Source organism: Hydrogenophaga sp. OTU3427, assembly GCF_038440225.1.
Classification (GTDB): Bacteria; Pseudomonadota; Gammaproteobacteria; order Burkholderiales; family Burkholderiaceae_C; genus Hydrogenophaga.
This window is the reverse complement of record NZ_JASATI010000010.1, coordinates 56109-113124: the sequence shown is the minus strand read 5'-3', so window position 1 is coordinate 113124 and position 57016 is coordinate 56109. Positions and strand designations below refer to the sequence as shown.

The 57016-nt window shown below is 67.1% G+C and carries 44 protein-coding genes, 2 tRNA genes, 2 pseudogenes and 1 riboswitch (1 of these 49 running past the window's edge); of the genes and pseudogenes, 27 read left to right on the top strand and 21 right to left on the bottom strand.

Going from position 1 to position 57016, the window contains the following annotated elements; genetic code table 11:
- Window positions 1-74 precede the first annotated feature (74 nt).
- Complete coding sequence (locus AAHB17_RS08615; protein WP_342130128.1) at window positions 75-1376, bottom strand: hypothetical protein; 1302 nt, start codon at window positions 1374-1376, stop codon at window positions 75-77.
- Between the two features lie 471 nt (window positions 1377-1847).
- Between AAHB17_RS08615 and AAHB17_RS08610 the strand changes: the two genes are divergently transcribed.
- From AAHB17_RS08610 to AAHB17_RS08600, 3 genes are all read left to right on the top strand, one after another.
- Window positions 1848-1923: transfer RNA gene (locus tag AAHB17_RS08610), tRNA-Gly, on the top strand.
- 16 nt (window positions 1924-1939) lie between these two features.
- A tRNA-Thr gene (locus tag AAHB17_RS08605) sits at window positions 1940-2014 on the top strand.
- A 125-nt stretch (window positions 2015-2139) separates the two neighbouring features.
- A complete protein-coding gene (locus tag AAHB17_RS08600; protein WP_342130127.1) occupies window positions 2140-2523 on the top strand; it encodes a hypothetical protein in 384 nt (127 codons plus the stop codon).
- 39 nt (window positions 2524-2562) lie between these two features.
- Here the strand turns inward: AAHB17_RS08600 and AAHB17_RS08595 are convergent, their stop codons facing one another.
- From AAHB17_RS08595 to AAHB17_RS08585, 3 genes are all read right to left on the bottom strand, one after another.
- A complete protein-coding gene (locus AAHB17_RS08595) occupies window positions 2563-3645 on the bottom strand; it encodes a TRAP transporter substrate-binding protein (RefSeq protein ID WP_342130126.1) in 1083 nt (360 codons plus the stop codon).
- Between the two features lie 253 nt (window positions 3646-3898).
- Window positions 3899-4219: an RNA recognition motif domain-containing protein gene (locus AAHB17_RS08590; RefSeq protein WP_342130125.1), complete on the bottom strand. Its 321-nt coding sequence runs from the start codon at window positions 4217-4219 to the stop codon at window positions 3899-3901.
- A 105-nt stretch (window positions 4220-4324) separates the two neighbouring features.
- Window positions 4325-4564 carry a hypothetical protein gene (locus AAHB17_RS08585; protein WP_342130124.1) on the bottom strand — a complete coding sequence of 80 codons (240 nt, stop codon included), beginning with the start codon at window positions 4562-4564 and terminating at the stop codon, window positions 4325-4327.
- Between the two features lie 345 nt (window positions 4565-4909).
- Here AAHB17_RS08585 and AAHB17_RS08580 point away from each other — a divergent pair, with 345 nt between their 5' ends.
- The 3 genes from AAHB17_RS08580 to AAHB17_RS08570 all read left to right on the top strand — a co-directional run bounded on the left by AAHB17_RS08580 (window position 4910) and on the right by AAHB17_RS08570 (window position 9778).
- On the top strand, window positions 4910-5680 hold the full coding sequence (locus AAHB17_RS08580; RefSeq protein WP_342130123.1) for a glycosyltransferase: 771 nt from the start codon (window positions 4910-4912) through the stop codon (window positions 5678-5680).
- A gap of 34 nt (window positions 5681-5714) precedes the next feature.
- On the top strand, window positions 5715-6818 hold the full coding sequence (locus AAHB17_RS08575; RefSeq protein ID WP_342130122.1) for a glycosyltransferase family 4 protein: 1104 nt from the start codon (window positions 5715-5717) through the stop codon (window positions 6816-6818).
- Between the two features lie 158 nt (window positions 6819-6976).
- Window positions 6977-9778, top strand: coding sequence for a S8 family peptidase (locus AAHB17_RS08570; protein ID WP_342130121.1), 2802 nt, complete (start codon window positions 6977-6979; stop codon window positions 9776-9778).
- Window positions 9779-9802: 24 nt separating this feature from the next.
- On the opposite strand, the gene AAHB17_RS08565 is transcribed toward AAHB17_RS08570, so the two are convergent.
- Window positions 9803-10735, bottom strand: coding sequence for an exopolyphosphatase (locus AAHB17_RS08565; protein WP_342130120.1), 933 nt, complete (start codon window positions 10733-10735; stop codon window positions 9803-9805).
- Between the two features lie 83 nt (window positions 10736-10818).
- A complete protein-coding gene (icmF, locus tag AAHB17_RS08560; protein WP_342130119.1) occupies window positions 10819-14196 on the bottom strand; it encodes a fused isobutyryl-CoA mutase/GTPase IcmF in 3378 nt (1125 codons plus the stop codon).
- A gap of 163 nt (window positions 14197-14359) precedes the next feature.
- On the opposite strand from icmF, the pseudogene AAHB17_RS08555 reads away from it, so the two are divergent.
- The 3 genes and pseudogenes from AAHB17_RS08555 to AAHB17_RS08545 form a co-directional block, all read left to right on the top strand.
- A pseudogene (locus AAHB17_RS08555) lies at window positions 14360-15052 on the top strand (MBL fold metallo-hydrolase); the annotation flags it as partial.
- 24 nt (window positions 15053-15076) lie between these two features.
- A complete protein-coding gene (locus AAHB17_RS08550; RefSeq protein WP_342130145.1) occupies window positions 15077-15484 on the top strand; it encodes a rhodanese-like domain-containing protein in 408 nt (135 codons plus the stop codon).
- 352 nt (window positions 15485-15836) lie between these two features.
- On the top strand, window positions 15837-17144 hold the full coding sequence (locus tag AAHB17_RS08545; RefSeq protein ID WP_342130118.1) for an acetylornithine deacetylase/succinyl-diaminopimelate desuccinylase family protein: 1308 nt from the start codon (window positions 15837-15839) through the stop codon (window positions 17142-17144).
- Here the strand turns inward: AAHB17_RS08545 and AAHB17_RS08540 are convergent.
- The gene (locus AAHB17_RS08540; protein ID WP_342130144.1) at window positions 17122-18564 is read right to left on the bottom strand and encodes an amidase; all 1443 of its coding nucleotides are present in this window, start codon (window positions 18562-18564) and stop codon (window positions 17122-17124) included. The genes AAHB17_RS08545 and AAHB17_RS08540 overlap by 23 nt on opposite strands.
- Before the next feature lie 86 nt (window positions 18565-18650).
- On the opposite strand from AAHB17_RS08540, the gene AAHB17_RS08535 reads away from it, so the two are divergent.
- From AAHB17_RS08535 to AAHB17_RS08505, 7 genes are all read left to right on the top strand, one after another.
- Window positions 18651-20246 carry an ABC transporter substrate-binding protein gene (locus tag AAHB17_RS08535; protein ID WP_342130117.1) on the top strand — a complete coding sequence of 532 codons (1596 nt, stop codon included), beginning with the start codon at window positions 18651-18653 and terminating at the stop codon, window positions 20244-20246.
- Window positions 20247-20382: 136 nt separating this feature from the next.
- Entirely contained in the window at window positions 20383-21336 is a 954-nt protein-coding gene (locus tag AAHB17_RS08530; protein ID WP_342130116.1) for an ABC transporter permease, read from the top strand.
- Window position 21337: 1 nt separating this feature from the next.
- Window positions 21338-22210, top strand: a complete 873-nt coding sequence (locus tag AAHB17_RS08525; protein ID WP_342130115.1) for an ABC transporter permease — start codon at window positions 21338-21340, stop codon at window positions 22208-22210.
- Between the two features lie 4 nt (window positions 22211-22214).
- Entirely contained in the window at window positions 22215-23849 is a 1635-nt protein-coding gene (locus AAHB17_RS08520) for an ABC transporter ATP-binding protein (protein ID WP_342130114.1), read from the top strand.
- Window positions 23846-25345: a M81 family metallopeptidase gene (locus AAHB17_RS08515; RefSeq protein ID WP_342130113.1), complete on the top strand. Its 1500-nt coding sequence runs from the start codon at window positions 23846-23848 to the stop codon at window positions 25343-25345. The genes AAHB17_RS08520 and AAHB17_RS08515 overlap by 4 nt, the downstream gene beginning before the upstream one ends.
- Before the next feature lie 20 nt (window positions 25346-25365).
- On the top strand, window positions 25366-26775 hold the full coding sequence (locus tag AAHB17_RS08510; RefSeq protein WP_342130112.1) for an amidase: 1410 nt from the start codon (window positions 25366-25368) through the stop codon (window positions 26773-26775).
- Between the two features lie 45 nt (window positions 26776-26820).
- The gene (locus AAHB17_RS08505) at window positions 26821-27585 is read left to right on the top strand and encodes a type III pantothenate kinase (RefSeq protein ID WP_342130111.1); all 765 of its coding nucleotides are present in this window, start codon (window positions 26821-26823) and stop codon (window positions 27583-27585) included.
- 80 nt (window positions 27586-27665) lie between these two features.
- Here the strand turns inward: AAHB17_RS08505 and AAHB17_RS08500 are convergent, their stop codons facing one another.
- Window positions 27666-28763 carry a M14 family metallopeptidase gene (locus tag AAHB17_RS08500; protein WP_342130110.1) on the bottom strand — a complete coding sequence of 366 codons (1098 nt, stop codon included), beginning with the start codon at window positions 28761-28763 and terminating at the stop codon, window positions 27666-27668.
- Window positions 28764-28782: 19 nt separating this feature from the next.
- Complete coding sequence (locus AAHB17_RS08495) at window positions 28783-29991, bottom strand: M20 aminoacylase family protein (RefSeq protein WP_342130109.1); 1209 nt, start codon at window positions 29989-29991, stop codon at window positions 28783-28785.
- Window positions 29992-30109: 118 nt separating this feature from the next.
- Between AAHB17_RS08495 and AAHB17_RS08490 the strand changes: the two genes are divergently transcribed.
- From AAHB17_RS08490 to AAHB17_RS08475, 4 genes are all read left to right on the top strand, one after another.
- Window positions 30110-32179, top strand: a complete 2070-nt coding sequence (locus tag AAHB17_RS08490) for a molybdopterin-containing oxidoreductase family protein (RefSeq protein WP_342130108.1) — start codon at window positions 30110-30112, stop codon at window positions 32177-32179.
- A gap of 129 nt (window positions 32180-32308) precedes the next feature.
- Window positions 32309-33358, top strand: a complete 1050-nt coding sequence (locus AAHB17_RS08485; protein WP_342130107.1) for an aminopeptidase — start codon at window positions 32309-32311, stop codon at window positions 33356-33358.
- A gap of 29 nt (window positions 33359-33387) precedes the next feature.
- The gene (locus AAHB17_RS08480; protein WP_342130106.1) at window positions 33388-33708 is read left to right on the top strand and encodes a polyhydroxyalkanoic acid system family protein; all 321 of its coding nucleotides are present in this window, start codon (window positions 33388-33390) and stop codon (window positions 33706-33708) included.
- Window positions 33705-34943, top strand: a complete 1239-nt coding sequence (locus tag AAHB17_RS08475; RefSeq protein WP_342130105.1) for a CaiB/BaiF CoA transferase family protein — start codon at window positions 33705-33707, stop codon at window positions 34941-34943. The genes AAHB17_RS08480 and AAHB17_RS08475 overlap by 4 nt, the downstream gene beginning before the upstream one ends.
- Before the next feature lie 55 nt (window positions 34944-34998).
- On the opposite strand, the gene AAHB17_RS08470 is transcribed toward AAHB17_RS08475, so the two are convergent.
- A complete protein-coding gene (locus AAHB17_RS08470) occupies window positions 34999-35253 on the bottom strand; it encodes an acyl-CoA-binding protein (RefSeq protein ID WP_342130104.1) in 255 nt (84 codons plus the stop codon).
- A gap of 132 nt (window positions 35254-35385) precedes the next feature.
- On the opposite strand from AAHB17_RS08470, the gene AAHB17_RS08465 reads away from it, so the two are divergent.
- Window positions 35386-36894, top strand: coding sequence for a wax ester/triacylglycerol synthase family O-acyltransferase (locus tag AAHB17_RS08465; protein WP_342130103.1), 1509 nt, complete (start codon window positions 35386-35388; stop codon window positions 36892-36894).
- Window positions 36895-36954: 60 nt separating this feature from the next.
- Here AAHB17_RS08465 and AAHB17_RS08460 read toward each other — a convergent pair whose 3' ends face one another.
- From AAHB17_RS08460 to AAHB17_RS08445, 4 genes are all read right to left on the bottom strand, one after another.
- Window positions 36955-37731, bottom strand: coding sequence for a hypothetical protein (locus AAHB17_RS08460; RefSeq protein ID WP_342130102.1), 777 nt, complete (start codon window positions 37729-37731; stop codon window positions 36955-36957).
- Window positions 37732-37770: 39 nt separating this feature from the next.
- Complete coding sequence (locus AAHB17_RS08455; protein WP_342130100.1) at window positions 37771-38430, bottom strand: TetR/AcrR family transcriptional regulator; 660 nt, start codon at window positions 38428-38430, stop codon at window positions 37771-37773.
- 17 nt (window positions 38431-38447) lie between these two features.
- Window positions 38448-39701, bottom strand: a complete 1254-nt coding sequence (locus AAHB17_RS08450; RefSeq protein ID WP_342130099.1) for a patatin-like phospholipase family protein — start codon at window positions 39699-39701, stop codon at window positions 38448-38450.
- A gap of 110 nt (window positions 39702-39811) precedes the next feature.
- Entirely contained in the window at window positions 39812-40420 is a 609-nt protein-coding gene (locus AAHB17_RS08445) for a phasin family protein (protein WP_342130098.1), read from the bottom strand.
- Window positions 40421-40623: 203 nt separating this feature from the next.
- Between AAHB17_RS08445 and AAHB17_RS08440 the strand changes: the two genes are divergently transcribed.
- Window positions 40624-42609, top strand: coding sequence for an SDR family oxidoreductase (locus AAHB17_RS08440; protein WP_342130097.1), 1986 nt, complete (start codon window positions 40624-40626; stop codon window positions 42607-42609).
- A 119-nt stretch (window positions 42610-42728) separates the two neighbouring features.
- Here AAHB17_RS08440 and AAHB17_RS08435 read toward each other — a convergent pair whose 3' ends face one another.
- Window positions 42729-43577, bottom strand: coding sequence for a MurR/RpiR family transcriptional regulator (locus tag AAHB17_RS08435; protein ID WP_342130096.1), 849 nt, complete (start codon window positions 43575-43577; stop codon window positions 42729-42731).
- Window positions 43578-43638: 61 nt separating this feature from the next.
- Here AAHB17_RS08435 and tal point away from each other — a divergent pair, with 61 nt between their 5' ends.
- From tal to AAHB17_RS08420, 3 genes are all read left to right on the top strand, one after another.
- Window positions 43639-44586 carry a transaldolase gene (gene tal / locus AAHB17_RS08430; protein ID WP_342130095.1) on the top strand — a complete coding sequence of 316 codons (948 nt, stop codon included), beginning with the start codon at window positions 43639-43641 and terminating at the stop codon, window positions 44584-44586.
- 101 nt (window positions 44587-44687) lie between these two features.
- Window positions 44688-46232 (top strand): methyl-accepting chemotaxis protein, encoded by a 1545-nt coding sequence (locus AAHB17_RS08425; RefSeq protein WP_342130094.1) that lies wholly within the window; start codon window positions 44688-44690, stop codon window positions 46230-46232.
- Window positions 46233-46330: 98 nt separating this feature from the next.
- Window positions 46331-46588, top strand: coding sequence for a hypothetical protein (locus tag AAHB17_RS08420; protein WP_342130093.1), 258 nt, complete (start codon window positions 46331-46333; stop codon window positions 46586-46588).
- 188 nt (window positions 46589-46776) lie between these two features.
- On the opposite strand, the gene groL is transcribed toward AAHB17_RS08420, so the two are convergent.
- Together groL and groES are read right to left on the bottom strand one after the other, a co-directional pair.
- Window positions 46777-48426 (bottom strand): chaperonin GroEL, encoded by a 1650-nt coding sequence (groL, locus tag AAHB17_RS08415; RefSeq protein ID WP_342130092.1) that lies wholly within the window; start codon window positions 48424-48426, stop codon window positions 46777-46779.
- Window positions 48427-48467: 41 nt separating this feature from the next.
- The gene (gene groES, locus AAHB17_RS08410) at window positions 48468-48758 is read right to left on the bottom strand and encodes a co-chaperone GroES (protein WP_342130091.1); all 291 of its coding nucleotides are present in this window, start codon (window positions 48756-48758) and stop codon (window positions 48468-48470) included.
- A 396-nt stretch (window positions 48759-49154) separates the two neighbouring features.
- On the opposite strand from groES, the gene AAHB17_RS08405 reads away from it, so the two are divergent.
- Window positions 49155-50132 (top strand): porin, encoded by a 978-nt coding sequence (locus tag AAHB17_RS08405; protein WP_342130090.1) that lies wholly within the window; start codon window positions 49155-49157, stop codon window positions 50130-50132.
- A gap of 132 nt (window positions 50133-50264) precedes the next feature.
- Window positions 50265-50348, top strand: a riboswitch (S-adenosyl-L-homocysteine riboswitch).
- Between the two features lie 26 nt (window positions 50349-50374).
- A complete protein-coding gene (gene metH, locus AAHB17_RS08400; RefSeq protein WP_342130089.1) occupies window positions 50375-53116 on the top strand; it encodes a methionine synthase in 2742 nt (913 codons plus the stop codon).
- Window positions 53117-53242: 126 nt separating this feature from the next.
- On the opposite strand, the gene AAHB17_RS08395 is transcribed toward metH, so the two are convergent.
- From AAHB17_RS08395 to AAHB17_RS08380, 4 genes and pseudogenes are all read right to left on the bottom strand, one after another.
- The gene (locus AAHB17_RS08395) at window positions 53243-55750 is read right to left on the bottom strand and encodes a GspE/PulE family protein (protein WP_342130088.1); all 2508 of its coding nucleotides are present in this window, start codon (window positions 55748-55750) and stop codon (window positions 53243-53245) included.
- 131 nt (window positions 55751-55881) lie between these two features.
- Window positions 55882-56472 (bottom strand): annotated as a pseudogene (locus tag AAHB17_RS08390) (ATP-binding protein); the annotation flags it as partial.
- Window positions 56473-56559: 87 nt separating this feature from the next.
- Window positions 56560-56856 (bottom strand): hypothetical protein, encoded by a 297-nt coding sequence (locus AAHB17_RS08385; protein WP_342130087.1) that lies wholly within the window; start codon window positions 56854-56856, stop codon window positions 56560-56562.
- On the bottom strand, window positions 56829-57016 hold the 3' portion of the coding sequence (locus tag AAHB17_RS08380; RefSeq protein WP_342130086.1) for a hypothetical protein. Its footprint extends 64 nt past the window's final position; only the last 188 of its 252 coding nucleotides appear in the window; its start codon lies beyond the right edge, outside the window — the gene reads right to left on this strand; the stop codon is at window positions 56829-56831. Before AAHB17_RS08380 ends, AAHB17_RS08385 begins: the two co-directional genes overlap by 28 nt.

The following is a 57016-nucleotide window of genomic DNA, read 5'->3' as shown; positions in this document are numbered from 1 at the left end:
TGAATGAGAGGCTGAATCCCTCGCTGTTGACAGCGACGTTGGGCGTGTCGACTGAGGTTCATGGTCCATCTCCTTCAAGAGGTGATGTGGCTCAGCGTGTACTGACGGTCACCCGTTTTTTCGATCCGAATGCGATCGCCTGCTCTTGCTCCCAACTCGCTGTTCAGCCAAGCACCAAAGCGCTTGCGTGGTGAGATGGTTTTTTCACTTTTCTTCCTAATGTCGGTGTCTGCCTGATTGGCGCCGAAAATCAGTTTCACCTGTGCGCCAGTGTCCCCGGTAGCGCGGGTCCCAAAACAGTCCTCTGGGAACAGCGAGCTGGCGCTTGTTGGAATATCGATGTAGCCATTTGCAAGCATTGCGTCCGTAAGCGTGATGGTGACGCTGGTCAGTGGCGTGCTCGGCGTGGGCGCATCGTCTGCCCAAGCAGACGGATTGAGCAACATATCCATTTGATCGGGATACATTGCGGTCATCACCTGATGGGTGAACCAGACAACTTCTACCCGCAGGACCTTTGCCAATGACCGGCAGTCTCTCGGGTCGATATCCAGTGGCAACCTGCATGCAGCGTAGAGCCTGTCAGGAGGAATGTCGCACTCACGCGCTGCAGCCATGATCCAGTCTGGATAGTTCATGCTGAAAGTTTGCGGACTAGCTGACTCGGGTGTCCAGAACGCTTTCAGCCGAGACGTCACAAAAGTGGGGAGTTCTACCGCGTCCAAGTCATCCGGCAGCGTCTGAGCAGTTTTGTCGAGGTTCCTGTACTGGGTAGGAACAAAGCCACGCCGTCCGCTGAGCCAGCGGAGTGCTTCGGCGCTATCGATGCCTCCATTGGTTGTGACCTTCAACTCACCGCCCGGCCCCATTGCATTTCGTACGCTCCGCTCATTCATGTTGGCGAGGAGTGCGAGCTCCCCCGGGCTCAGTGTTTGGCCCATGTCCAGGTTCCAGCGAGCAATGACTTTTGCTACCAAGTCGGGGAGACCGCCCAGAGCCGCATCTTCGTTGAATCCCCTGGCCGCTGCGATGCATTCATTGAAGTAGGCGCTCTCGGTGTCAAGCGTGTCCAAGAGGTCCCGCAACCGCTCAAGTGGACCATCATTGAACGCATTCATGTCGTCCAAGTCGTAGCCGGCGCTGACCACTCCGTCGTAGGCGTACCTCGCCCAAACTGGCAGCATGCGACCAATCGAGGTGTCCTTGACGGAGATGCTTCCGTTGTGCCTTGCCATCCACTGTTCATCTGTGAGACCAAGCATGCGCATGCCTGATCCTGTTGCGTAGCACTCTTCCAGGAGGACGGCGATGGCTCCGTAAAAGATGCTGAGTTCGGACTCCAGTTGGTTGAGTGCGGCAGATGTTGTGTGGTTCATGCGAAATCCTTCATGCAAAAGTGAATCACAGGCGCACTATACACTGGTTTTTTAATATATGCGACCAATGAATCATGTTGTCATTGAAAATTTCAGATTGACCTTCGCTGGTTTTTTGACCGTGCTGTGACTCTTCTGCAGGCGAGCAGCCGGGCCCTATGGCCATGCGGTTCGGTAGTTCGGTTCAGGGGTCGGGTGGCTATGCCGTTGTTTCACTTGGGAAAATCCGATGGGCATACCTTCCCGAGGTCGGACACGTTCGGTAGTAGGTTCGGTAAACATGGCGGCCGGTTGAAAAAACGGGCAAAAAAGCGTTAGAATTCTTGGTGTTGCTTGTGACGGCGACCGGCTCGTTAGGTTTGTTGAAAATCCGCGTGTCGATGGTTCGATTCCGTCCCAGGCCACCAAAAATCGTGAAGAAGCCCATCCCCACTGGTGGGCTTTTTCTTTGACCGGCAAACCGGTCATCTTGCGGGAATAGCTCAGTTGGTAGAGCGCAACCTTGCCAAGGTTGAGGTCGCGAGTTCGAATCTCGTTTCCCGCTCCATCTTTTCCGATGGATCGCCCATGTGGCTCAGTGGTAGAGCACTCCCTTGGTAAGGGAGAGGTCGCGGGTCCGATTCCCGCCATGGGCACCACGCACTTCCCGCCTCCTGCCCCGGTATCGAGAGGCGGCCACTTTCCGCTGCCGTGGCGCTCCCGACGGGCCAGCGGTATCCCCGTTCCCAGGGCCGGCGCCCCGTCTCCAACCCAAGGATTTCCCATGGCCGCTCAACACCCTGTGCCTGTGCACGCCGACATGGTCGCTCAACTGATCAGCAGCCTGAGCACGCGCACGCTCAACCATTTTGCGCAGGAGGCCCGTCTCGATGGCGAGAGCCTGAAGGACGCATCCGACCGCTACGAGATCGACTACGCTTGGCATGTGCTGGGTTCTGACCGTCTGCGCGATGAAACGCTGGCGGCGCTGGAAACGCGCCTGCAGCAGGCGGCCAGCGACGCGCAGCGCGCCTGTGTGTCCGACATCCTGGCATCGGCCGCGGCGCAACAGGCGCCAGAGCTGCTGATGAGCTTCGACAACGACGTGCCGGAGCAGCTTGCGCAGTGGCTGTGCGCGTCCTGGGGTGGGGCGGTCGCACCGGCCTGAACGGGGCGCGGGGCCTGTGGACACAGGCCCCCTGCGGCGTCAGAGTTTCGCGCCGCCGATGTAGTTGTCGTAGCGCCACTCGGAGAAACGGCTCCACAGGATCTGGTCCTTCTGGAAGGCACGCATGTCGGCGTGGATCTTCTTGAACTCGGGCGACTTGGCCTCGTGGGCGGCGAAGACGTCCATCGACGCCTTGAAGCCGGCGTCCATCACCTCTTTCGAGAACGGCACGAGCTTGGTGCCGGCCGCGACGAGCCGCTTGAGGGCCTGCGGATTCTGCGCGTCGTACTTGGCGGTCATGTCGCGCGCGGCCACGGCGCCTGCCGCCCGCACGATGGCCTTGTTCTCCGGGGACAGCGCGTCGAAGTGCTTCTTGTTGATGAAGAACTCCAGCTCGGCGCCACCTTCCCACCAGCCGGGGTAGTGGTAGAACGGCGCCACCTTGTGCAGGCCCAGCTTCTCGTCGTCGAACGGGCCGACGAACTCGGTCGCATCCAGCGTGCCTTTTTCCAGTGCCTGGTAGAGCTCGCCGGCCGGCAGGTTCTGCGCCACCACGCCCAGCTTGGCCATGGCTTCACCGAACAGGCCGCCGCCCAGGCGCATCTTCAGGCCCTTGAGGTCGGCCACGGTCTTGATCTGTTTGCGGTACCAGCCGCCCATCTGGGTGCCGGTGTTGCCGCTGCTCATGGAGACGATGTTGTACTTCGCGTAGAACTCGTCGAGCAGCTTGCGGCCGTTGCCGTGTTCCATCCAGGCGTCCATGTGGCGCGCCGTCAGGCCAAAAGGCACGGCGCAACCGAAGGCAAAAATGGCGTCCTTGCCGGTGAAGTAGTAGGGCGCCGTCTGCGCCATCTCGATGGTGTCGGCCTGGAGGGCGTCGACCACGCCGAACGCGGGCATCAGCTCGCCGGCCGCGTGCACGGTCACTTCGAATTTGCCGCCCGACAGGGCCTTCACGGTTTCGGCGAACTTTTCGGCCGAGCCGAAGATGGTCGGCAGCGATTTCGGAAAGCTCGACGCCAGGCGCCAGCGAACGGCGGCTTGGGCGTGCACGGCGGGCGCGATGCCGGCGCTCAGCACGCCAGCGATGCCCGCGTGCTTGATCAGGGAACGACGATCCATGGAAACGGTACTCCTCGGGAAAATGGAGATGGGCCGTGTGGCTGCGCAGCCGCCGACCCGCATACAAAGGACAGGAGCCGCCGACCATAACAGAACGCGCTATCCCAGGACCGGCCGGGTGTCAATCTGGACAAGCCCTTGGTCTGCAGGGGCGTTGGGTGGGCCAGAAACGGCCAACCCCGCCAGACGGCGGGGTTGGCCGGTCTATCACAGTGGCCTTGCCGGCCACCGTGTGGTGTCACACGGACTGGGCTCAGTAGCGCTCGCGGCCACCACGGTAGCCACCGCCGTTGCCGCCGGCATTGCCGCCGCCGAAGCCACGGTCTTCCTTGGGGCGGGCGATGTTGACCACCAGCGAGCGGCCGTCCACCGATTGGCCATGCAGGCCGTCGATGGCTGCCTGGGCTTCCGTGGCGGTGCCCATCTCGACAAAACCGAAGCCCTTGGAGCGGCCGCTGTCGCGGTCCATCATGACCTTGGCGGAGGTGACGTTGCCGTAGGCCGAGAAGTTGTGCTGCAGGCTGTCGTCGGTGACGGAGTAGGGCAGGTTGCCCACGTAGATTTTGTTGCTCATGTCAGAGTCTTTCAAAAGTGGCGCGCAGGCCGGATGGCGCTGCGGCGCGGGAGAAGCGGATTCAGACTTTGAGTCCGCGGAAACGTTGTGGCGGGACGGCCGGTGTCAGGCTTGCAGCGTGCGCGGCGACAGCGTCTGCAGCCAGCCCTGGGTGAGCGCGAACAGGCGCGCACCTTCGCGGGTGGAAAACAGCTGGCCGAAACGCAGCACCCGGTGGTGCGTGCCCATGCCTTGGCCGGTTTTGATGGCCACCGAGGCGCGGTAGTTGCCCGCCTCGTTGAGGTGTGTCGTGGGCGAGACGACGTATTTGCCCATGGTGATGGATTTTTCTGGAAGAAGCGTCATGAGAGGGGAGATCGCAGGCTTGGTGTACGTCCTGCGTGAGCCTGGAGGGAGTCGGCCGCCTGCGGCTCAACAGGGGGCGTGCTCGACATCTGTCGAATCAGGCAGGGCCCATGGGTGAAAACCACATGAGGTGGGGCCGTGTCGGCCGCCAAAGCAAGCTGATGTTGCCGTCTGCGGGCGGATTATATTCTCAATATAAATAAAAAGTCAACTTTTTATTTTCCATTGTTCTGAGGGATGGGTCGCCCCTGCGGGCAGCGGCGGGGGTGCGTTGGCTGCACTACACTGCCGAGCCCGGCCGTGGCAGCGGATCGCCACCCGTGGTGCTGGACACACTGGAGTTGCATGGCCTTGCTCTTGCCCATCGATGAGGCGGACATCACGGTGTCGGTGGTCAGCCATGGCCATGACGACTGGCTGCCGGACCTGCTGGCTGGCCTGGCGCGCACGGGCGCCGGCCGGTTGCGCCGCGTGGTGCTCACCCACAACCTGCCCTCGTCGCGCCGCATCGAGGGCGTGTGGCCCTTCGAGCTGGTGGAAATCCACAATTCCCATCCCCGGGGTTTCGGGGCCAACCACAACCAGGCGTTTGCGCGGGCGCACACGCCCTGGTTCTGTGTGCTCAACCCTGACATCGCGATCACCGACGAGCGCCTGTGGCCCGCCTTGCAGGCGGCCGTGTCGGTGCCTGGCGTGGGCGCGGTCACACCCACGCTGCTGAACGAAGACGGCAGCCGCCAGGACCACCTGCGCGCGCTCGTGACGCCCTGGGCCTTGTTCCTGCGGCGGGCGATGGGCCGGCGCGACCGGCGCGTGGACTGGTTCAGCGCCTCCTTCCTGTTGGTGCCCGCCGCCGCGTACCGCGCCGTGGCCGGCTTCGACGAGCGCTTCCACATGTACTGCGAAGACGTGGATCTGTGCCTGCGCCTGCAGCTGGCCGGCTTCCGGCTGGTCTGCGTGCCCGTGGCGGCCGTGCACCACGCCCAGCGCGACAGCCTGCGGCGCTGGCGCCCCATGGCGTGGCATGTCCGCAGCTTGGTGCGCCTGTGGTGCAGCCGCAGCTTTTGGTCTTATCTGTTGCGACCTCCTCACCAGGGCCCCGTCGACCGACGGTGATAATCGCCAGATCTATCAACCACCTGGTGGTGGCATGCCCTTATTGCTGTTTGTTTGCGCCGCGCTGTCTTTTATTGCCGGTGCCTGGCTGGTGCGTTACGCCCACGGGCACACCCGACGCTACAGCCCCGACATGCCCCAGCGTTTCCATGCCGGACACGTGCCTCGCCTGGGCGGCGTGGCCATCGGGCTGAGCTGGTTGCTGGCCTTGTTGTGGCTGGGGCTGTCGGTGCCCCTGGCGCTGTCCTTCCAGGTCCGCTTCGCCCCGGGCTACCTGTTGGGCTGTGCGCTGGTGGCCATGGTCTCGGCTGGCGCCGGCATCTGGGAAGACCTCACCCAGCGCCTGACCGCCGTCTCGCGCCTGGGGCTGACCTTCTGCGCCGCGCTGTTGGCGGCCTGGGTGCTGGGCCTGTCTGTGCCTCGGGTGGGCCTGTCCATGGTCGACCTCTGGTGGACCCCCGCCGTCTGGCCCGGGGTGGCGCTGGCGGTGCTGGCGGTCGCCGGGCTGCCCCACGCCTTCAACCTGATCGATGGCTACAACGGCCTGGCCGGCACGGTGGCGCTGGTGATCTGCCTGGCGCTGGCCTACGTGGCCTTGCAGGTGGGCGACCGCCAGATGATGGCCTTGAGCATTGCGCTGGCGGGTGCCACGGCGGGCTTCCTGGTGTGGAACTACCCCCGGGGCCTGCTGTTCGCTGGGGATGGCGGGGCCTACCTCTGGGGCACGGGCGTGGCGCTGATCAGCGTCACCCTGGTCCAGCGGCACCAGGCGGTGTCGCCCTGGTTTCCCATGCTGCTGCTCATCTACCCGGTGTGGGAGACCGTGTTTTCCATCTACCGCAAGACGGTGCGTGGCGTCTCGCCGGGGGTGGCCGACGCGCTGCATTTCCACCAGCTGATCTACCGCCGCATCGTGCGCGGTGTGTTCCACGACGACGAGTCGCGCCGCATGCTGATGCGCAACAACCGCACCGCCCCCTACCTGTGGGGTTTCACCCTGCTGACGGTGGTGCCAGCGGTGCTGTTCTGGCGCCAGACGCCGGTGCTCATGGCCTTGTGTGGCCTGTTCGTGGTCAGTTATGTCTACGCCTACGTCACCATCGTGCGCTTCAAGGTGCCCCACTGGCTGCGGCGGTAGTGGCGGCAAGATTGTTGCGGTTGATTGTCAATTTTTAGATAAATACAACTGACAATCAATCAAAAACTTACGTTTTTCCATCAAGTTTTGATCATGTTTTTCATTTGATCGGTGCTATTCTGTGGCCACATAACAATCATTGACCTTTGGGGGGTCGTATGTGGCGAAGCAGAAACAGCAGCGGCCCCGGCGTGGGGCGGGCCTTGCGCGCTGCCGTGGCGGCCGCCAGCGTGGCCGGCGGGCTGGTGGCCTGTGGGGGCGGCGGCTCCGATGCCAGCCCGGCACCCGAAGCGGTCACGGTGGCCGGTGTGCTACCTGCTGGCCATGCGACAGCGGCGGGGACCAACCAATTGATCGTGCGCCTGGCCGGCGCCACGCTCACGCAGCAGTATGGTGAACGTGCGGCGGAGTTCGCACGTTCCCTCAGCGTGGAAGCAGGCCTTTCCCTGCGCGCCCTGCGCCAGACCCGCAACGGCAGCCTGGTGCTGGCCTTGCCCGAACCCTTGTCGGCCGACGCGGTGGCGCGGGTGGCCCGGCGGGTGGCTCAGCGCGCCGATGTCGTCTTTGCCGAACCCGACCACCTGTTGCAGGCCGATCTGCTGCCCAACGACCCGCAGTACGGTGAGCAATGGTCCCTGGCCGACAGCGGCAAGGCGCCGGGTGCGGGCAGCCTGCCGGCGGCCTGGACCTTGACGGCCGGCACGTCCGCCACCGTGGTCGCCGTGCTCGACAACGGCGTGTTGCCCCACAGCGAATTGGCCGGCCGGCTCCTGCCGGGCTACGACTTCGTCTCCAATCCGCTGTTCGGCAACGACGGCGATGGCCGAGACGCGGATCCCACCGATGCCGGCGACTGGCTGACCGGCAGCGAGAGCTGGGCGCCGGGCATGGCGGCGCGCGCCAGCAGCTGGCACGGCACCCACGTGGCCGGCATCCTGGCCGCGCAGGGCCACAACGCCTTGGGCGTGGCCGGTGTCAACTGGCGGGCCCGGGTCCTGCCCGTGCGGGTGCTGGGGCGCGGCGGTGGCTATGTGTCCGACATCGCCGATGGCCTGCAATGGGCGGTGGGCGCCAGCGTGCCCGGCGTGCCCGCGAACCCGACACCCGCGCGGGTGGTCAACATGAGCCTGGGCGGCGCGGGCGCCTGCTCGCGGGAGCTGCAGGGCGCGCTGGACGAAGCGGCGGCGCGGCGCGCGGTGGTGGTGGTGTCGGCTGGCAACGCGGCGCAGGACGTCGCCGGCACCATGCTGGCGGGTTGCCGGCAGGTGCTGGCGGTGGCGGCCCTGGGGCGCAAGGGCGAGCTGGCACCGTATTCCAATTTCGGCGCGGGTATTGCCGTGGCGGCCCCAGGCGGCAACTACCCCAGCGACAGCGGCATCCTGTCGCTGGGCGACAGCGGCAGCACCCAGGCGCGCCGGGACAACGTCTACACCCGCAAGCAGGGCACCAGCATGGCGGCGCCCCACGTGGCCGGCGTCGTGTCGCTCATGCTCGCGGTCAATCCCGCCCTGGCGCCCAGCCAGCTCCAGCAACTGCTGCAGGCGGCGGTGCGGCCATTTCCCACGGGCACCGGCAACGACTGCGGCACGGGCCGCTGTGGTGCCGGCCTGCTTGACGCGGCGGCGGCCGTGTCGCTGGCGGCATTGCATCCCGCGGTCACTCCCGTGGTCGCGCCGGTGTCGGCGCAGGAGGTGGCCGACGGCCCGCTGCTGCCCGCTCCCGGGCTGTGGCAGCACCCCGATGAGCCGGGGCGTCTGTTCGCGCTGGACCTGCGCGGCGCCGAGGTGATCCTGTCGGCCTACTTCTTCGATGTCCTGGGCCGCCCCACCTGGGCCCAGGCGACCCTGAGCCACGACCCGGTGGCCCAGGCCTTTGTCGGTCACCTGTTCAGCCACGAAGGCGGGGCCACGCTGACCGGCACCTACCGGGCGCCGCGCCCGGCGCGTGACCTGGGGCCCGTGCAACTGAGCCTGACCGACACCGAGCGCGCCGTGTTGTCCTGGTCCGGCGCGCGCAAGGCCCTGCAGCGCGCCGTGGCGGCCGATGCCACGGGAGGGCGTTCCGGCCTTTGGTGGCAGGCCTCACGGCCGGGCAGCAGCTACTGGCTGGCGGGCTCGGGCGGGCAGCTCAGCGTGATCGCGCAGGCCTACGCCGACAATGGCCAGGCAGCCTGGTACCGCGCCGACATGTCGCGTGGCGATGACGGCCGTTACCGGGGCGACTGGCAACAATGGACGGACGGCGCGACGCTGGCGGGGCCGGCCCGCCAGCCCACCGTGGTCCCGCTGAAGGGCGCCCGTGCCGAACTGGCCTGGCAGGGCAGCGAGAACGCCACCCTGACCCTGCCCGACGGGACGCTGCTGAACCTGCAGGCCGGCGCCACGCCGCTGCGCGATGCCCGCCAGCAAAGCGAGCGCCTGCTCGGCCAGTGGCTGGCCGACTACACCGTGGCATCGCGTGCCGGCAGCGAGCGCTGGACCCTGGGCGCGCTGCAGGCCAGCAGCGCCAACCCGGGTGATTACAACGTCACGGGCTTCAACCAGTGGGGCGGCTGGATGCTGGGCGGCTGGAGCAGCCGCTATGCCAATTTCTCCCTGTTCGCGCCCGGCCTGCTGTTGGACGACTTCTATGTGTTCCAACTCGATGGCGAGGCCCGTGCAGCGGGCTGCTACCACCTCTACTACCTGGCGCTCAACACCTTGAGCGACTGCCATCCCCTGAGCGCCAGCCGCCAGGGCAGCGCGGCGGACGCCTTGCGGGCGTCGCGGCCGACCGGGACCCAGGTGGTGGGCGACCGCGGCAAGGAGTCGTTGCTGCTGGCTGCCGCCACCCCCGCGACGGCGCCGCTGTTGCAAGCGGCGTTCATGGGCGAGGTGACGACGGACGCTGGCAAGGCGCCCGCCGGCGCCGCCATGCAACAGCTGCAGGACTGGCGGCAGCAGGGCATGGTGGGCCGCTGACGGTCCGCGCCGACGGTGGGGATTTCAGCCGTCGGCGTTGATGCGCTTGATGAGAGCGGCCAGCACCTCGGCCGCGCGCTCGTTGTCCACCTGGCAGGTGCCGGCGGCCTGGTGGCCGCCGCCGCCGTGCGCCAGCATCAGCTCGCCGACATTGGTCTTGCTGCTGCGGTCCAGGATGGACTTGCCGGTGGCGAACACGGTGTTCTGCTTCTGCAGGCCCCACAGCACGTGGATGGAGATGTTGGTCTGCGGGAACAGGGCGTAGATCATGAAGCGGTTGGTCGCGTAAATGGTCTCTTCGTTGCGCAGGTCCAGCACCGCCAGGTTGCCGTGCACCGTGGTGTTGGCCAGCAACTGCGCCTTGGCCTTGTCGGCGTGGTCCATGTAGACCTGCACCCGCTCCACCACATCGGGCAACGCCAGGATCTGCTCGATCGTGTGGTCGCGGCAGTACTTGATCAGGTCCATCATCAGCTGGTAGTTGCTGATGCGGAAATTGCGGAAGCGGCCCAAGCCAGTGCGCGAATCCATCAGGTAGTTCAGCAGCGTCCAGCCGCTGGGGTCGAGCACCTCGTCGCGGTTGTACTGGGCTGAATCGGCCTTGTCCACGGCGGCCATCATCTCGTCGCTGATGTGGGGGAAGCGGGCCTGGCCGCCGTAGTGGTCGTACACCACGCGCGCCGCCGATGGCGCCGTGGCCGAGATGATGTGGTTGGGGCGGTCACCGGTGTTGCGGATGGTCTCGGACTCGTGGTGGTCGAAGGCCAGGTGGGCGGCGGCCACGTAGGGCAGGTTGGTGGTGATGTCGCGCCCGGTGATGGGCACCTTGCCGTCCTGCATGTCCTTGGGGTGCACGAAGGTGATCTCGTCGATCAGCCCCAGCTCATTGAGCAGGACGGCGCAGACCAGGCCGTCGAAATCGCTGCGGGTCACCAAACGGAACTTGTTGTCGGCCATGAAGCGGGGTCCTCAAAAACAAAAGCGGTGGATGGTTACAAAATGATAACCACCACCGCCTCGGGGACCGCAGAAATTTTGATTTACATGTTTCTGCGGTACTGGCCGCCGACCTCAAACAGCGCGTTGGTGATCTGCCCCAGGCTGCACACCCGCACCGCGTCCATCAGCACGTTGAACACATTCTGGTTCTCGATCACGGCCTGCTGCAGGCGTTTGAGCATGGCCGGCGCTTGCGCCGCATGGCGGGCGTGGAAGTCGGCCAGACGCTGCAACTGGCTCTGCTTTTCCTCCTCCGTGCTGCGCGCCAGTTCCAGTGTCTCGGGCGTGGTGTCACCGTGTGGGTTGCGGAAGGTGTTGACGCCGATGATGGGCAGCTCGCCGGTGTGCTTGAGCATCTCGTAATGCATGCTCTCGTCCTGGATCTTGCCGCGCTGGTAGCCGGTCTCCATGGCACCCAGCACACCGCCACGCTCGGCGATGCGCTCGAACTCGGCCAGCACCGCTTCCTCCACCAGCTCGGTCAGCTCCTCGATGATGAAGGCGCCCTGGCTGGGGTTCTCGTTCTTGGCCAGGCCCCACTCGCGGTTGATGATGAGCTGGATGGCCATGGCGCGGCGCACGCTGTCCTCGGTCGGCGTGGTGATGGCCTCGTCGAAGGCGTTGGTGTGCAGGCTGTTGCAGTTGTCGTAGATGGCGATCAGCGCCTGCAGCGTGGTGCGGATGTCGTTGAACTGGATCTCCTGCGCGTGCAGGCTGCGGCCGCTGGTCTGGATGTGGTATTTCAGCTTCTGGCTGCGTTCGTTGGCGCCGTACTTCTCCTTCATGGCCACGGCCCAGATGCGGCGCGCCACGCGGCCCATCACGGTGTACTCCGGGTCCATGCCGTTGCTGAAGAAGAAACTCAGGTTGGGCGCGAAGTCGTCGATGTGCATGCCCCGCGCCAGGTAGGCCTCCACAAAGGTGAAGCCGTTGGAGAGGGTGAACGCGAGCTGGCTGATGGGGTTGGCCCCGGCTTCGGCGATGTGGTAGCCGCTGATGGACACCGAGTAGAAGTTGCGCACGTTGTGGTGCACGAAGTACTCGGCGATGTCGCCCATCACCTTGAGGCTGAATTCGGTGCTGAAGATGCAGGTGTTCTGGCCCTGGTCTTCCTTGAGGATGTCGGCCTGCACCGTGCCGCGCACGTTGGCCTGGGCCCACTCGCGGATCTTGGCGATCTCGGTGTCGGTGGGCTCGCGGCCGTTGTCGGCCTTGAACTTGGCGATGTTCTGGTCGATGGCGGTGTTCATGAACATCGCCAGGATGGTGGGCGCCGGACCGTTGATGGTCATGGACACCGAGGTGGTGGGGTTGCACAGGTCGAAGCCGTCGTACAGCACCTTCATGTCGTCCAGCGTGGCGATGGACACCCCCGAGTTGCCGATCTTGCCGTAGATGTCCGGGCGCAGGTCGGGGTCGTTGCCGTAGAGCGTGACCGAGTCGAAGGCGGTGGACAGGCGCTTGGCCGGCATACCTTCGCTCACCAGCTTGAAGCGGCGGTTGGTGCGGAAAGGGTCGCCTTCACCGGCGAACATGCGGGTCGGGTCCTCGCCCTCGCGCTTGAAGGCGAAGGTGCCGGCGGTGTAGGGGTAGCTGCCCGGCACGTTGTCCAGCATCAGCCACTTGAGGATCTCGCCGTGGTCCTCGTACTGCGGCAGGCTGACCTTGCGGATGGTGGTGCCGCTCAAGGACTTGGTGGTCAGCGCGGTGCGGATTTCCTTGTCGCGGATCTTCACCACGTACTCGTCGCCGGCGTAGGCCTGCACCATTTCAGGCCACTGCTTGAGCAGCTTGCGCGCGTCGGCGTCCAGGTGCAGTTCGCGGGTCTGCGCCAGGTCGATGGCGGCCTCGGCGGCCTTGGAGCGCTCCGGCTTGTCGACGGCCAGCATGCGCGCCGCTTCGGTGAGCTGCTGGATCTCGCGCGCCAGGCGGGCCTGGGCGCGGGCGCGCTTCTTGTAGCCGCGCACCGTGTCGCTGATCTCGGCCAGGTAGCGGATGCGTGCGCCCGGCACCACCGGCGTCTGGTTGGTGCTGTGGCGCACGTCCACGCGCGGCAGGGCGCCCTCGGTGAGCGTCAGGCCCAGCGTCGCGAGCCGGCCCTTGATGGCCTGGTAGAGCGCGGTCACGCCGTCGTCGTTGAAGCGCGCGGCCATGGTGCCGAACACCGGCATCAACTCGGTCGGCGTGGTCCAGGCCTCCTTGTTGCGCTGCACCTGCTTGCTCACGTCGCGCAGCGCGTCCAGCGCGCCCTTGCGGTCGAACTTGTTGATGGCCACGAACTCGGCGAAGTCCAGCATGTCGATCTTCTCGAGCTGGCTGGCGGCGCCGAACTCGGGCGTCATCACGTACATGGGCACGTCCACGTGCGGCACGATGGCCGCGTCGCCCTGGCCGATGCCCGAGGTCTCGACCACGATCAGGTCGAAACCCGCCACCTTGCATGCCGCCACCACGTCGGGCAGGGCGGCGCTGATCTCGCTACCGAAGTCGCGCGTGGCCAGGCTGCGCATGAACACGCGCTGGCCGCTGTCGCCACCGCCGGCGCCGGGCCGCCCCAAGCCGGCGGACGTCCCCTCGGGGGGCAGCGCCGCACGCGCAGCGGCAAGCGTGGGGGCCCACGGTCCTATGGCGTTCATGCGGATGCGGTCGCCCAGCAGCGCGCCGCCGCTCTTGCGGCGCGAGGGGTCGATGGAGATCACGGCCACGCGCAGGCTGTCGTTCTGGTCCAGGCGGAAACGGCGGATCAGCTCGTCGGTGAGCGAGGATTTGCCGGCGCCGCCGGTGCCGGTGATGCCCAGCACGGGCACGCGGGTGTTCTTCGCGGCGTCGCGCAGCTGGTCCACCAGCGCGCCATCGGCCTTGCCGTTTTCCAGCACCGTGATCAGTTGCGCCAGGGCGCGCCAGTTCATTTCACCGTGGCCCTGGATGGCCTGCACCGACGTGGGTGCGTAGGGCGCCAGGTCCTGGTCGCAGCGCATCACCATCTCGCCGATCATGCCGGCCAGGCCCATGCGCTGGCCGTCCTCGGGGCTGTAGATGCGCGTCACGCCATAGGCCTGCAGTTCGCGGATCTCGGGCGGCACGATGACGCCGCCGCCGCCGCCGAACACCTGGATGTGGGCGCCGCCGCGCGCCTTGAGCAGGTCCACCATGTACTTGAAGTACTCCACGTGCCCGCCCTGGTAGGAGCTGATGGCGATGCCCTGCGCGTCTTCCTGCAGGGCAGCGGTCACTACGTCGTCCACGCTGCGGTTGTGGCCGAGGTGGATGACCTCGGCGCCCATGCTCTGCAGGATGCGGCGCATGATGTTGATGGCCGCGTCGTGGCCGTCGAACAGGCTGGCGGCGGTGACAAAACGCACCTTGTGGGTGGGGCGGTAGTTGGCCAGGGCTTTGAATTCGGCGGACAGGTCGGTCATGGCGGTCTGGAGGAAAAGGCGGCCGTGGGGAGGGTCTGATTGACGTTTACGTAAACGTCAACTCGCAATGGTACTGCAGTGCGCGGCCGGTGTCACCCCGGAAATCCCTGTCCCCGGTGGGCGAGAATGGCCACCGATTTGTCCGTTTCGTGTCAGGATTCCCATGAAGCCCATCCAACTTTTCGATCCCGCTTCGAGCACCTACACCTATGTGCTGTTCGATCCCGCCACCCGCCAGGCCCTCATCATCGATCCGGTGGACGAGCAGATCGAGCGCGATCTCGCCTGTCTCAAGGACCACGGCCTGCAACTGGCCTGGACGGTGGAAACCCATGCCCACGCCGATCACATCACCAGCGCCGGCCAGCTGGCCGAACTTGCGGGCGCCAAGACGGCGGCCCCCGCGGGTTGTGGCATCACCACCGCGGCGGTGCAGTTGCGCGATGGCAACGAGCTGGCCTTCGGCGGGCAGAAGATCCGCGCCCTGCACACGCCCGGCCACACGGCGGGCAGCATGAGCTATGTGTGGTCCTTGGGCGACGAACACCATGTGTTCACGGGCGACACCCTGCTGATCAACGGCTGCGGGCGCACCGATTTCCAGTCGGGCAGCGCCGAGGACCTGTACCACAGCCTGACCGAGGTCTTGTTCGCCCTGCCCGACGCCACGGTGGTGTGGCCTGGGCACGACTACAAGGGCCACAAGCGCTCCACCATCGGCCACGAAAAGGCGCACAACGCCCGTGTGGCCGGTAAGTCGCAAGCCGAATTTGTGGCCATCATGCGGGCGCTGAACCTGCCCAAGCCCAAGCGCATCGACGAAGCGGTGCCGGCCAATCTGACCTCCGGCATCCGCCACGACGCCGATGGCGCGGAGCTGATGCAGCCGCGCGCAGCCGGCGGCTACGCGGGCGATGTGTCGCCGCAGCTGGCCTGGCAGTGGGTGCAGTCGGGCGAGGCGGTGCTGGTGGACGTGCGCACCGACGCCGAGCGCGAGTGGGTGGGTTTTGTGCCCGGCGCCGTGGCGCTGGCCTGGAAACAGTGGCCGGGCATGGCCATGAACGCTGGCTTTGACGAAGGGCTGCGCGCCGCCGTGCCCGCCGGCAAGAAGGCCGTGCTGTTGTGCCGCAGCGGCGTGCGTTCGATCGCGGCGGCCAAGCGGGCCACCGAACTGGGGCTGGAGGCCTACAACATCCTCGAAGGTTTCGAGGGCGATCCGGATGCGGATGCCCACCGGGGGCGGCGCGGCGGGTGGCGGCTGCATGGCTTGCCTTGGCGGCAGAACTGAAGTGTCTGTCTGTCTGTTTGTTTGTTGGTTGGTTGGTTGGCACTCGCTGGCGGAAATCACCTGGTGGCCCACTCCGTTCGTGTCACCCGGAGCGCTTCGCGCTCCTCCTTCTTTACCTCACTGCGTGGGCCACCCGGTGCTTTCCGCCCGGGCGATGGCGCGCCTGCGTTCGCGTGCGGACATATCTGCAGATCGGTGTGGCGGGGTGCCCTGCAGGGCGACATAAAGGAGGAGCCGGCGCAGCCGGCGGGGGACAGTCGCGGCGCAGGGCACCTCGCCGCACCGATCCCACCAACAATGGCCGATCGCAACCGGCCCAGCGCAACCCCACCACTCCCCCTAAACTGCAGCCATGAACACCGACGCCCTCCTGCAACGGATCGCCGCCCAGCGCGACGACGTCACCGCGCTGACCCAGGACCTGGTCCGCATCCCCACCACCAACCCGCCGGGGGACCACTACGAGGCCTGTGCCCGCTTCCTGGGTGAGCGGCTGCAAAAAAGCGGCTTCCAGGTCGAGTACATCCGTGCACACGGCGCGCCCGGCGACAGCGACGCGCACCCGCGCATCAATGTCGTCGCGCGTTACGACAGCGGCCAGCCGGGCGAATGTGTGCACTTCAACAGCCACGTCGACGTCGTCGAGGCCGGCAGCGGCTGGACCACCGACCCCTTTGGCGGCGAGGTGCGTGACGGCAAGGTCTACGGGCGCGGCACCTGCGACATGAAAGGCGGCCTGGCCTCCAGCGTCATCGCCTGCGAGGCGCTGCTGCAATCCGGCCTGCCCCTGCGCGGCGCGCTCGAGATCAGCGGCACGGTGGACGAGGAATCGGGCGGCTTCGGTGGGGTGGGTTTTCTGGCCGGCAAGGGCTATTTCAGCCGCCCCCGCGTGCACCATGTCATCATCCCCGAGCCCCTGGGCGTGGACCGCATCTGCCTGGGCCACCGCGGCGTCTGGTGGGGTGAGGTCGAAACCAAGGGCCGCATCGCCCACGGCTCCATGCCCTTCCTGGGCGACAGCGCCATCCACCACATGGCCGCTTTCATCCACCTGCTCGAAATCCAGCTGCAGCCGCGCCTGAAGCAGCGCCACACCGCCGTGCCGGTGGAGCCGCCGGGTGCGCGCGTGAGCACGCTCAACATCAACGCCATCCACGGCGGCCAGGTGGAGCAGCACTACGCCCTCAACGCCCGCGGCGAACCCGTCGGCGACCTGCCCGCGCCGGTGGTGGCGCACAGCTGCCGCGCCGTGCTCGACCGCCGCTTCATCGCCGAGGAAAACCTCGACGCCGTGAAGCAGGAAATCGTCGACATGCTGGACGAACTCAAGCGCACGCGCCCGGGCTTCGACTACGGCGTGCGCGACATCATGGCCTTTGTGCCCACCGCCACGCCGCAGGACGCGCCGGTGGTGCTGGCCACGGCCAAGGCCATCGCCCGCGTGCTGGGGCGCGAGCCCAGCTTCATCGCCAGCCCCGGCACCTACGACCAGAAACACATCGTGCGCACCGGCCAGCTGCGCGACTGCATCGCCTACGGCCCCGGCATCCTCGACCTGGCCCACCAGCCCGACGAGTACGTGGGCATCCAGGAGCTGGTCGACTCGGCCCAGATCATGGCGCTGGCCGCGCTGGACCTCACGCGTTCTCGGGCGGCCTGATGGCCAGCAGCTCGGCCGCCGCCTGTTCGTAGGCGTGGGCCAGCTGCAGCAGGGCGAAATCGCCCTGCGGCTTGCCGATCAGCTGCAGGCCCATGGGCAGGCCCTGGGCACCGAAGCCGGCCGGCACGCTGATGGCCGGCAGCCCGGCCAGGGTGGCGTAGATCACCACCTCCATCCAGCGGTGGTAGGTGTCCATGGGGCGGCCCGCGACCGTGTCGGGCCAGCGCTGCTCGACGTCGAAGGGCCAGACCTGGGCCACCGGCAGCGCCAACACATCGAAGCGCTCGAACAAGGCACGCATCTGCTGGTGCAGCCGCGTGCGCTGGGCACTGGCGCGGTTGAACTGGGGGCCCGTCAGCTGTTGCGCCTGGTCATGTTCCCACAGCGCCTCGGGTTTGACGTGGGCGCGGTTCTTCGGGTTGACCAGGTGCGGCGCGATGCGTGGCCCCACCAGGGCCTGGCGCCAGACCAGCCAGCAGTCCCACACCGCCGACGGATCCATGCCCAGGGCCGTGGGCTCCACCACACAGCCCATGTCGGCGCAGCGGCGCAGCGCCTGTTCGCAGACCTCCAGCACACCGGCCTCCATGGGCAGGTGGCCGTTCAGGTCGCCCAGCCAGCCGATGCGCTGGCCCTTGGGGTCGCTGTCCAGCGGCGCGGCAAAGGCGTGGCCGTCCTGGGCGATGCTCAACGGTGAGCGTGGGTCGTGGCCGGCCTGGATGGACAAGAGCATGGCCACGTCGCGCACGCTGCGGCCCATGGGGCCTTCGGTGCCGAGCTGGGCCAGCCACACATCGTTGGCCGGCCACATGGGCACACGGCCTTGTGAGGGGCGCAGGCCGAAGACATGGTTCCAGCCGGCCGGGTTGCGCAGGCTGCCCATGAAGTCCGAGCCGTCGGCCACCGGCAGCAGGTGCTGGGCCAGGGCCACCGCCGCACCGCCGCTGCTGCCGCCAGCAGACTTGCTGGGGTTGAAAGCGTTGCGTGTCGCGCCAAAGACTTCGTTGAAGGTGTGCGAGCCCAGGCCGAACTCGGGCGTGTTGGTCTTGCCGATGACGATGCAGCCGGCCGCTTTCATGCGCGCCGCCATCAGGCCGTCTTCGGCCGGCACGAACCGGCGCAGCAGCGGCGAGCCCTGGGTGTTGGGCAGGCCGGCGGTGTTGGCCAGGTCCTTGATCGCCTGCGGCATGCCATGCATCCAGCCCCGGCTGTGGCCCCGCGCCAGCTCGGCGTCGCAGGCGTCGGCCTCGGCCAGCAGCGCGTCGCTGTCGCGCAGGCTGACGATGGCGTTGAAGCGCGGGTTGACGCGTTCGATGCGTGCCAGCGTGGCCACCATCACCTCGCGGCACGACACCCGCTTGTGGTGTATCGCCTGCGACAACGCGTCGGCATGCATCAGGGTTAAGTCGGGATCAGGCATTGTCATGTTGGCGCTATATTGCGGCTGTGACCGCTGATGTTTGAAGTTTCAAGTTTCAACCCATCCACATTCTGACTGGAGTGTCCATGAAGCGTCGTTCCCTGGTGTCCCTGTCGGCACATGCTGCCTTGTCGATGGCCCTGTCCGCTGGTCTGCTGTCGCCGCTGGCGGCGCACGCCCAGGCCAAGACCCTGCGGGTCGTGCCCCATGCCAACGTGACCATCCTGGACCCGATCTGGTCCACCGCCTTCGTCACCCGCAACCACGGCTACATGATCTACGACACGCTGTTCGGCACCGACGCCAGCGGCGCGGTCAAGCCGCAGATGGTGGACAAGTGGAACGTCAGCAAGGACAACCTGACCTGGACCTTCACTCTGCGCGACGGCCTGGAGTTCCACGATGGCGCGCCGGTCACCAGCGCCGACGTGGTGGCGTCCATCAAGCGCTGGGCCAGCCGCGACAGCTTCGGCGGGGTGCTCGCCAAGACCGTGACCGACTACGCCACGCCCGATGCCAAGACCTTTGTCATCAAGCTCAAGCAGCCCTTTGGTGTGATGCTCGAAGCGCTGGGCAAGCCGTCCAGCAACGTGCCTTTCATCATGCCCGCGCGCATCGCCGCCACGCCCGGCAGCGAGCAGATCAAGGACAACATCGGATCCGGCCCCTACAAGTTCGTGCAGGCCGAATACAAGCCGGGCGAGAAGCTGGTCTACGTCAAGAACGACAAGTACCAGTCGCGCAGCGAGGCGCCCAGTGGCACCGCCGGCGGCAAGCCGGTCTACCTGGACCGGGTCGAGTGGGTCATCATCCGCGACCCGCAGACCCAGTTCAACGCACTGGTGGCGGGCGAGGTCGACATCATCGAACAGCCCACCTTCGAACAGTACGCCTCGCTCAAGTCCACCAAGGGCGTGCAGATCGTCGACGCGCAGCCGGCCGGCCTGCAGTACATCTTCCGTTTTAACCACACCCAGCCGCCGTTCGACAACGTGAAGATCCGCCAGGCCGCCATGGTGGCGCTGGGCCAGGCCGAACACCTCAAGGCGCAGGTGGGCACCCCGGGCATGTACAAGTTCTGCAAGAGCATGTTCCCCTGTGGCACGCCCTACGCCAGCGACAACACCGGCTACTACACCGGCAGCGCCGACCCCAAGAAGGCCGCGCAGATGCTCAAGGACGCCGGCTACAAGGGCGAGCCCGTGCTGCTGATGCGCCCGACCGACCTGGCCTCCATCGCCAAGCTGCCGCTGGTGGCCAAGCAGCAGCTCGAAGCCGCCGGCTTCAAGGTCGACATGCAGCAGATGGACTGGGCCACCCTGGTGGCGCGCCGCGCCAAGAAGGACGCCCCTGCCGCCGGCGGCTGGAACGCCTTCATGACCGCCTGGACCGCCGGTGACATCCAGAACCCGCTGACCATGGCCATGATGAACGCGGCCGGTGACAAGGGCTGGTTCGGCTGGCAGGACGACAAGCAGATCGAGGAGCTCAAGGTCAAGTTCTCGCAGGCCACGACCGACGCCGAGAAGAAGAAACTGGCCGAGCAGCTGCAACTGCGCGCCATCGAGACCGCGTCGCATGTGCACCTGGGCCAGTACAACAACCCGGCGGCCCTGCGCGACAACATCTCGGGGCTGGTGCCGGCGGGGGCGCAGGTGTACTGGAACATCAAGAAGAACTGAGACCAACCCCGTTGCTTGCCCGCTGCGCGTGGCCGCATCCCCCCTCAAGGGGGCGACACCAGCCGTCCGGCAGAGCCGGCCCGGCGGTGTCCACCCGACAGACCTCGCTTTCGATACATGACGCCAGGGAGGGCGCGTGCTGAGATTTCTTCTGAAGCGACTGCTCGCCATCATCCCCGTGTTGCTGGTGGTGGCCGTGGTGGTGTTCCTCATCCTGCGGCTGACCCCGGGCGACCCGGCGGCGGTGATCGCTGGCAACAGCGCCACCAACGACGACATCGAGCGCATCCGCGAGCAGCTGGGCCTCAAACGTTCGCTGCTGGCGCAGTTTGGCCTGTGGTTCGGCGGCGTGTTGCAGGGTGATCTTGGGTATTCGTACTACCTGAGCAAACCGGTCACCGAACTGATCCTGCAGCGTGTTGAACCCACGCTGTCGCTGGCCCTGGGCACCATCGTGCTGGCGGTGCTGGTGGCGGTGCCGCTGGGCACGCTGGCGGCGTGGCGCATGGGGGGCTGGCTGGACCGGCTGTTGTCAGGCTTTTCGGTGCTGGGTTTTTCGGTGCCGGTGTTTGTGGTCGGCTACATCCTCATCTACGTGTTCGCCATCCAGCTCAACTGGCTGCCGGTGCAGGGCTACCGGCGGCTGTTCGGGCCGTCGTCCGAAGGTGCCTGGGCCTGGGCGCAGCAACTGGTCTTGCCCTGGATCACGCTGTGCACCATCTACGTGGCGCTGATCGCGCGGGTCACGCGGGCCAGCGTGTCGGAGGCGCTGACCGAGGACTACATCCGCACCGCGCGCGCCAAGGGGGTGGGCGAGTCCGCCGTGCTGCTGCGCCACGCGCTGGCCAACGCGGCCGTGCCCATTGTCACCGTGGTCGGCATCGGCGTGGCGCTGCTGATCGGCGGTGTGGTGGTGACCGAAACCGTCTACGCCATCCCCGGCCTGGGCTCGCTCACGGTGGATGCGGTGCTCAACCGCGACTTCCCCGTCATCCAGGGCCTGGTGCTGGTGTTCAGCGTGTTGTACGTGCTGATCAACCTGCTCGTGGATCTGAGCTATCTCGTCCTAGACCCCCGCATTCGGTACTGACATGGGTGTCCTTCAAAAACTCTGGCGCAACAACGCCATCCGCTTCGGCACCGTGGTGCTGGGCCTGCTGCTGTTCGTCGCGGCCGCCGCGCCCTGGCTGGGCACGGTCGAGCCTTCGGCCATGGACTTCGGCCACATCAACACCGCCTCGGGTGTCCGTGGCGAGTTCGCCCTGCCCAGCGGCGAGGTCGTGCCCCACACCTTCTGGATGGGCAGCGACAACGCCGGGCGCGACATCTACAGCCGCGTGCTGTACGGCACCCGGGTGTCGCTGCTGGTGGGCCTGTTCACCGCCAGCGTGGCCATCGTCGTCGGTGCCTTGCTGGGCATGCTGGCGGGCTACTTCCGTGCGGTCGATGCGGTGCTGATGCGCTTCATGGACGGCATGATGGCCATCCCCGCCATCCTGCTGGCCATCGCCCTGGTGGCGGCGCTGGGCGCCCAGCTGTGGACGGTGGTGGTGGCGATCGCCGTGCCCGAGATCCCGCGCGTCACGCGCCTGGTCCGCTCGCTGGTGCTCACGCTGCGCGAGGAGCCCTTTGTGGAGGCGGCCCGCGCCCTGGCCACGCCCACGCCCACCATCCTGTGGCGGCACATCCTGCCCAACGCCCTGGCGCCGCTGATCGTGCAGGGCACCTTCATCGCCGCCAGCGCGGTGCTGACCGAGGCCATCCTGAGTTTCCTGGGTCTGGGCCTGCCGGCCGACGTGCCGACCTGGGGCAACATCATGGCCGAGGGCCGCGTGCAGTTCAGCCAGTACCCGGGCAACGTCCTGTTCCCGGCGCTGTTCCTGGTGCCCACGGTGCTGGCCATCAACCTGCTGGGCGACGGGCTGCGCGATGTGCTCGACCCCAAGTTCGCCAAGCGGGTGTGACCCCATGACCCCAGCACCCGTGCTCCAGATCGAAGGCCTGCAGGTGGCGCTGCCGCCCGGGGCCGACCGCGCCCACGCCGTGGACGGTGTCAGCCTGTCCATCGCGCCCGGCCGCACCCTGTGTGTGGTCGGCGAATCGGGTTCCGGCAAGTCGGTCATGTCCACCGCCGCCATGGGCCTGCTGCCACGCGAGCTGCGCGTGGCCGGCGGGCGCATCGCGCTCAAGGGCGAGGACCTGCGGGCGGCCACGTCCGCTCGCCTGCGCCAGTTGCGCGGCCAGACCATGGGCATGGTGTTCCAGGAACCCATGACCGCGCTCAACCCGGTGATGAACTGCGGCGACCAGATCGACGAACTGCTGCGCACCCACACCGACTGGCCGGCGGCCAAGCGCCGCCAGGCCGTGCTGGACATGCTGACCCGCGTCAAGCTGCCCGACCCGGAACGCATGGCGCGCAGCTACCCGCACCAGCTCAGCGGCGGCCAGCGCCAGCGCATCGTCATCGCCATGGCGGTGATCCTCAAGCCCGCGCTGCTGATCTGCGACGAGCCGACCACCGCACTCGATGTGACCACACAGCGCGAGATCCTGCGCCTGATCCAGCAGTTGCAGCAGGAGCAGGGCAGCGCGGTGCTGTTCATCACCCACGACATGGGCGTGGTGGCCGACATCGCCGACGAGGTGCTGGTCATGCACCAGGGCCGCGCGGTGGAGCGGGGCACCCGCGACGACGTGCTGCTGCGTCCGCAGGCCGACTACACCCGCATGCTGCTGGCGGCCGTGCCGGCCATCACGCCGCCGCCGGCGCGGCCCGAACCCACCGGCCCGGCGCTGCTGCGCGGTGAGGGCGTGAGCAAGACCTACACCGCCCACGACTGGCTGGGCCGTGCCCGCTTGACCCGCGCGCTCGACGCCGCCAGCGTGGCCGTGCGGGCCGGCGAGACGGTGGGCATCGTCGGCGAATCGGGCTCCGGCAAGTCCACGCTGGCGCGTTGCCTGATGCGCCTGATCGAGCCCACCGAGGGCCACATGTTCTGGGGCGATGCCGAGGTCGCGCGCCTGCCCGAAGGCCGGCTGCGTCCGCTGCGCAGCCGCGTGCAGGTGGTGTTCCAGGACCCCAACCGCTCGCTCAACCCGCGGCTGCGCATCGGCGAGGCCCTGATCGAAGGGGCGCTCAACTTCGGCACGCCACGTGCCGAGGCCGAGGCCCTGGCCGCGCAACTGATGGACCAGGTGCGCTTGCCGCGCGAGGGGCTGTTGCGCTACCCCAGCCAGTTTTCGGGCGGGCAGCGCCAGCGCCTGGCCATTGCCCGTGCACTGGCCTGCAAGCCCCAGGTGCTGGTGGCCGACGAGGCGGTCAGCGCGCTCGATGTGAGCGTGCAGGCGCAGATCATGGCGCTGCTGCGCGAGATACAGGCCGAGCTGGGCCTGGGCCTGCTCTTCATCACCCACGACCTGCGCGTGGCCGCCCAGCTGTGCGACCGCGTGATCGTCATGCACCAGGGCCACATCGTCGAAGAGGGGCGCACGGCCGAGCTGTACGCTCACCCCCAACAAGACTACACACGGCGCCTGTTCGAGGCCGCGCCCGGCCACAACTTCGCACCCGCTGCCGTGGCCCACGGAGACACACCTTGACCCGCATCCTGATCGCCGGCTACCAGCACGAGACCAACACCTTCGCCCCCAGCCTGGCCGACTGGGCCGCCTTCGAGGCCGGTGAAACCTTTCCCGCCTTCGTGCGTGGCCAGGCCATGGTCGAGCAGCTGGCCGGGGCCAACATTCCCGTCGGCGGCTTCATCCAGGCCGCACGCCGCAACGGCTGGACCTTGCTGCCCTCGGCCTGGGCCGGCGCCACGCCCTCGTCCTACGTCACGCAGGACGCCTTCGAGCGCATCAGCGCCGCCATCCTCGACGACGTGCGAGCGGCACTGGCGCAGGGACTGGACGCGGTTTACCTCGACCTGCACGGCGCGGCCGTGGCCGAACACGCCGACGACAGCGAGGGCGAGCTGCTGGCCCGCATCCGTGCCCTGGTGGGGCCGGACCTGCCCATCGTCGCCAGCCTGGACCTGCACGCCAACGTCACCGAGCGCATGCTGCACGAAGCCGACGCGCTGGTGGCCTACCGCACCTACCCCCATGTGGACATGGCCGACACCGGCGCCCTGGCGGCCGAGCTGTTGCAACGTCGCCTGGCCCTGGGCCGGCGCGAGGCGCTGTTCTGGCGCCGCCTGCCCTTTCTGATCCCGCTCAACGCCCAGAGCACCTGGATGGAGCCGGCCCAGACGCTCTACGCCTACCTGCGCGCGCTCGATGGCGACCACGGCGCCATGCTGAGCTTCTGCATGGGCTTCCCGGCCGCCGACTTCGCCGAATGTGGCGCCGTGGTCTGGGGCTATGGCGAGCAGGCCCAGCTGGCCGGCGAGCTGCTCTACGCCCGTGTGGCAGAGCCCACGCAATGGCGGCCCGACTGGCTGGACGCGCGCGAGGCGGTGGAAGCCGCGCTGGACCTGGCCGCCCGCAGCGACAAGCCCGTGGTGCTGGCCGACACCCAGGACAACCCCGGCGCCGGTGGCGACAGCAACACCACCGGCATGCTGCACGCCCTGCTGCAGCAACACGCGGGCCAGCGTTTCCCCGGCCGCGTGGCCCTGGGCCTGCTGTTCGATCCCGAGGCCGCGCAGGCCGCGGTGGTCGCCGGGGTGGGCGCGCAGATCGATCTGTCGCTCGGCCGTGCCGTGCCCACCTACACCGGCCAGGCCAGCGATGCGCCGGTGGTGGGCCGCTTCACCGTGCGTGCGGTCAGCGACGGCCACTGTGTGCTCAAGGGCGTCATGATGACCGGCCTCACGGTGGAGCTGGGCGCCAGCGCCTGCCTGGACATCGACGGCATCCTCGTGGCCGTGGTCAGCGGCAAGATGCAGCTGCTGGACCGCGAGCTGCTGCGCCTGGTGGGCATCACGCCCGAGGCCATGAAGCTCATCGTGGTGAAAAGCTCCAACCACTTCCGCGCCGATTTCACGCCCATCGCCTCGCGCGTGATCGTGGCCAAGGCCGCCGGCCCCATGGCCGCCGACCCCGCCGACCTGCCCTGGAAAAAACTCCCCGCCACCACCCGCCGCACCCCCTGAAACACCCCCTGAGGCCCTCCATGAGCACACCCACCGACCTGGCCGACTGCAGCGCCTCGCAGCTGCTTGATCTGTACCGCAGCGGCCAGGCCTCGCCGGTCCAGGCCACCCAGGCCGTGCTGGCCCGCATCGACCGCCACAACCCCGCGCTGCGCGCCTTCTGCCATGTGGCGCACGAGGCCGCCCTGGCCAGCGCGCGCGCCAGCGAAGCGCGTTGGCAACAGGGTGCACCCTGTGGTCCGCTCGATGGTGTGCCGACCTCCATCAAGGACCTGATCCTCACGCGCGGCTGGCCCACCCTGCGCGGCAGCCACACCGTGGACCCGAAGCAGGCGTGGGACGTGGACGCGCCCGCCACCGCCCGGCTGCGCGAGGCCGGCGCGGTGTTGCTGGGCAAGACCACCACGCCTGAATTTGGCTGCAAGGGCGAGACCAACTCGCCGCTGACCGGCATCACCCGCAACCCCTGGAACCCGGCCAAGACACCGGGCGGCTCCTCGGGCGGCACGGCCGCCGCCGTGGCCGCCGGCATGGGGCCGCTGAGCGTGGGCACCGACGGCGCCGGCAGCGTGCGCATCCCGGCGGCCTTTTGTGGCAACTTTGGATTGAAGCCCAGCTTTGGCCGCGTGCCGGCCTACCCGCTGTCGCCCTTCGGCAGCGTGGCCCACCTGGGGCCCCACACCATGGACGTGCGCGATGCGGCGCTGATGATGAACGTGCTCAAGGAGCCCGATGCGCGCGACTGGACATCGCTGCCGCCCGACCCGGCAGACTACCTGCAGGGCCTGGACGACGGCATTCGGGGCTGGCGCATCGCGTATTCGCCCACGCTGGGCTACGCCAGGAACGTGCACCCCGAGGTGGCCGCCGCGGTGGCCGCCGCGGTGTTGCAGCTGGCCGACCTGGGTGCGGTGGTCGAGCAGGTGGACCCCGGTTTTGACGACCCGCTGGACATCACCACCGGCCTGTGGTTCCTGGGTGCCTGGACGGTGTGGAACACGCTGAACGCCGAGCAGCAAGCGTTGACCGACCCCGACTTCCGAGCCGAAGCCGAAATCGGGGCCCGCTACAGCGCGCTGCAGGTGCAGCAGCTGAACCAGCGCCGCGGCGCCCTGGGTTCCCAGATGCGCCAGTTCATGACGCGCTTCGACCTGCTGGTGACCCCCACGGTGGCGGTGCCGGCCTTCGATGCCCGGCCGGCCGGGCACACCCCCATGACCCCCGAGGCCATGCTGGGCTGGACGCCGTTTTCCTACCCTTTCAACCTGACCCAGCAGCCGGCCTGCACCGTGCCGTGTGGTCTCACGCGCGATGGCCTGCCCGTGGGCCTGCAGTTCGTCGGCCCGATGTTTGGCGATGCCCGGGTCTTGCGCGCCGCACGTGCCTATGAACAGCGGTGCCCCATCCCCCGGCCCAAACTGTCCAGCTGAGCCGGGCGGGGAAAACCCCAGTCACCCCTTGGTCATAATGCGTCCATGACTTTTCTGGCTTTGGACGTGGGCAACACCCGCCTGAAGTGGGCGATGTACGAACATCCCCAGGCGGGCGCGCGCCTGCTGGCGCAGGGTGCGCAGTTCCTGGAGAACATCGAGACGCTGGCCGAGGGCGACTGGGCCGCGCTGCCGGTGCCCCGCCGCGTGCTGGGCTGCGTGGTGGCGGGCGATGCGGTCAAGCGCCGTGTCGAGGAGCAACTGGAGCTGTGGGACACCACGCCGCAGTGGGTGGTGTCGGGCGTCGCCGAGGCCGGGCTGGTCAACGGCTACGACCACCCGGCGCGCCTGGGCTCGGACCGCTGGGTCGCCATGATCGGCGCCCTGCGGCACCTGCGCGCCAGCGGCCGCCACGCTCCCTGTGTGGTGGTGATGGTGGGCACGGCGGTGACGGTCGAAGCCATCGACGCCAGTGGCCGTTTCCTGGGCGGCATCATCCTGCCGGGGCACGGCATCATGTTGCGGGCGCTGGAGTCGGGCACCGCCGGCCTGCACGTGCCCACCGGCGAGGTGCGCGACTTTCCCACCAACACCAGCGATGCCCTCACCAGCGGCGGCACCTTCGCCATCGCCGGCGCGGTGCAGCGCATGGTGGAAAACCTAGCCCGCCACACCGGCGAGGCGCCGGTGGTCTTCATGACCGGCGGCGCAGGCTGGAAGATGGCCCCCAGCATGTCGGTGCAGTGCGAGCTGGTCGAGAGCCTGATTTTCGACGGGCTGCTCGAAATCGCCTCTCGCCGTTTCGGCTGACCCCCACGCTCCGCCGCCGCGCGGGTCGCTGCCCCCCGAGGGGGCTGATCCGGCTTGGGGCGGCCCGGCGCCGGAGCGTGTCAGCCCGACAACCCATCCACCGCCTGGAACATCGCCTGCCGCGCCTGGCTGATGATCTGTCCGCGCCAGGCGTCGGTGTCGGTGTAGAAGGCGTCCATCAGCTGCTGCTTGATGGCCTGGCGCAGATCGGCCGGCGCCTCGGGGTGCAGATGTTGCCAGTGGTCGGCGCGCAGCGCCTGGCTCACCTCGTTGAAGGGCAGGGTGCCGTATTCCATGGCGATGCCGGTGTATTCGGCCTGCGGGCATTCTTCGTAGATCGAGATCCACATCAGACCGGTCAGGAAGGCCGAGGTCGACGAGCCGTCGTAGATGGAGGTGATGCGTGTGTCGCCCTGGGGGTCCCACCAGGCCTTGGCCCGTTCGAACGCGGCCTGATCGTCCCTGCAGGCGAAGATGCGCTCGCCCAGGCCATTGGGCCCCAGGCCGGTGTGCAGGTCGATCCAGGCAATGCGGCGGGCCTGGCGGCCGTAGCGGCGCAGCACCTCGCGCAGGGTGGTGTTGCTCCACGTGGGCGCGGTGCCGCCGAAGAACAGGCCGTCGGCAAACTGGTGCTGGCCCTGTGAGACGGCGGCCTGGAACTTGGCCAGGCCGTTCTGGGCGATGTAGGCCGCGATGGCGGCTTCGTTCTCGGCCGTGGGCGGCCACTGCGCCGGCAGCAGCAACTGGTGGATCTCGGCATAGGCCGGGTTGACCGGCAAGGGCTGTGAGAAGTCCTGGAAGTTGCGGTTCAGGTCCACGTTTTCATTCGTGACCCGGCGCACATGCGAGAAGCCGTGGGGGTTGAGCGCGTGGATGTAGAGCACGGCCACGCCTGCGTCGCGCGCCTTGGCCCGCCATTCGGCGTCGTGGGTGGCAAACACCTGCACGCCCGAGCCGCAATAGCCTTCCACACCGTGACAGGCGCTGCTGACGATGAGCAGGCTTTGCGCATCGGCCGGGCCGTCCAGCGCCACGTCCATGGCCAGGGTCTCGCCGTCACGGCCCTTGAGCGGGTGCTCATAAGACCGGATGGCCATGCCGGCCGTGGCCGCGCCCTCGAGAAACTTCACGCGCGCCTGCGCGTAGCGGGCCGAGAAGGCCGCGTTCACATCGATCATCGCAAGTCCTTGTGTGCGTTCACGCCTGGGTGGGCTGGGCCAGCCATTTCGTGGCCAGCTGCACCCAGTAGGTGGCGCCCAGCGGGATCAGGTCGTCGTTGAAGTCGTAGCTGGGGTTGTGCAGGGTGCAGGGGCCGCCGCCGTGGCCCATCTCGCGGTGGGCCCCGTCGCCATTGGAGATGAACACATAGGCGCCGGGCTTGGCCTGCAGCATGTAGGCGAAGTCCTCGGCGCCCATGGTGGGCTCCTGCACCAGCACATTCGTTTCGCCGACCACGCTGGCCATCACCTCGCGGGCGAAGTCGGCCTCGGCCGCGCTGTTGACGGTGGGCGGGTAGTTGCGCACGAATTCGAATTCGCAGCTGGCGTCGAAGGCCGCGCAGGTGTGGCGGGCGATCTCTTCCATGCGTTTCTCGATCAGGTCCAGCACCTCCAGCGTGAAGGTGCGCACCGTGCCCTGCAGCTCGCAGGAATCGGGCACCACGTTGGTGGCCTCGCCAGCGTGGATCATGGTGACCGAGATCACGCCCGCGTCCACCGGCTTCTTGTTGCGGCTGATGATGGTCTGGAAGGCCTGCACCATCTGGCAGGCCACCGGCACCGGGTCGATGCCGTTGTGGGGCAGGGCCGCGTGGCTGCCCTTGCCGCGGATGGTGATCTTGAACTCGTTGCTCGACGCCATCACCGGGCCGGGGCTCACCGCCAGCGTGCCCACCGGCGCGCCGGGCCAGTTGTGCATGCCGAACACGGCCTGCATGGGGAATTTCTCGAACAGGCCGTCCTTGATCATCTCGCGCGCGCCGCCGCCGCCTTCCTCGGCCGGCTGGAAGATCAGGTAGACGGTGCCGTCGAAGTCGCGGTGCTTGGCGAAGTGTTGCGCCGCGGCCAGCAGCATGGCCGTGTGGCCATCATGGCCGCAGGCGTGCATCTTGCCGGCGTGCTGGCTGGCGTGGGCAAAGGTGTTGAACTCCTGCATGGGCAGCGCGTCCATGTCGGCGCGCAGGCCCACGGCGCGGCCGCTGGCACCGCCATCGCGCCCGTGCACGATGCCCACCACGCCGGTGGTGCCCATGCCCCGGTGGATGGGGATGCCCCATTCGGTCAGCTTGCTGGCCACCACGTCGGCGGTGCGCACTTCCTGGAAACACAGTTCGGGGTGGGCGTGGATGTCGCGTCGCACGGCGGCGATGCCGGCGGCCTGGGTCACGATGCTGTCGATGAGTTTCATGGCGGGCGAAAGTGTTTGAGGCGTAAACAAACATCCTAGCAGCGTCGGGCCGTGGCCGCATCGTGGTCTCTGCCCATGCCACTGCACAGGCGGGGGTCGATTCGGCACAATCCGGGGCATGAGTTCAAGCCCGCTTCACGAGTCCGCGCCGGTGACGGTGCGTGGCGCCTGCCCACACGACTGCCCCGACACCTGCGCCCTGCTCACCACGGTGCAGAACGGCGTGGCCATCCGGGTGGCCGGCAACCCGCAGCACCGGCCGACCGACGGGGTGTTGTGCGCCAAGGTGTCCAAGTATCCCGAGCGGACCTACCACCCCGAGCGCCTGCTGCACCCCATGAAACGGGTCGGCCCCAAGGGCAGCGGGCGCTTCCAGCGCGTGGGCTGGGACGAGGCGCTCAATGCCATCGCCACCCGGCTGCAGATCATTGCCAGCAAACACCCCGAGGCCATCCTGCCCTACAGCTATGCCGGCACCATGGGCCTGGTGCAGGGCGACGGCATGGCGGCGCGGTTCTTTCACCGCCTGGGCGCCTCGCTGCTGGACCGCACCATCTGCGCCAGCGCCGGCGCCGAGGCGCTGACGCACACCTACGGCGGCAAGGTCGGCATGAAGGTCGAGTTTTTCTCAGAGAGTCGGCTGATCCTGATCTGGGGCAGCAACTCGATCGGCAGCAACCTGCACTTCTGGCGCCTGGCGCAGGAAGCCAAGCGGCGCGGCGCCAGACTGGTCTGCATCGACCCCCGCAAAAGCGAGACGGCCGAGAAGTGCCACGAACACATCGCCCTGCGGCCCGGCACCGACGCCGCGCTGGCGCTGGCGCTGATGCACGAGCTGATCGCCCACGGCTGGCTGGACAAGGACTACATCGCCCAGCACACCGAGGGCTGGGACGCGCTGCGCGAACGCGCCTTGCTGTGGCCGCCCGAACGCGCCGCCGAGGTGTGTGGCGTGCCGGTGGCGCAGATCCGCCAGCTGGCGCGCGACTACGGCGAGACCGCTGCCCGGGGCGAGCCGGTGGCGATCCGCCTGAACTACGGCATGCAGCGCGTGCGCGGCGGTGGCAACGCCGTGCGCGCCGTGGCCTGCCTGCCCGCGCTGGTGGGCGCCTGGCGCCACCGGGCCGGCGGCCTGCTGCTGAGCAGCTCCAGCCAGTTCCCCATCCAGCGCGCGGCGCTGCAGCGGCCCGATCTGCTGGCGGGGCGGCGTCCACGCACGATCAACATGTCGACCATCGGCGACGACCTGCTTCGTCCGGCCTCGCGCGACTTCGGCCCCCGCATCGAGGCCCTGGTGGTCTACAACAGCAACCCGGTGGCCGTGGCGCCCGAGTCCGGCAAGGTGGTGGCGGGTTTCGCGCGCGAGGACCTGTTCACCGTGGTGATCGAACACTTCCAGACCGACACCGCCGATTACGCCGACTACCTGCTGCCAGCGACCACACAGCTGGAGCACTGGGACATCCACAGCAGCTACGGCCACACCGACGTGCTGCTCAACCGTCCGGCCATCGCGCCCGTCGGCGAGGCACGGCCCAACAGCCAGATCTTCCGCGACCTGGCCCAGCGCCTGGGGTTTGCCGACGCCTGTTTCCACGACAGCGACGAGGCGATGTGCCGCCAGGCCTTTGGCCGCGAGGTCGATTTCCAGACCCTGCTCGCGCAAGGTTTCGTCTCGCTGCCGGTGCCCGAGGCGCCGTTTGCCCACGGCGGTTTTCCCACCAACACGGGCAAGTGCACCTTTGACAGCAGCGGCCTGCGCGCCCTGGGCCAGGACGGCTTGCCCGACCACCTGCCCAACAACGAACCGGGCGGCGCGCACCCCGATTACCCGCTGGCCATGATCTCGCCGCCGGCGCGCAACTTCCTCAACTCCAGCTTCGTCAATGTGAAAAGCCTGCGCGACATCGAGCGCGAGCCGGTGCTGGAGATCCACCCGACCGATGCCGCCCCGCGTGGCATCCTCGATGGCGCCAACCTGCGGGTGTTCAACGAGCGCGGCGACTACCACTGCGTGGCGCGGGTGAGCGAACGCGCGCGACCCGGGGTGGTCAATGGCCTGGGTATCTGGTGGCGCAAGTTCGGCCAGCGCGGCACCAACGTCAACCAGCTCACCAGCCAGCGCCTGACCGACATCGGCCGCGCGCCCACTTTCTACGACTGCCATGTGCAGGTGGAATCGGCATGACCCCCCCGCGCCGCTTCGCGTCACCCCCCAGGAGGCGGCACCAGCCGTCCGGCAGAGCCGGCCCGGCGGTGCCCCCGGCCTGGCCATCTCATGCGGCGCAGGTGGGGTGTTCTTGGAATGGATAGCCGGATGCGAGCTTGTGGGTTGGTGCTGTGTGTGCTGCTGCTCGGCGGCTGCAGCACCACCACCGACCCCAGCTACTACTGGCAATCGGTCAGTGGCCACCTGCGGATGGTGGGCGCGGCGCGGCCGGTGGACGACTGGGTGGCGGACGGCCGCACCAGCGAGGCCTTGCGCGCCAAGCTGCGCCAGGCACAGCAGTTGCGGCGTTTTGCCGTGACCGAGCTGGGCCTGCCCGACAACAACAGCTACACCCGTTACGCCGACCTGCAGCGCCGCGCGGCGGTGTGGAACGTGGTAGCCGCGCCCGACGACGAACTCAAGCTCAAGCAGTGGTGTTTCCTGGCTCTGGGCTGTGTCGGCTACCGGGGCTACTTCGATGAAGCGCAGGCACGTGCCTTTGCCGAGCAGGTGCGCCACGCCGAGCCAGACGTGGAGGTGGGCGTCTACCCGGTGCCGGCCTATTCCACCCTGGGCTGGACCAACTGGATGGGGGGCGACCCGCTGCTCAACACCTTTCTGGGTTACCCCGAGGGCGAACTCGCGCGCCTGCTGTTCCACGAGCTGGCGCATCAGGTGGTGTACGTGCGCGACGACACGGTGTTCAACGAATCCTTTGCCACCGCGGTGGAGCGCCTGGGCGGCGCGCGCTGGCAGGCCACGGCCAGCGAGGCGGCGCGGGCCGAGTACGCGCGGTTCGACGAACGCCGCCAGCAGTTCCGTGCGCTGGCGCGCGCCACACGCGAGCGGCTGCAGACGGCCTACGCGTTGGCCACCCGAGCCGAGCGCCTGGCCGCCAAGCAGCGGGCCATGGCCGATTTCCGCCAGCGCTACGACGCGCTGAAGGCGCAGTGGAACGGCTTTCCCGGTTACGACCCCTGGGCCAGCCAGGCCAACAACGCCTTGTTCGCCGCCCAGGCCGCCTACGACGAGCTGGTGCCCGGTTTCGAGGCGCTGTTCGAACGCGAGGGCCGCGACTTCACCCGGTTTTATGATGCGGTGCGCGCGCTCGCGCGGCTGCCCAAGGACGAACGGCGGGCGGCCCTGGGCAGCCGCTGAGTCCGCGACCCCACAGAGAGGATTTCCACATGGCCGACCTTCACATCCATCGCGACCACGCCCTCGGACTGGCCAAGGCCCGCAAGGTCGCCTGGGCCTGGGCCGAGCAGGCCGAAAACGAATTTGGCATGGAGTGCACCTACGAAGAAGGCGATGCCACCGACGAGGTGTGTTTCAAGCGCTCCGGCGTCACCGGCACCCTGCGGGTCAGCAAGACCGCCTTCGAGCTGGACGCCAAGCTGGGGTTTCTGCTGGGCGCCTTCAAGGACAAGATCGAGGCCGAGATCGTGAAGAACCTCGACCAGCTGCTGGCCTCGCCCGCCAAGGCCAGCAAGAAAAAGGCGCCATGAGCGCGCCCTTGCCCAGCCCGCTCCAGGGCCTCAAGGTGGTGGAGCTGGGCCAGCTCATCGCCGGCCCCTTTGCCGCCAAGACCCTGGCCGACTTTGGCGCCGACGTGGTGAAGATCGAACCGCCGCCCAGGAACGGCCGCGGCGGCGGCGACCCGCTGCGCGGCTGGCGCCTGGTCAAGGACGGCACCTCGGTCTGGTGGCAGGTGCAGGCGCGCAACAAGCGTTCGGTGGCGCTGGACCTGCGCCAGCCGGAGGCGCAGGACATCGTGCGCCGCCTGGCCGCCGAGGCCGACGTGCTGATCGAGAACTTCCGCCCCGGCGCGATGGAGGAATGGGGACTTGGCCCCGAAGTGCTCCAGCGGCAGAACCCGGCCCTGATCATGTTGCGCGTGAGCGGCTACGGCCAGACCGGGCCCTACCGCGACCGGCCCGGTTTTGGTGTCGTGGCCGAGGCCATGGGCGGCCTGCGCCACCTCAGCGGCGAGCCCGGCCGGGTGCCGGTGCGGGTGGGGGTGAGCATCGGCGACACGCTGGCGTCGCTGCATGGGGTCATCGGCATCCTGCTGGCCCTGCAGCACCGGCACCGGACTGTGTCGCACGAGGCACCACGTGGGCGCGGCCAGGTGGTGGACGTGGCCCTGTTCGAGGCCGTGTTCAACTGCATGGAAAGCCTGTTGCCGGAGTACAGCGCCTTTGGCGCCGTGCGCGGGCCGGCTGGCAGCGCGATGCCCGGCATCGCCCCCACCAACGCCTACCTGTGCGCCGATGGCAGCCACGTGCTGATCGCGGGCAATGGCGACAGCATCTTCCGCCGCTTGATGGCCTGCATTGGCCGGCCCGATCTGGGCGAGGCGCCCGACCTGCAGGACAACGCCGGGCGGGTGGCCCGCGTGGCCGAGCTGGACGCCGCCATTGGCGCCTGGACCGCGGGCCTCACGGCCCAGGGGGTTTTGGCGGCGCTGGAAGCGGCCGAGGTGCCGGCTGGCAAGATCTACACCGTGGCCGACATCGCGGCCGACCCCCACTACGCGGCGCGCGACATGCTGCGCACCGTGCGTCTGGACGACGGCAGCGACCTGTTGGTGCCGGGCTTCGTGCCGCGCCTGAGCGCCTCGCCCGGCGGCCACCGTCGCAACGCCCCCGCGCTGGGGCAGGACACCGATGCCGTGTTGCGCGAGGTGGGTCTGAGCGAGGCGCAGATCGCCGCGCTGCGCGAGCGCGGGGTGGTGGCCTGAACGTCGAATGAAGCAACCCCAACCGGGGATACCGCCCAAGGCGGAGCGTGGGGGCTCAGCTCAAGCTTTTGATCAGGTCGATGTACTGCTGCATCGCGTCGTTGTTGCTGGTGCCCTTGAGGGCTTTCCAGGCGTCCCACTTGGCGCGGCCCACCATGTCGCCGAAGCCCGGCTTCTTCTCGGTGTTGTCGCCGGCGGTGCCCTGTTTGTAGAGCCCATAGAGCTTGAGCAGGGTGGCGTTGTCGGGACGCTCGCTGAGGTTCTTGGAATTCGCGACGGCGGCGTCGAACGTGGCTTGGAGGTCGGCCATGGAAGGTCTCCGGGGATTGGGGTTAGTGGGTAGACACGGGCGGTATCTTACGGGCCGCTCACCGCCCACAATAGAGCTTTCACACCACAAGCACGCATGTCGCGCAGGGAGCAGCAAGTGGACACACCGGCCATGGCCCCAAGTCTGAGAAAAAGTGTCACCCGCGCGGTGACTGGCACGCTGGGCCTGCGGGGCGAGCGCATGAGCAAGGTCGACACGGCCTGGCTGCGGATGGACTCGCCCGTGAACCTGATGGTCATCGTGGGTGTGTGGGTGTTCCGACCCGGGGTCGACTTCGATGCCTTTTGTGAACGCCTGCTGGAACGCCTGTCCAAGTACCCGCGTTTCCTGCAGCGGGTGGTGGAAGACCCGGCCGGCGCCACCTGGGTGCGCGACCGCCAGTTCGACATCCTTCACCACGTGGTGCGCGGCAGGCTGCGTCGCCGGCGCGGCGACAGCGAGCGCCAGGCGCTGCAGGCGCGTGTGGCCGAGCTGGCCATGACGCCGCTGGACCGGCGCCATCCGCTGTGGCAGTTCGAACTGATCGAGTCCTACGACGGCGGCTCGGCGCTGATCGCGCGCATCCACCATTGCATCGGCGATGGCATCGCACTGATCTCGGTGATGATGAGCCTGTTCGATGGCGGCTTGCCGCCGCCCGAGCGCCCCCGGCGTGGCGCGGCGGCGCCGGCACCCGATCCCTTGGGAGCGATCGAGACCTGGCTGGCCGGCAACGTGCTCAAGCCCTTGACCGGCGCAACCGTCAAGGCGATCAACGTCGCCGGCGATGGCGCCGCGCGCTCGCTGGACCTGTTGTCGCGGCCGCAGGAGGGTCTGGCGCAGACACTGGGCCAGTCGGCCGACATGGCGCGCCTGGGCGGGCAGGTGCTGAGCGACCTGGCCGAGCTGGTGCTGATGCCCGACGATTCGCCCACCGGCCTCAAGGGCGAGGCCGGTACCACCAAGCGGGTGGCCTGGTGCGACCCGCTGCCGCTGGACGAGGTCAAGGCCATCGGCAAGGGCCTGGGCTGTTCCATCAACGACGTGTTGCTGAGCTGCGTGGCCGGCGCCCTGGGTGCCTACCTGCGCGGCCAGGGCGAAGCCACCGAGGGCAAGGAAATCCGAGCCATGGTGCCGGTCAACCTGCGTCCGCTGGACCAGGCCTGGAAGCTGGGCAACCGTTTCGGCATCGTGCCGCTGGTGTTGCCCATCGGCATCGAGAACCCGGTCGAGCGCCTGTACGAGGTCAAGCGCCGCATGCACGGCCTCAAGGGCAGCACCCAGCCGCTGCTGGTCTACGGCGTGTTGTCCATCGCCGGCGCCCTGGCCCGGCCGGTGCAGGAGCTGCTGCTGAGCCTGTTCCACCGCAAGACCACGGCCGTGATGACCAACGTGCCCGGGCCGCAGAAGAAGCTCACCCTGTGTGGCGCGACACTGGAGCAGAACATGTTCTGGGTGCCCCAGACCGGACACATCGGCCTGGGCGTGTCCATCCTGAGCTATGGCGGCGGGGTGCAGTTCGGTTTGATCACCGACAGTGGCCTGTGTCCCGAGCCGCAGAAGATCATCGACCAGTTCGAGCCCGAGTTCACCAAGCTGCTGACGCTGGCGATGATGCTGCCCTGGGGGCTGGAAGCCTGAGCTGGCTTGAGGGCGAGGGCCTGGGCCGCAGCGCCGGGCCGCTCCACGCCAGGCCGCAGATCACTCGTCTTCCAGCTCTTCCTTGGCCATGTCCACATCCAGCCGTTCCATCGCGTCCAGCGGCTCGCAGGCGGCGGCCTGCTCGTAGAGCTTGGTGGCTTCCTTCATGCGTTTGTCGCCTTCGAGCATCACCATGCCGTTGGCGTGTTCGATCAAGGCGATCGCCGAGCTCGGGTTGAGCTTGACCGCGGCCTGGAAGAGCTTGAGGCCGGTGTCCTTCTTGGCGCCATAGGTCATGCCGCCGATCAGCGCGCCCACCTTGTCGATCACCTCGGCGTGGAAGGTGCCCAGCGCGATGTGGGCGTCGGCGTGTTTGGGCTCCAGCGCGATGGCCCGCTCCAGCGCGGCCTTGACCTTGCCGCCCAGGCCCTGCGCCAGCGCCTTGGCCACGCTGATGCCCTGGCTGTAGCGGCCCAGCGCATAGGCCTGCCAGTAGCAGGCGTTGGCGTTGTCGGGGTCGTCCAACTGCTGTGCCTCGGCGCGCTCGGCCACCTGCATGAAGAGTTCGAGCTTGGCCTTTTCCCTGGGCTCCAGGTAGTTGGCGTAGATGGCCGTGGCCTTGTTGGCCACGGTGATGCCCGCGCCGCCGGCCTTGAGGCCGGCTTCGGCCGCCTTCTGGAATTCGCCGTTGTGGAACAGCACCCAGGCGGCCAGCACGGCGGCGTCCTGGGGGAGCGGCTCGCAGTCGCCCCGGTGCAGGCGGGCCCACTGCTTCTTCAGGCGGGTGGTGTCCCAGTCGTAGTCGCCGGCGTGGGGGAAGGGGGTCCATTTGGCCATGTCGGTCTCCTTGTGGTGTGTGGGTGCCTGGGGGCGTTGTCAGGTGTCGTTGCGGTAGGCGCCGGCCAGGGTCAGCAGGTGCGTGCGCTGGCCCGGTTCGAGGTAAGGGGCCAGCAGGTGCAGGGTGTGGTGGGCGCCGCGCATCAGCGCCTGCTGGGCATTGCCCGGCTCCAGCGCATGGCGCGGGTCGCGCACGTACTCGTAGCTGAGCCAGTAGGTCAGCACCACCACCATGCTGTGGGCGGTGGGCTCGATTTCGCGGGCGTCGATGGACACCGCGCCGCCACGCACCATGCCTGCCAGCAGCGCGCGCACGGCGCGGGTCTTGTTCTTGAGCACGGCCTGGAAATGGGTCTCCAGCCGGTGGTTCTTGCTCAGCAGGTCGTTGAGATCGCGGTAGAGGAAGCGGAACTCCCAGATGCGCTCGAACAGGGTGTGCATGAAGAACCAGGCGTCCTCGACATCGCGCACGTCGTCGCCGGCGTTGAGCAGGTCGTTGAGCGACTTCTCGAAGCGGTCGAACAAGGCGTTGATCAGCTCGTCCTTGGCCGGGTAGTGGTAGTAGAGGTTGCCGGGGCTGATGCCGAGTTCGGCCGAAATCAGCGTGGTGGACACATTGGGCTCGCCGAACCGGTTGAACAGGTCCAGGGTCACCTCGAGGATGCGTTCTGCGGTGCGGCGCGGTGCCTTTTTGACCATGTGTGGGGCGGTGTGTGTCAGGCGCTGGCTTCGCGCTGGCGCAGGGTGTGTTGCAGTTCGTCCACCGTGTCCTGCAGGCGCGCGAGCGCCTGGCCCAGTCGCGTGTTCTGTTGCGCCGGGGCGATCAGGTGGCGCTGCGGGTCGTCCAGCACCTCGTCGCGCAGGCGTATGCCGTGGCGCGCCAGCGGCGCGCGCAGGCTGGCGCGGCGACGGCGCAGCAGTTGGCGGGTCTGCTGGTAGACGTGTTCGGCCATCTCGCGGCGCTGCCGGTAGCTGAAGGTGTTGGCGAAGAACAGCTCGGCGTCGTGCGGGTCGGGTTCGATCAGCAGGATGTCGGTGTCGGGGTACAGGCGTTCGTAGTGCTTGAAGCCCAGTTCCATGCGGGAGTGGATCAGCGAGCGGAAGGTCTGGCTCATCACCGCCGGCAACCCGCCCTCGATCAGCGAGGGAATGCGCGGGCTCAGCCGGCGCTGGGGCTTGGACGCGTCAAAGGGCACCAACGGGTTCAGGCAGATCAGCAGGTCCATGCCCTCGTCCAGCGCCACGGTGGCGTGCACGGTCTTCTTGAGGGCGCCGTCCACGTAGTGCTGACCATCGACCTCGACCGGCGGGAACAGGCCGGGCAAGGCCGCGCTGGCCTGCACCGCGCGCGAAATGGGCACGTGGTCCCAGCCCGGGCGGCCAAAGGGCGCAGCCTGGCCGCTGTTGAGGTGGGTGGCCACCAGCGTCAGGCGGGCGCGCAGCGCGCGGAAGTCGTTGCTGCGCCCGGGCTGCTCGAACAGGCGCTGCAACTGCAGGTGCACGGCCTCGTTGTCGATCAGTCCGGTGGGCAGGGCCGGCCCCAGGCGTTCGAGGGCCCGGCTCAGCGGCTGGCGCGCGGCCAGCACGTCCCACGCCGCGCCCGCCAGCAGCAGCGGCAGCGAGGCCGCCCGGCGTGCCCATTCGGCGTAGGCCGGGCGCATCAGGTCGGTCGGGTCGAAGGTCAGGCCGTCGTGGCCCTGGCCTTCGATGAAGGTGGCGCACAGCCCGTGGGGGGTGATGCCGTTGGCCAGCGCGGCCGCCACGAAGCCGCCGGCGGAGACACCGACGTAGTGGTCGAAGTGGTTGAAGTCCAGGCCTTCCAGAGCGTCGGCCAGCGCGCACAGGGCACCGATTTCGAAGGTGGCGCCCAGCGGCCCACCACCGGCCAGGGCCAGCGCCACCCGCGGTGCCTGGCGGGTGGACGGCTGAGTGGGGCGGCGCCGCGGTGCGGGCGTCTCGGGACGGCTCATGGGCACAAGTGTAGATCGGGGGATGTGGGCTTCTTGTTGCATTGCAGCAAGTGCCGTGGGCGCAAAAAAGGGGCGACATGCGCCCCTTCGTCAGCGGTCCGTCGGGTGCTTCACGCGTTGGTGTCGGCGGTGGGCGTGGCGGCCTTGCGCGCCGCTGCCTTCTTGGTCGGGGCCTTGGCGGCGGCCTTCTGTGCCGTCTTCGACGCGGGCTTGGCCGGCGTTTTCGCCGGCGCCTTCGCCGCCGCCTTGGGCGCTGCGGCCTTCTTGGCGGGGGCGGCGGCCTTGCCACCCTTGCCGCTGAGCTGCTGGACGTGGCGGTTGAGTTCCTCGATGCGGTCGATCAGCGCGTCGACGTCCTTGGCCGAGGGCACGCCCAGCTTGTTCAGGGCCTTGGCCACGCGTTCTTCAAAGATGTTTTCCAGCTTGTCCCACTGGCCGGCGGCCTTGGAGGAAATGCCGTTGGCCATGTCGGTCACGCGGCTGGTGGCCTCGTTGATGCGCTCCTCGGCCACCGACTGGGTCTTGCGCTGGATGCTCAGGCCTTCCTTGACCAGGGTGTCGAACACCTTGCCGCCTTCTTCCTGCGCTTTGGCGAAAGCGCCCAGGCCAGCCAGCCAGATCTGCTGGGCCGAGTCCTTGATGGCACCGGCCAGGGGGCCACGGGGGGTGTTGGTATCGGCTTTTTTCTGGGCGCTGATTTTTTGCAGTTTCTTGACCATGGTGAACTCCGGGTGGGTTGAGAGAGGGGGGCCGGCCACTGGCGCGGCACCCTGACCGCCGAACTGTACGAAGAGCGGTGGTGCTTGTGTAGGGGGTGGCGACTAAAACCGCTGGGGGCACGCCTCCAATCCTGGCCCGGGTTTTTGCTGAAGCGGCACAGGGGCGCGGGGCGGGACAATGCGCGCTTGTCTGGAGGAACCTCATGCATTATTTCGTCACCGGTGCCACCGGCTTCATTGGCAAGCGGCTGGTCAAGAAGCTGTTGGAACGCAAGGGCAGCACCGTATCCTTCCTGATTCGCCAGGAGAGCCTGGGCAAGGTGGCTGAGCTGCGCAGCCATTGGGGTGTGGGGGCCGCGCGCGCGGTGCCGGTGGTGGGCGACCTGACCGCCAAGAAGCTGGGCGTGTCGGCCGAAGACATCAAGAAGCTCAAGGGCCAGGTTGACCATTTCTTCCACCTGGCGGCGGTCTACGATCTGGGCGCCGACGAGGAAAGCCAGGTGGCGGTCAACGTCGAGGGGACGCGCCACACGGTGGAGCTGGCGAAGGCGATCGACGCAGGGCATTTCCACCACGTGTCGTCCATCGCGGCGGCGGGCCTGTACGAAGGCGTGTTCCGCGAGGACATGTTCGATGAGGCCGAGGGCCTGGACCACCCCTACTTCATGACCAAGCACGAGAGCGAAAAAATCGTGCGGCAGGAGTGCAAGCGGCCGTGGACGGTGTACCGCCCGGCCATGGTGGTGGGCGACAGCCAGACCGGCGAGATGGACAAGATCGACGGCCCCTACTATTTCTTCAAGCTGATCCAGCGCATGCGCCAGATCCTGCCGCCCTGGATGCCCAGCGTGGGCCTGGAGGGCGGGCGCATCAACATCGTGCCGGTCGATTTCGTGGTCGACGCGCTCGACCTCATCAGCCACCAGAAGGACGTGGCTGGACGTTGCTTTCACCTGGTGGACCCGGTGGGCTACCGCGTCGGCGACGTGCTGGACATCTTCAGCCGCGCCGCCCATGCGCCGCGCATGAACCTGTTCGTCAATGCAGCGCTGCTGGGCTTCATCCCCAAGAGCGTGAAAAAGGGGCTGATGGCGCTGGCGCCGGTGCGCCGCATCCGCAACGCCATCATGTCCGACCTCGGCCTGCCCGAGGACATGCTGACCTTCGTCAACTATCCCACGCGCTTCGACTGCCGCGACACCACGGCCGCGCTCAAGGGCAGTGGCGTGACCTGCCCCAACCTCAAGGACTACGCCTGGCGGTTGTGGGATTACTGGGAGCGCCACCTGGACCCCGACCTGATGATCGACCACAGCCTCAAGGGCACGGTGGGCGGCAAGGTGGTGTTGATCACGGGCGGCAGCTCGGGCATCGGCCTGGCGGCGGCGCACAAGTTTGCCGAGGCCGGTGCCACCACCATCATCTGCGGCCGCGACCAGGACAAGCTGGACGAGGCCTGCGCCGAAGCGCGCGACAAGGGCTACCAGTTCGTGGCCTACGCGGCCGACATCGCCGACATGGCCGACTGCGACCGTTTCGTGCAGTTGCTGCTGGAAAAACACGGTGGCGTGGACTTCCTGATCAACAACGCCGGGCGCTCCATTCGCCGCGCCATCGAGAGCAGCTACGACCGCTTCCACGATTTCGAGCGCACCATGCAGCTCAACTACTTCGGCTGCCTGCGCGTGACCATGGGCCTGCTGCCGGCCATGGTGGCCAAGCGCAAGGGCCATGTGGTCAACATCAGCTCCATCGGCGTGCTGACCAACGCGCCGCGCTTCAGCGCCTACGTGGCCAGCAAGGCCGCGCTCGACGCCTGGACGCGCTGCGCCTCCAGCGAGTTCGCCGACCAGGGCATCTCCTTCACCACCATCAACATGCCGCTGGTGCGCACGCCCATGATCGCGCCGACCCAGATCTACAAGAACGTGCCCACGCTGGCGCCTGAAGAGGCGGCCGACCTGATCGCCCAGGCCTGCATCTTCAAGCCCGTGCGGGTGGCCACGCGCATGGGCATCACCGGCCAGCTCATGCACGCCCTGGTGCCGCGCGTGGCACAGATCGTGATGAACACCAGCTTCCGCATGTTCCCCGACTCCAGCGCGGCCAAGGGCGACAAGAGCGGCAAACCGCAGCTTTCACCCGAGGCGGCCGCGCTGCAGCAGATGATGCAGGGTATTCATTTCTGAACGAGGCCCCAGGCGCGGTGGCGGAGCGCGACAGCGATTCGCCGCCGGGCCGCCCCAAGGCGAATCAGCCCCCATGGGGGGGCAGCGACCCGCGCAGCGGTGGAGCGTGGGGGTTTCCGTCAGGTATAGCGTTTGCTGCGCAGGTTGTTTTTCATCTCGCTGAGCAGCGGGTGCAGCTTGGCGCCGCCGATGCGCAGCGCCAGGCAGGTGGCCAGCACGTCGATGATCAGCAGGTGCATCAGGCGCGACACCATGGGGCTGTAGCGGTCGTAGCCCTCGGGGTGGTCGGCCGCCAGGTGGATGTGGCCGGCCGACGCCAGGGGTGAGCCGCTGGCGGTGATGACGATGGTGGTGGCGCCGTGTTTGCGGGCGATGTCGGTGGCATCCATCAGGTCGCGCGTGCGTCCCGAGTTGGAGATCACCACCACACAGTCGCCCGGGCCCAGCAGCGAGGCGCTCATGACCTGCATGTGGCCGTCGCTGTGCGCCACGGTGTGCACGCCCAGGCGAAAGAACTTGTGCTGTGCGTCCTGCGCCACCACGCCTGAGTTGCCAACGCCGAAGAACTCGATGCGCCGGCCCTTGCGGTAGGCCGCGAGCAGCGCATCGGCCGCTTTTTCGATGGAATGTGTCGATGCGTCGTTGCGGTATTTCAGGAAGGCCGCCACGGTGTTGTCGATCACCTTGACCAGCACGTCGCCGGTCTTGTCGTCGGCGTCCACGCTGCGGTGGATGAAGGGTACGCCCTCGCTGACGGTGCCCACCAGTTTGAGCTTGAAATCGCTCAGACCGTCGTAGCCCATGCTGCGGCAGAAGCGGATCACGGTCGGTTTGCTGACCTCGGCGCGGGCGGCCAGTTCGGACACTGGCAATTGCGCAAAACGCCGTGGGTCGGACAGCACCAGGTGCGCCACGCGTTGTTCGGCGGGCGCCAGGGAGGGCAGGGAGGCCTTGATGCGGTCGAGCATGGGGTTTTCGAGTGTGATAATACGGAGGCGGTAACTTTATTTCATTCGATCAGTCCAGTCCATGAACCAGCTCGACGCACTCAAGCAGCACACCACCGTGGTGGCCGACACCGGCGATTTCAAGCAGATGGGTGCCTTCCGGCCGCAGGACGCGACCACCAACCCGTCGCTGATCCTGAAGGCGGTGCAAAAGGCCGACTACGCCCCGCTGCTGACGCAGACGGTGGCCCGCTTCCGGGGCGCCCCGCTCGACGAGGTGGTCGATCGCCTGCTGGTGCGTTTTGGCTGCGAAATCCTGTCCTTGGTGCCGGGCCGCGTTTCCACCGAAGTGGACGCGCGCTTGAGCTTCGACACCAATGCCACCATCACCCGCGCGCAGCGGCTGATCGAGCTGTACCAGGCCGAAGGCGTGCCGGTGGACCGGGTGTTGATCAAGATGGCCTCCACGTGGGAGGGCATACAGGCGGCCGAGGTGCTGGAGCGCCAGGGCATACGCACCAACCTCACGCTGCTCTTTTCCTACGCGCAGGCGGTGGCCTGCGGCCAGGCCAAGGTGCAGCTGATCTCGCCTTTTGTGGGACGCATCTACGACTGGTACAAAAAGTCCGCCGGCGCGGGCTGGGACGAGTCCGCGAATGCGGGCGCCAACGACCCCGGCGTGCGTTCGGTGCGACGCATCTACGAGTACTACAAGCACTTCGGCATCGCCACCGAGGTGATGGGCGCGAGCTTCCGCAACATCGGCCAGATCCAGGCCCTGGCCGGCTGCGACCTGCTGACCATCAGCCCGGAGCTGCTGGCCGAACTGGCCGCCAATGAAGCGCCTTTGCCGCGGTCGCTCGACGCCGCCGCGGCGCGCCAGCTGTCGCTGGAGCCGGTGCGGTACGACGAAGCCGGTTTCCGCTTTGCGCTCAACGAAGACGCGATGGCCACCGAGAAGCTGGCCGAAGGCATCCGGGCCTTCTGCGCCGACGGACGGCGGTTGGATGCCTTGATTCAAAGCGCTTGAGGCCATTCGGCCCTTTAAGCGTCAAACTGCTTTACGTTTTCCGGGCCTTGCGGTAGTTTTCGAGTCGCGGCCTCTGCCGTGGTTCTGGGAGGACTGCTGCGATGAAACTCAAGCTCAAACTGCCCCTGGCCTTTGGCGCCATCCTGCTGCTGATGCTGCTGGCGGGGCTGGGCGGGATTTATGCCCTGAACGGCGCCTTGCACCGCTTCAACACCGAGGTCAGCCAGGCGCTGGAGCGCGAGCGCACCGCGCGCGAGATCGACAGCCAGTTCAAGACCCAGGTGCAAGAGTGGAAAAACACCCTGCTCCGCGGGAGCGATGCCAAGCAGCGCGAGCGCTACTGGACGGCGTTTGGCAAGAACGAAGCCGAGGTGGCGGCGCGCACCGGTGAACTGGTGCGCGCGCTGCCCGACGGCAAGGCGCGCGAACTGGCGCGGCAGTTCCTGGCGGCGCACCAGAAGATGGCCCAGAGCTACGTGGCGGGTTTCAAAGCCTTTGAGGCGGCCCAGTTCGATCCGGCGGTGGGCGACAAGGCGGTGCAAGGCGTGGACCGGGATCCGTCGCGGCTGGTGCGCGAGTTGGCCGACCAGATTTCCGACGATGCCCATGCCATGGAGTCCGAGGCCACCCGGCAAGGCGAGCGGGCCACCTGGATCAGCCTGGTGCTGATGGGCGGACTCGCGGCCATGGGCATGGGCCTGGCCGTGCTCATCAGCCGCGCCGTGGTGCGTCCCATCACCGAGGCCGTCTCGGTGGCCAACCGGGTGGCTTCGGGGGACTTGAGTGTCCCCGTGCATGCCCAGGGCAGCGACGAGGTGGCCGAGATGATGCGTGCGCTTTCGACCATGAGTGTGTCTCTGGTGCGGGTGATCGGCCATGTGCGCTCGTCCATCGAGAGCATCGGCACGGCCAGCGCGCAGATCGCCAGCGGCAACCAGGACTTGAGCCAGCGCACCGAACAAGCCGCCAGCAACTTGGAAGAAACGGCGGCCAGCATGGAGGAAATCACCAGCACCGTGCGTCAGTCCGCGGATGCCGCCACCCAGGCGCAATCGGTGGTCGTCTCGGCATCCGGATCGGCGCAGCAGGGTGGGGAGGTCATGTCGCGCATGGTGCACACCATGGGCGAGATCAACGAAGCCTCTCGCCGCATTGCGGACATCATCGGTGTCATCGACAGCATTGCCTTCCAGACCAACATCCTGGCACTGAACGCGGCCGTGGAAGCGGCCCGCGCGGGTGAACAAGGCCGGGGTTTTGCGGTGGTGGCGTCAGAAGTGCGGTCGCTGGCTGGGCGCTCGGCCGAGGCGGCCAAGGAAATCAAGCGGCTGATCGGCGACAGCGTGGGCAAGGTGGACGATGGTGGCCGCCTTGTGCAGGATGCAGGCGTGGCCATGGACAACATCGTGCGCAATGTGGCCAGCGTGCAGACCATCATTGGAGAAATCACCAACGCGGCGCGCGACCAGGCCGATGGCATCGATCAGGTGAACGTCGCGGTCAGCCAGCTCGATCAGATGACCCAGCAGAACGCAGCGCTGGTCGAGGAAAGTGCCGCCGCCGCCGAAAGCCTCAAGCACCAGGCCGCCAGCTTGGCCCAGGCCATCAGTGTTTTCAAGCTGGCGCCGCACGCGGGTGCTGCTTGACGCCGTGTGCAATCGTTGACATTTCCCGAGTCCAGCCGACGCTATAGTGCCGTCAACCCTGGCAGGCAGGGTCGATGTGATTCAGGGAGAGATATTCAATGGAATTGTTGGTGCAACTGCTTTTGGGGGCCATCGGCGGGAACGTCGGCGGCGCTTTGTTCAAGAACCTTTCGCTGGGCATGCTGGGCAATTCGCTGGCCGGCATCCTGGGAGGGGGCATTGGCGGTCATTTGCTCGGCGCCCTGCTGGGTGCGGCGGCACCGGCAGGCATGGCCGGCACGGCCGCCGGCGGTGGCGTGGGGGGCCTGGTGCTGATGTTGGTGGTCGCGCTGATCAGGAAGGCCCTAGCCAAATAAGATCGGGTCCGACGCCAACAAAAAACCCCGCGAGTCGCCTCGCGGGGTTTTTTGTTGGGGCTGGGAGCACACCCAAGGTGTACCCCGACGCAGCATGAGGGTGCAGGGCAAGGCGCAGCCGCGCAGTCAGTGGCAATCGCCACGGCCAGCGGCTGCAACGCCGCCATGCGCCCTCAGGCAAGGCGCAATTACATGCCCATGCCGCCCATGCCGCCCATATCACCCATGCCGCCACCCATGCCGCCGGCCGGTGCGTCGTCCTTGGGGGACTCGGCGACCATGCACTCGGTGGTCAGCATCAGGCTGGAGACCGAAGCGGCGTTCTGCAGCGCGGTGCGGGTCACCTTGGTCGGGTCCAGGATGCCCATTTCGATCATGTCGCCGTAGGTGTCGTTGGCGGCGTTGAAGCCGTAGTTGCCCTTGCCGGCCAGGATGGCGTTGACCACCACCGACGGTTCGCCACCAGCATTGGCCACGATTTCGCGCAGGGGGGCTTCGATGGCCTTCAGGACCAGCTTGATGCCGGCGTCCTGGTCGGCGTTGTCACCCTTGATGGTGCCAGCGGCCTGACGGGCGCGCAGCAGGGCCACGCCACCACCGGCGACGATGCCTTCTTCCACCGCAGCGCGGGTGGCGTGCAGGGCGTCTTCCACGCGGGCCTTCTTTTCCTTCATCTCGACTTCGGTGGCGGCACCGACCTTGATGACGGCCACACCGCCGGCCAGCTTGGCCACGCGCTCTTGCAGCTTCTCGCGGTCGTAGTCGCTGGTGGCTTCCTCGATCTGGATGCGCACTTGCTTGACGCGGGCTTCGATGTCAGCGGCAGCGCCGGCGCCGTCGATGATGGTGGTGTTTTCCTTGCCCACTTCGATGCGCTTGGCCTGGCCCAGGTCGGCCAGGGTGACCTTTTCCAGGGTCAGGCCCACTTCTTCAGCGATGACCTTGCCACCGGTGAGGATGGCGATGTCTTCCAGCATGGCCTTGCGGCGGTCGCCGAAGCCGGGGGCCTTGACAGCCACGACCTTCAGGATGCCACGGATGGTGTTGACCACCAGGGTGGCCAGGGCTTCGCCTTCGACGTCTTCGGCGATGATCAGCAGCGGACGACCGGCCTTGGCAACTTGCTCCAGCGTGGGCAGCAGGTCACGGATGTTGCTGATCTTCTTGTCGAACAGCAGGACAAACGGGTTGTCCAGCAGGGCGGCCTGCTTCTCGGGGTTGTTGATGAAGTAGGGCGACAGGTAGCCGCGGTCGAACTGCATGCCTTCAACGACATCCAGCTCGTTCTGCAGCGATTTGCCGTCTTCCACGGTGATCACGCCTTCCTTGCCGACCTTGTCCATCGCGTTGGCGATGATTTCGCCAATGGAGGTGTCGCTGTTGGCCGAGATGGAGCCAACCTGGGCGATTTCCTTGCTGGTGGTGGTGGGCTTGGAAGCCTTCTTCAGCTCGGCGATCAGGGCTTCCACGGCCTTGTCGATGCCGCGCTTGAGGTCCATCGGGTTCATGCCGGCGGCCACGTACTTCATGCCTTCGCGCACGATGGCCTGGGCCAGCACGGTGGCGGTGGTGGTGCCGTCACCGGCGTTGTCCGAGGTCTTGGAAGCAACTTCCTTGACCATCTGGGCGCCCATGTTCTGCAGCTTGTCCTTCAGTTCGATTTCCTTGGCCACGGACACGCCGTCCTTGGTCACGGTGGGGGCGCCGAAAGAGCGCTCCAGAACCACATTGCGGCCCTTGGGGCCCAGGGTCACTTTCACGGCGTTGGCCAGGATGTTCACACCCTCGACCATGCGGGCGCGGGCTTCGCCGCCGAAAATCACGTCTTTTGCTGCCATTTGTCAGACTCCTAGATATACAGAGATGGGTGAGGGCGGGATTACTTCTCGACGACTGCGAACAGGTCGTCTTCCTTCATCACCAGCAGTTCGTCGCCGTCGACCTTGACGGTCTGGCCGCTGTACTTGCCGAACAGCACGCGATCGCCCACTTTCACGGACAGGGCCTTGGTTTCGCCCTTGTCGTTGGTCTTGCCCGGGCCGACGGCCAGCACTTCGCCCTGGTCAGGCTTCTCGGCGGCGTTGTCGGGGATCACGATGCCCGAAGCGGTCTTGGTTTCTTGTTCGAGGCGCTTGACGATCACGCGATCGGCGAGGGGACGCAGTTTCATGAAATCTCCTGAATGAATAACAAGGGAAGCTGGAATCCACCTTCACGGCCTGGCCGTTGGCACAGGGCGGAAGCCGGACGGGCCGGTGTGGATGAGTTGATGTTAGCACTCAAGTCCAACGAGTGCTGATTTTAGGGCGCCGCCGGATTTTTTCAAGCCCACCCACGCCGTTCTTCGCTGCGGACAGTCAAGATGATGAAATCGATGGATCGATCCGAGGGCCCTTTGCCTGGCACCTTGGTCTCGTTGCACTCAAACAACAGCACGGTGTCAAAAAGCAGGGAAAGTTTTGCGTCCCCGCGCGGCTTCTGGTGCAATAAGGTCAACTTCCAAAAACGGAGGTTGGCTTGGGGCTGATGCCCACGGCCTCTTTTTTCAACCTTGGAGAATCTCTCAATGAAAAAGACTCTGATTGCTCTGGCTGCCGTGGCTGCCACCGGCGCCGCTTTCGCCCAGTCGACCGTGACCCTGTCCGGTTCGGTGGACATCGGCATCGTTCGCAACGGTGCTGCTGGCACCACCGTGCTGAACGCCGCCGGCAACGGTCTGAACCAGCTGGTGTTCAGCGGTTCCGAAGATCTGGGTGGCGGTCTGAAGGCCAACTTCATGCTGGCTCAGCGCTTCAACCCCGCTAACGGCAACAACGACGGCACCAACGCTGGCCGCCGCACCTTCCAAGGCGCTTCGACCGTGGGTCTGAGCGGTGGTTTCGGTAACGTCCGTTTCGGCCGTGAAATCGAAGCCTTCAACGACGTGAACAACTGGGCCGATCCGTGGGGCACCGTGCGCGCTGCTTCCATCGCTTTCGCCAACGGCAACGCTTCGCGTGGTCCGGACGCTGCTGACCTGGGTCGCACCGAAGGCATCCATTACAACAACAACTTTGGCCCTCTGGCCATCGGCCTGACCGTGGGTCTGAAGGACCAGACCGCTCCCGCACTGGGCGGCGCACCTGTCGGCACCAAGACCTTCCTGAGCGCCAACGCTGTCTACGCTGCTGGTCCTCTGACCGTGATGGGTGGCGTTCTGCGCAACCGCATCAACGACGACGGCTACGTTCTGGGCGTCGGCTACAACCTGGGTGTGGCCAACCTGAAGGCTGCTTACACCAACGTCGACGGCGACGTCGCCAACGGTGGCTACGCCAACGCTGACAAGTACAAGGGTTACCAACTGAGCGCTGACATCCCCCTGGGTGCCACCACCGTCAGCCTGGGCTACCTGAACGACAAGACCAACGGCGGCGCCAGCTCCTACAAGGTCGGTCTGGGTGCTTCCTACGCTCTGAGCAAGCGCACCTCCCTGATCGCTACCCTGGGCAAGCGCAAGGCCACCAGCGCCAACTACGACTTCTCGATCCGTCACACCTTCTGATCGGCTGCTGGCGTGAGCCAGCAACCTTTCAATGGTTGAAAAACCCCGCCGTCATTGGCGGGGTTTTTTTTCGCCCGTTTCTGCTCGACCGCGTGGCTGAGGGGTGCCCGTGGCGCAGAGTAAAATGGCGCCCGGATCAAGGAGCGCTGCAGCAGCCGACGGCCCCGTCGATGTCAGGCTTGGTCCCCTTCACTGTGACAACGGCGCTCGATTTCACGCCCCTTGCTGGCGTTGATGCCCCGATGTCCAACTTCTCTGCAGATGCCTTTCCCGCCACCGTGCCGCCCATGCTGTTGTCCGGCCTGGAGCCGCTCAGCGTGGACCGTGGAACCCTGTTCGTCAACATCGGTGAACGCACCAACGTCACCGGCTCCAAGGCCTTTGCACGCCTGATTCTCAATGGCGAGTACGAGCAGGCCCTGGCCGTGGCCCGCCAACAGGTCGAGAACGGGGCCCAGGTCATCGACGTCAACATGGACGAAGCCATGCTGGACAGCGAAGCGGCCATGGTGCGCTTCCTGAACCTGATGGCGACCGAGCCCGACATCGCCCGCGTGCCGGTCATGATCGACAGCTCCAAGTGGAGCGTGATCGAGGCCGGCTTGCGCTGCATCCAGGGCAAGGGCATCGTCAACTCCATCAGCATGAAGGAGGGCGTGGACGAGTTCAAGCGCCAGGCCACGCTGGTGCGGCGCTACGGCGCGGCGGCGGTGGTGATGGCCTTCGACGAAACCGGCCAGGCCGACACCTTTGCCCGCAAGATCGAGATCTGCGAGCGCGCCTACCGCATCCTGGTGGACGAGGTGGGGTTCCCGCCCGAGGACATCATTTTCGACCCCAACATCTTCGCCATCGCCACGGGCATCGAAGAGCACAACAACTACGCGGTGGACTTCATCAACGCCACCCGCTGGATCAAGCAGAACCTGCCGGGCGCCAAGGTCTCGGGCGGGGTGTCCAACGTGTCCTTCAGCTTCCGCGGCAACGACCCGGTGCGCGAAGCCATCCACACGGTTTTCCTGTACCACGCCATCCAGGCCGGCATGGACATGGGCATCGTCAACGCGGGCATGGTGGGCGTCTACGACGAACTGGATCCCACGCTGCGCGAGCGGGTGGAAGATGTGGTGCTCAACCGGCGGCCCGACGCCGGCGAGCGCTTGGTGGAGATTGCCGAGAGCGCCAAGGGCGCCGCCCGAGACGACAGCGCCCGCAACGCCTGGCGGACCTTGCCGGTGCGCGAGCGCCTGAGCCACGCCTTGGTGCATGGCCAGAACGAATTCATCACCGAAGACACCGAGGAGATGTGGCAGCTGATCCTGGCCGATGGCGGGCGCCCGCTGCACGTGATCGAAGGCCCGCTGATGGACGGCATGAACATCGTCGGCGACCTGTTTGGCCAGGGCAAGATGTTCCTGCCCCAGGTGGTCAAGAGCGCGCGCGTGATGAAACAGGCCGTGGCCCACCTGCTGCCCTACATCGAGGAAGAAAAGCGTCTGCTGGTCGAGGCCGGCGGCGACGCCAAGCCCAAGGGCAAGATCGTGATCGCCACCGTCAAGGGCGACGTGCACGACATCGGCAAGAACATCGTGACCGTGGTTCTCCAGTGCAACAACTTCGAGGTCGTGAACATGGGTGTCATGGTGCCCTGCCACGAGATACTGGCGCGCGCCAAGGTCGAGGGGGCGGACATCGTGGGCCTGTCCGGCCTCATCACCCCCAGCCTGGAGGAGATGCAGGTGGTGGCGGCCGAAATGCAGAAGGACGAGCATTTCCGTCTGCGCAAGATCCCACTGCTGATCGGCGGCGCCACCACCAGCCGGGTGCACACGGCGGTAAAGATCGCGCCCCACTACGAAGGCCCGGTGGTCTATGTGCCCGACGCCTCGCGCAGCGTGGGCGTGGCCCAGGGCCTGCTCAGCGAACAGGCCAGCCAGTTCATCGCCGACCTCAACGCCGACTACGACAAGGTGCGCCAGCAGCACGCCAACAAGAAGCAGGTGCCGCTGTGGCCCTTGTCCCAGGCTCGGGCCAACAAGACGCCCATCGACTGGTCCGCCCACCGGCCGGTCGCGCCCAAGTTCATCGGCCGCCGTGTCTTCAAGAACTTCGATCTCACCGAACTGGCCCGCTTCATCGACTGGGGGCCGTTCTTCCAGACCTGGGACCTGGCCGGACCTTTCCCGGCCATCCTGAAGGACGAGATCGTGGGCGCCGAGGCGCAGCGCGTGTTCAGCGACGGCAAGCGCATGTTGCAGCGCCTGATCGAGGGTCGCTGGCTGACCGCCAACGCGGTGGTGGGCCTCTACCCGGCCAACAGCGTGCACGACGATGACATCGAGCTCTACACCGACGAGAGCCGCAGCCAGGTGGCGTTGACCTGGCACGGCCTGCGCCAGCAGACCGAAAAGCAGGTGATCGACGGCGTGATGCGGCCCAGCCGCTGCCTGGCCGACTTCGTCGCCCCCAAGGGGGTGGCCCAGGACTACGTGGGCGTGTTCGCCGTGACGGCGGGCATCGGCAGCGAGAAGAAGGAGAAGTACTTCCTCGATGACCACGACGACTACTCGGCCATCATGTTCAAGGCCTTGGCCGACCGCCTGGCCGAAGCTTTCGCCGAATGCCTGCACCAGCGTGTGCGCACCGATCTGTGGGGCTACGCGGCCAACGAGGGCTTGAGCAACGACGAGCTGATCGCTGAAAAATACCGGGGCATCCGGCCGGCCCCCGGTTACCCGGCCTGCCCGGGGCACAGCGTCAAGCGCGACATGTTCGCGCTGCTGCAGTGCGAGGAGATCGGCATGGGTCTGACCGACAGCATGGCCATGACACCGGCGGCCAGCGTGAGCGGCTTCTACCTCGGCCACCCCGAGAGCACCTACTTCAACGTCGGCAAGATCGGCGAAGACCAGCTGCGCGACCTGGCGCGCCGCCAGAACACCGACGAGCGCGAGCTGCAGCGACTCCTCGCGCCGAACCTCTGAGCTGACCGAGCCATCGCGTTGGATGGAGGGTTTCAACCCAGTGACACCGCCGGGCCGGCTCCGCCGGACGGCTGGTGTCGCCCCCTTGAGGGGGTGACGCGCCCCTAGGCGCGGCGCGGGGGTGGGCTAATTGCAGTTTGCCCGCACTTCGTCGATGCTGGTCAGGCCGGCCAGCACCTTCTGAATGCCGTCCTGGCGCAGCGTGCGGAAATGGCTGTGGCGCATGGCCTCGTGCTGCAGTTCCTCGGGTCGGCTGTGGGTGTGTGTCTGGATCAGGCGGCGCAGTTCCGGGCCATTGACCATCAGTTCGTGCAGGCCCATGCGGCCCTTGAAGCCGGTGTTGTCGCAACGGCTACAGCCCGGTGCATGGCAGCGCAGCAAATTGCCGTTGCGGCCATAGGTCTGGGTCCAGTCCGCCTTCACGGCCTCGGCCTCGGGCCGCAGGTCCGCGGGGAAGGCGCGCAGGTAGTCCCGAACCAGTTCATCCACGTGCTCGTCGCTGGCGACCTCGGTCTTCTTGCATTCGTTGCAGAACTGGCGCACCAGGCGCTGCGCCACCACGGCCAGCAGCGAATCGGAGAAATTGAACGGGTCCATGCCCATGTCGAGCAGGCGCAGGACGGTTTCGGGCGCGCTGTTGGTGTGCAGGGTGCTCAGCACCAGGTGGCCGGTGAGCGAGGCTTCGATGGCCACCTGGGCGGTTTCCTGGTCGCGGATTTCGCCCACCATGATGATGTCCGGATCGGCGCGAAGGAAGGAACGCAGGGCCTTGGCGAACGTCCAGTCGATCTTGGCGTTGACCTGCACTTGGCGCAGGTCGGGGTTGGTGATTTCGATCGGATCCTCGGCGGTCCAGATCTTGCGCTGGGGCGTGTTCAGGTGCTGCAGGATGGCGTGCAGCGTCGTTGTCTTGCCCGAACCGGTGGGGCCGACACACAGGACCATGCCGTAGGGCCGTTCGACCGCGTCCTTGAGCTGGGCGAGGTTGGGGGCCGTCAGGCCCAACTCGGGCATGGGCAGCGGCTTGGCCGAGGTCAACAGGCGCATCACCACGTCCTCGGCACCGCCCTGCGTCGGCACGGTGGCCACGCGCAGCTCGACCGGGTACTGGCTGGAGAACTTGGCGAACTCGATCTTGCCGTCCTGCGGCTTGCGGCGCTCGGAGATGTCGAGGTCGCACATGATCTTGATGCGTGCCACCAACGCCGCGCGGTAGGTGTGTGGCAGCTCCATGTAGGGCGCCAGGTGGCCGTCTCTGCGGAAGCGGATGCGCACCTTGCGCCGCGTGGGGTAGGTCTCGATGTGGATGTCCGACGCCCCCTGGTTGCAGGCATCGACGATCATGGTGTTGATCAGCCGCACCAGCGAGTTGTCGGACTGCTCGATCAGGGGCTCGCTGTCCGCCAACTCATTGAAGCTGGATTGCTGCTCCAGCGACTCCAGCAGCTTGTCGGCGCTGGCCGGTTCCTGTTCGGTGTCGTTGCGCCCGGGCATGCCCAGGACCTTGGACGCGTCCAGGCCAAACTTGCCGTAGGCCATGGGCAGGGCCTGCGTAAGCTGCGAAACGCCGGCCAGCGCCGCCACCACCTTGTTCTGCGTGGTGAATTCGATTTCTTCGATGGTGGTGCGTTTGGAGGGGTCCTCGGCGGCCACGATCAGCACGCCGTCGCGGCACAGCAGGGGCAGCACCTTGAGCCGCTTGGCCATGGCGAACGGGACCTTGCGCAGCGCATCGGCCTCGATGGGGAAACTCGCCACGTCCACCACCGGAAAGCCCATCTTGCGGGCCAGCGCCGTCTGCAGGTCCTGGCGCGACAACTGGCCACTCTTGACCAGCAGCTCGCCCAGCGGCACGGTGCGTTCGGTCTTCTGTTTGTCCAGCGCGTCCTTGAGCTGCCCGTCGGAGATCAGGCCCAGCGCGGTCAGCGCCTCGCCGATGCGCACCATGGGCATCTTGGACTGTTGCTCCAGGGCTTGCAGCAGCTGTTCGGGCGAGACGATTTCCTTGATCACCAGGTAGTCGCCGAGCTTGCGGCTGCGCAGGTTTTCCTGCTCGGCCGCGGCGCGCTCCACCTGTTCCTCGGTCACCACGTGCTGCTCCACCAGCACCCGGCCGATGCTCTCGCCCAGTTGCACCTGCTGGTAGGCTTCCTTGGGGTAGAAAACCCGCTCGACGGTGTCGAAGTCGTCCAGCGGGTGGAACAGGAACAGGCCGGCGCTGGTTTCCACATGCCCGATCGTGTCGCCGTCCACCGTGCTGCCATCCGACAGCTGCAGGCGGTATTGCACACGTTGCCGGTAGTCCAGCAGCTCGCTCAGGGCAAAGCCATCCTCGTCCACCGCCTGTGTGACCGGCTTGAGCGGCATCTTCAGGCTGATGCGCCGGAACATCGAGAAGCGCAGCGGCATGTTGACGTTGGCCGGCGGCACCTGGATCAGGGCCACGCGGTTGGCCGGCGTCATGGACATCAGCAGGCATTGCCGGGTCTGACCGTTGCTGCCCTCCACCTCGCAGGGCCACGCCTGCACACCGCCGGAATCGTCACGGTAGCTCGCGTAAGGGGGGGTGGGCCAGGGAAAGAGGGCTTGCTGTGCTGCGGTGCGAGGGACTTCTTGCGCGGCGGAAGGGCTCATGGGCATGGCGGGCGGTGGAGTATGGCCGCCGACCCCGATGACTGAACGGCCCTGCGGGCTGGCGAGTGGCGCTTATGGTAAGCGCGAAAAAGCCGGTCCGTTGCTCGGGATGTCACCAACTGAAACAAATATCAGGACGCCCGCAGCACCCGCCGGTATTGGGCCGCCTCGGCGACGTGGGCGCTGGTGATCTGCGGCGAGGCCGCCAGGTCGGCGATGGTGCGTGCCACGCGCAGCGCGCGGTGGGTGCTGCGCCCTGACCAGCCCAGGCGCGCGGCCACCTGCTGCAGCAGGCTTGCGGCGCTGTCCGACAGCGCGACGTGCTGGTCCAGCGCCTTGCCCTGCAGCCCGCGGTTGGGGTGCCCCTGCCGGGTGATGGCGCGGGCATGGGCTTCGCACACCCGTTCCCGTATCGCCGCGCTGGACTCGCCCGCGTGGGCCGCCAGCAGCTCGTCGGGCGGCAGGGCCGGCACTTCGATGTGCAGGTCGATGCGGTCCAGCAGCGGGCCACTGAGGCGGCCCTGGTAGCGCGCCACCTGGTCTGGCGAACAGCGGCACGCCAGGCGCGGGTGCCCCAGCTGGCCGCAGGGACAGGGGTTCATGGCGGCGACCAAGGTGAAACGTGCGGGGAATTCGGTCTGGTGGGCTGCCCGCGAGATGCGCACCCGCCCGGTTTCCAGCGGCTCGCGCAAGGCCTCCAGGGCGGCGCGTGGAAACTCGGGCATTTAGCTTTCTTGACTGTCTTTGTGGGAATATTGTCAATGAGTCCCCCGAGAGAAGTAGCTCTGCTTTCATGAACAGCTTTACCCCTAGTGATACAGAGACTGCGGGCGGGTTGAAGCGGTGCAGAGTTGTCCACGGCGGCGGTCGGCGCTTGCGACGAACCGGCCGACGCTGTGGGCAACTCGGGGCGCACCAGGGATTTTCATGGGTGAAGTCTTCGACTGTGAACTGGCTGCCCTGATTGTGTTGACGATCTCGTGCACCCCGAAGCGGGCAAATGCCTGCTCGATGAATTCGCAAGCGTGGCAGGCTTTCAGCGTGATGGCCACCTTTTGGGCCAGCACCCGGCGGTTGGCTACATCGATGACGGCGGTGAGGTACACGAACCCCTGGCCATGCAGATGTAGGTTGTATCCAGCGCCCAGACCTGGTTGGCGCGACAGAAGTCCACCTTGCGCAGCAGGTAGGGGTAGACCTTATGCTGGGGGTTGCGTACGCTGGTACCCGACTGTGGACATAGGGGTTCGATGCCCATGCGTTGCA

Excerpts from the sequence above, each read along its gene's own strand:
- icmF (WP_342130119.1), bottom strand. The coding sequence starts at position 14,196 with ATGACCGACCTGTCCGCCGAATTCAAAGCCCTGGCCAACTACCGCCCC.
- AAHB17_RS08450 (WP_342130099.1), bottom strand. The coding sequence starts at position 39,701 with ATGAGCCGTCCCGAGACGCCCGCACCGCGGCGCCGCCCCACTCAGCCG.
- AAHB17_RS08405 (WP_342130090.1), top strand. The coding sequence starts at position 49,155 with ATGAAAAAGACTCTGATTGCTCTGGCTGCCGTGGCTGCCACCGGCGCC.
- AAHB17_RS08465 (WP_342130103.1), top strand. The coding sequence starts at position 35,386 with ATGGCCCCAAGTCTGAGAAAAAGTGTCACCCGCGCGGTGACTGGCACG.
- AAHB17_RS08505 (WP_342130111.1), top strand. The coding sequence starts at position 26,821 with ATGACTTTTCTGGCTTTGGACGTGGGCAACACCCGCCTGAAGTGGGCG.
- AAHB17_RS08455 (WP_342130100.1), bottom strand. The coding sequence starts at position 38,430 with ATGGTCAAAAAGGCACCGCGCCGCACCGCAGAACGCATCCTCGAGGTG.
- AAHB17_RS08435 (WP_342130096.1), bottom strand. The coding sequence starts at position 43,577 with ATGCTCGACCGCATCAAGGCCTCCCTGCCCTCCCTGGCGCCCGCCGAA.
- tal (WP_342130095.1), top strand. The coding sequence starts at position 43,639 with ATGAACCAGCTCGACGCACTCAAGCAGCACACCACCGTGGTGGCCGAC.
- AAHB17_RS08585 (WP_342130124.1), bottom strand. The coding sequence starts at position 4,564 with ATGACGCTTCTTCCAGAAAAATCCATCACCATGGGCAAATACGTCGTC.
- AAHB17_RS08440 (WP_342130097.1), top strand. The coding sequence starts at position 40,624 with ATGCATTATTTCGTCACCGGTGCCACCGGCTTCATTGGCAAGCGGCTG.
- AAHB17_RS08480 (WP_342130106.1), top strand. The coding sequence starts at position 33,388 with ATGGCCGACCTTCACATCCATCGCGACCACGCCCTCGGACTGGCCAAG.
- AAHB17_RS08500 (WP_342130110.1), bottom strand. The coding sequence starts at position 28,763 with ATGATCGATGTGAACGCGGCCTTCTCGGCCCGCTACGCGCAGGCGCGC.
- AAHB17_RS08510 (WP_342130112.1), top strand. The coding sequence starts at position 25,366 with ATGAGCACACCCACCGACCTGGCCGACTGCAGCGCCTCGCAGCTGCTT.
- AAHB17_RS08485 (WP_342130107.1), top strand. The coding sequence starts at position 32,309 with ATGCGAGCTTGTGGGTTGGTGCTGTGTGTGCTGCTGCTCGGCGGCTGC.
- AAHB17_RS08425 (WP_342130094.1), top strand. The coding sequence starts at position 44,688 with ATGAAACTCAAGCTCAAACTGCCCCTGGCCTTTGGCGCCATCCTGCTG.
- AAHB17_RS08520 (WP_342130114.1), top strand. The coding sequence starts at position 22,215 with ATGACCCCAGCACCCGTGCTCCAGATCGAAGGCCTGCAGGTGGCGCTG.
- metH (WP_342130089.1), top strand. The coding sequence starts at position 50,375 with ATGTCCAACTTCTCTGCAGATGCCTTTCCCGCCACCGTGCCGCCCATG.
- AAHB17_RS08615 (WP_342130128.1), bottom strand. The coding sequence starts at position 1,376 with ATGAACCACACAACATCTGCCGCACTCAACCAACTGGAGTCCGAACTC.
- AAHB17_RS08575 (WP_342130122.1), top strand. The coding sequence starts at position 5,715 with ATGCCCTTATTGCTGTTTGTTTGCGCCGCGCTGTCTTTTATTGCCGGT.
- AAHB17_RS08475 (WP_342130105.1), top strand. The coding sequence starts at position 33,705 with ATGAGCGCGCCCTTGCCCAGCCCGCTCCAGGGCCTCAAGGTGGTGGAG.
- AAHB17_RS08595 (WP_342130126.1), bottom strand. The coding sequence starts at position 3,645 with ATGGATCGTCGTTCCCTGATCAAGCACGCGGGCATCGCTGGCGTGCTG.
- AAHB17_RS08490 (WP_342130108.1), top strand. The coding sequence starts at position 30,110 with ATGAGTTCAAGCCCGCTTCACGAGTCCGCGCCGGTGACGGTGCGTGGC.
- AAHB17_RS08590 (WP_342130125.1), bottom strand. The coding sequence starts at position 4,219 with ATGAGCAACAAAATCTACGTGGGCAACCTGCCCTACTCCGTCACCGAC.
- AAHB17_RS08570 (WP_342130121.1), top strand. The coding sequence starts at position 6,977 with ATGTGGCGAAGCAGAAACAGCAGCGGCCCCGGCGTGGGGCGGGCCTTG.
- groL (WP_342130092.1), bottom strand. The coding sequence starts at position 48,426 with ATGGCAGCAAAAGACGTGATTTTCGGCGGCGAAGCCCGCGCCCGCATG.
- AAHB17_RS08565 (WP_342130120.1), bottom strand. The coding sequence starts at position 10,735 with ATGGCCGACAACAAGTTCCGTTTGGTGACCCGCAGCGATTTCGACGGC.
- AAHB17_RS08550 (WP_342130145.1), top strand. The coding sequence starts at position 15,077 with ATGCAGCCGCGCGCAGCCGGCGGCTACGCGGGCGATGTGTCGCCGCAG.
- AAHB17_RS08535 (WP_342130117.1), top strand. The coding sequence starts at position 18,651 with ATGAAGCGTCGTTCCCTGGTGTCCCTGTCGGCACATGCTGCCTTGTCG.
- AAHB17_RS08445 (WP_342130098.1), bottom strand. The coding sequence starts at position 40,420 with ATGGTCAAGAAACTGCAAAAAATCAGCGCCCAGAAAAAAGCCGATACC.
- AAHB17_RS08580 (WP_342130123.1), top strand. The coding sequence starts at position 4,910 with ATGGCCTTGCTCTTGCCCATCGATGAGGCGGACATCACGGTGTCGGTG.
- AAHB17_RS08540 (WP_342130144.1), bottom strand. The coding sequence starts at position 18,564 with ATGCCTGATCCCGACTTAACCCTGATGCATGCCGACGCGTTGTCGCAG.
- AAHB17_RS08525 (WP_342130115.1), top strand. The coding sequence starts at position 21,338 with ATGGGTGTCCTTCAAAAACTCTGGCGCAACAACGCCATCCGCTTCGGC.
- AAHB17_RS08420 (WP_342130093.1), top strand. The coding sequence starts at position 46,331 with ATGGAATTGTTGGTGCAACTGCTTTTGGGGGCCATCGGCGGGAACGTC.
- AAHB17_RS08600 (WP_342130127.1), top strand. The coding sequence starts at position 2,140 with ATGGCCGCTCAACACCCTGTGCCTGTGCACGCCGACATGGTCGCTCAA.
- AAHB17_RS08545 (WP_342130118.1), top strand. The coding sequence starts at position 15,837 with ATGAACACCGACGCCCTCCTGCAACGGATCGCCGCCCAGCGCGACGAC.
- groES (WP_342130091.1), bottom strand. The coding sequence starts at position 48,758 with ATGAAACTGCGTCCCCTCGCCGATCGCGTGATCGTCAAGCGCCTCGAA.
- AAHB17_RS08460 (WP_342130102.1), bottom strand. The coding sequence starts at position 37,731 with ATGGCCAAATGGACCCCCTTCCCCCACGCCGGCGACTACGACTGGGAC.
- AAHB17_RS08495 (WP_342130109.1), bottom strand. The coding sequence starts at position 29,991 with ATGAAACTCATCGACAGCATCGTGACCCAGGCCGCCGGCATCGCCGCC.
- AAHB17_RS08470 (WP_342130104.1), bottom strand. The coding sequence starts at position 35,253 with ATGGCCGACCTCCAAGCCACGTTCGACGCCGCCGTCGCGAATTCCAAG.
- AAHB17_RS08395 (WP_342130088.1), bottom strand. The coding sequence starts at position 55,750 with ATGAGCCCTTCCGCCGCGCAAGAAGTCCCTCGCACCGCAGCACAGCAA.